We start from the raw sequence: 55,969 nt of genomic DNA on the forward strand, positions 1-55,969 counted from the left end.
CGAGGCCCGAGGCCCCGAGCCCAAAGCGAGCAAGCCCGCCCGAGGCCGAGGACGAAGTGCCAAGCGCAGCGGTGGCCAGCGCCGCCAAGGCAAGGGCACACGCCGCACAGCGGGAGGCAAGCGCCAATGAGTCACCTGATCGTCGGGCCGGGCGCCATGGGTCGCCTGCTGGCCCTGCGCCTGGCCGAGCGCCACCCGGTGACACTGTTCGGCCGCCGCTCCCTGTCCCACCGACAGACGCTGACGACACCCGAGGGCGAACACCATCACCGCTCGCTCGAATACCTGACGCCGGATTCGCTGGATGAACTCGACACATCCCGCCTGACCGCCGTGCACCTCGTCACCAAGGCCTACTCCGCCGCCGCGGCCCTGTCGACGGTCGCCCCACACCTGCCAAGCGATACGCCACTGGTCCTGTGGCAAAACGGCTTCGACGTTCAACCGCGCCTGACCCGGCAACGACAAGGCCCCACCCTCTGCGCCACCACGACCGAAGGCGCCTATTCCAATGGCGACAACAGCACCGTGCATGCTGGACACGGTCGCACCTGGATCGGCCATCTCGATGGCCTCCACCCCGAACTCGCCGCCGCCCTGGCCGACGCCCTGACGGGGGCCGGCCTCCCCGCTCAGGCAGTCGATAACATTCGCATTCGCCTGTGGCACAAGCTGGCCGTGAATGCGGCCATCAATCCCCTGGTGGCTCGCTTTCGCATCCCCAATGGCCAACTGCGAGACCCGGCCTTGCGCCCCATGGTCGACGCCGTCATCGAGGAAGTGGAAGCCATCATGGCCGCCGCGGCCATCCCGCCGCCGCCACAGGGATTCCCGGCGATGGTCTGGGATGTGGTAGCCGCCACCGCCGACAACCGTGCCTCGATGCTGCAGGACATCCTGGCTGACCGGCCCACCGAACATGACGCCATCCTGATGCCCCTACTCCACGTGGCGCGCGAGAATGGACTGGAAGCACCGAAACTGGCGGCGCTTCACCATCAGCTCGAGGCGCGACAACGTCCTGGCAGAGCTTGACACTAAGTGCTACTTTCTAACGAATCAGCATGATCGGAAAGCATCCGACAAGAACGGGGCCGCGGCGCGGCCATGCCAAGGTCTGGGGACATGACATTTCGCGTTGGAAAAGGGGTAGCAACAAGCTTGGTACTGATGTTCACTGGCGCCTACGCCTCGTTGACGATGGCCGCCGGTACGCCCTCCTATACGGGCCAGTCCACTGAGCTCACGCGTCTCGATAACGGCCTGCTGATCCAGGGCAACGACGTTCATAGCCCCGACCGATACACCTCGGGCTTCCGCCTCACCGCCGGTTTCACCCCCTCGGGCCTACCCGCGCTGGATCTCGGCGCCGAGTTCAGTTATCGCGAAAGCGACGACGTCCCCCTCTCCGGTGGCCAGCAGATGCTCGTCGACACCACCAGCCTGGGCGGCAGCCTGATCGCCGGCGTGCGCCTGGGTGATGTCGGCCTGTACGCCAAGTCCGGCCTGGCGGGCTGGGAAAGCGAAGCGGTCACCGGCAACGCCGCCGCACCGGACGGCGGCACCACCCGCGTCGAAGGCTTCGGCGCTCGCTGGCAGTTCTCGCACCTGATCAGCCAGCTCGAATACGAACGCTTCGACGACCCGACGCTCGCCCATCTCAACCTGGTGACCGCCTCGGTGCATATTCCCTTCTAGCCACTGTCCGAAAAGTGCCTGCACTCGACCATACAGCGTTAAAAATTGTCTCAAGAGCCTCATTTACCGCTCGTAAACTCCGGACTTTCGACAATTTTTGCCTTGTCTGGTCATCGCTCGTCGACTTTTCAGACAGCGCCTAAGCAGCCTCACCTCGGAGTACTCATTTAATACGCCGTCCCTAAGCTCGCTACCATCCTCCGAAACATCAAACCCTCCGAGGCATCCTCGGAGGGTTTTCTTACAGCTTATAGCTGACAACTTATGGCTTACGTCTTACCTCTCCGGGCACAGCCCGGCTCTTCAGCCTCATTCCGGTATCCCGCCCCGCGTCAGGGCCGCCGGGTCGAGTAGCCGTTCCAGCTCCTTGCGCGACAGGTCGGTCTGCTCCTCGGCCACTTCGAGGATCGGCCGACCGGCCTGATAGGCCTGCTTGGCGATGGCCGCCGCGGCGTTGTAGCCGATTACCGAGTTCAACGCCGTCACCAGGATCGGGTTGCGCGAAAGCGGTTCACTGAGTTGATCCTCGCGCACCTTGAAGGTGGCGATGGCGCGGTCGGCCAGCAGCCGCGAGGTGTTGCTCATCAAGCGGATCGAGGTGAGCAGGTTGTTGGCCACCAGCGGCAGCATGACGTTGAGCTGGAAGTTGCCGCTCTGGCCGGCCACGGTCACCGCCGAGTCCAGACCAATGACCTGAGCGGCGGCCTGGGCAGCCGACTCGGGAATCACCGGATTGACCTTGCCCGGCATGATCGAGCTACCCGGCTGCAGCGCCTCGAGCTCGATCTCGCCGAGACCGGCCAAGGGCCCGGAATTCATCCAGCGCAGGTCATTGGCGATCTTCATCACCACACAGGCCAGGCCACGCAATTGCCCCGACAGCTCCACGGCGGCATCCTGCGAGCCGAGGCTGGCGAAGAAGCTGTCATTGGGTGTCAGCGTCAACCCGGTACGTTCCCCGAGCTCCCGGGCCATGCGCTCGGCAAACTCGGGGTGAGCATTGATACCGGTTCCCACGGCCGTGCCGCCCTGGGCCAACCGGCAGAGTCGCGTCATGGCACTGTCGATCCGCTCGATGGCCTGGCTTACCTGGCTCGACCAGCCGCCGAGTTCCTGGCTCATGCGCAGCGGCATGGCATCCATCAGGTGGGTACGGCCGGTCTTGACCACCTCATCGAGCTCGGCGGCCCGGCTGTTGATCGTCTCGCGCAGGTGCACCAGGGCCGGACGCAGTTCACGCGTAACCTCCAGTGCCGCCGACAGGTGCAAGGCAGTGGGGATCACGTCATTGCTCGACTGTCCCATGTTGACGTGATCGTTGGGGCCGACCTCGGCCCCCTCCGCAGCCGCCAGATGGGCAATCACCTCGTTGACGTTCATGTTGCTCGAGGTGCCCGAGCCGGTCTGGAAGACATCCACCGGAAACTGGCCGTCATGCTGACCATCGATCACCGCCTCGGCAGCCTTGACGATGGCCTCGGCACGCTCGCCGTCGAGCAAACCCAGGTCATGATTGACCCGCGCCGCAGCACGCTTGATGTGAGCGATGGCATGAATGAAGGCTGCCGGCATGGGTTGCCCGGAGACGGGGAAATTGTTCACCGCTCGCTGGGTCTGGGCGCCGTAAAGGGCATCGGCGGGGACTTCCAGCTCGCCCATGCTGTCACGTTCGATACGCTTGTCACTCATCTTCGTTTCCTCATCGGCAGATCCTCCCCTCACCATGGCGGTGCCCAGGGATGCTTGCAAGGTGCTTCCGAACGATTCTTGGTCGCATTTAGTGCTCTTCCCCACGACGAGCGGTCACGAAGCGTTTTGGTTCGAAACATTTTTTTACGCTCGCCATGTTGCGGCGCACAAAAACGCCTGCTATTGTGCATTGCAACATGCAACGCGAAGGCATCGGCGGATCGCCCAGGCCTTCACCGAAGACCACCCCCAGGAGGGTTCAGACGATGCGCGATTTCAATACCCAGCAGTTTACCGAGCAATTCGAATCCTTGTTCTTCGGCCCGGCACGCGCTTATGCGTCTCTGTCCGTGGATTTCACCGAAAAGATGCTGCGCGCTCAGTTGGATGCCAGCCAGGCCTACACCGAGACCGGCATCTCCCAGCTTCGCTCCCTGCTCGACGTCAAGGACGCCGAGGGCCTGCGCTCCTACATGGAAGGCCAGCAGAAGGTCGCCAAGGAGCTGACCGAGCGCTTCAAGGGTGATGCCGAAAAGGTCGTCTCCCTGCAGCAGGACTTCGTCCAGCAGAGCCAGAAGCTGACTGACGCCAACGTCAAGCAGGCTTCCGAGAACGTCGAAAAGGCCACCCGCAAGGCCTGATCACTCGCTCTAATCGGCTCCTCAAGGGCCACCGCTACTGGCGGTGGCCCTTTTGCGTTAAGCTCTCTCGTCGCACAGGGCCAATGCTAAAGAAAGAGGGACGTTATGCGCCATCTCCTACTGCCCCTTCTGCTGGGTATCGTTCTTGCGGGCTGCCAGGCCCTTCCTCCCCCTTCGGTCGGTACACAACGTGACGACTCGGTCGACATATCCGATATCGGCGACGAGCGCGATGCCGATCGCGATCGAGGGCGCGTACCGCGCCAGGTCGACTTTCCCGAAAGCGAATACGCCGCCCTTGAGAAAACCGGCAACGCCGCGCTCAGCGGTCGCCTGACGCTCGACACCGCCTCCGGTACCGTGGTCGGTGCCAGCGAAACCGTCTCGGTAGCGCCGGTCACCACCTATTCCGCCGAGGCCGCCGAGCAGGCCCTGGCCGGTCGCGCGGTGGAACGCGCCGATCCCCGTGCCCGCGCCTACACCCACACCACCCGCACCGACGGCAATGGCTACTTCATGCTGCGCGGCCTGCCCTCCGGCAACTTCTATGTATCGGGCAGTCTGGTCGACCCCTCAAGCGGCCAGCGCCGGGTGATCATTCACGAGGTGGGTCTACGCGACGGCCAGCACCGCGAGATACAACTAAAGCGGTGACGCCACCGCTGATGGCGGCCTCCAAGGTAGCGATCTATGCTGAGAAAAGAGTCTCACGCCGCGACGGAGACGCGGAGCCAATGGCCCGAACGGGCCTTCAAGCCGCGTCTCCCTGGTCGGTGGTACCAGTGGAGGAAGTGGACAATGGACGAAATGGAAATCGACGGGCCCACCCGAGACGCCAGCATCGGCACGCGCCTCGCCTGGCTGGCCGTGCCCCTGGCACTGAGCCTGACCGCGCCGACGAGCCTGGCCGCGTCGTTGGAGGAGCTTCGCCAACAGGGCAGTATCCGCGTGGCCGTGGCCAACGAGGTTCCCTACGGCTACCTGAATGACGATGGCCAGGGGCAGGGCCCCGGTCCTGAAGTGGCGCGCCACGTACTCGGTGAGCTCGGCATCGACGACGTCGAGTGGGTCGTCACCTCCTTCGGCGATCTGATACCCGGCCTCGAGGAAGGACGTTTCGACATGGCCGCCGCCGAGATGGCGATTCGCCCCGAGCGCTGCGAACGCGTGCTCTTCTCGGCGCCCAATACGTCCTATGGCGAAGGACTGCTGGTCAGGGCCACCAATCCTCTCGACATCCGCGGCTACGAGGATTTCGCCAGGCGTGACGACATCGACGTCGCCGTGCTCCAGGGCGCGACCCAGACCGATATCCTCCGCTCGCTCGGCGTCCCCGACACGCGAATGATCGAGATCGAGTCCAACGACGCCGCCACCGAGACGCTACTGGCAGATCGCGCCGATGCCTATGCCGGCACCGGCCTCACAGTCAGCCAGCTCGGTGAGCAGAGCCCGGATGTCGAGGTGGTGGAAGGCTTCGAGGATCCCAAGGTGGATGGCGAGATCGTGCGTAGCTGGGGCGGGTTCACCTTCCCCGACGACGCCGAGACATTGCGGGATGCCTTCGACGAAGTGCTCACGGATTACCGCCACACTCAAGAGTGGGAAGATACCCTGACCCGCAATGGCTTCACCCAGGACGACGTCCTCAACGCCTTCCGCTTCGAGACCGAATGGCTATGCAACCCGGGGGAATGACCGGCCTACCAGCCCAGCGCCTGCTTGACGAAAGGAATGGTGAGCTTGCGCTGGGCCGACAATGAGGCACGATCGAGCGTTTCCAGGACCTCGAACAACGCCTCGAGACGCCTCGGCCCACGGTGCAGAATGTAACGTGCGACCTCGTCGGGCAGTTCCATGCCTCGCCCTCCAGCTCGCAGCCGCAAGGCCTCGAGCCGCCCCTGGTCATCAAGCCCGGGCACCTGGAACGTCATCCCCCAGGTCAACCGAGATGCCAGGTCGGGCAAGGTGACCGCCAGTTGCCGAGGCGGCGCCGAAGCGGCGACGATCAACCGTCGCCCGTCGTCTCGCAAGCGATTGAAGGCATGAAACAACGCCTCTTCCCAGCGCTTGCGGCCAACCACCTTGTCCAGGTCATCGATGGCCACCAGGTCGAGCCGCTCCACCTCCTCGAGCATCAACGGCGGAAAATGACCGAGCTCCTCGAGCGGTAGATAGAGCGCTCGCCGATCCTGGTCGGAAGCAGCATGGCAGGCCGCCTGCAGGAGATGACTACGTCCCACGCCATCGCCTCCCCACAGATAGAGAAACGGCTCGCCACTTTCCTCCAACTGATGCTTCAGACAGGCCACCAGGGTCGCACTCGGCCCCGGATAAAAGTTGGCGAAGGTGGCATCATCACGCAGTCCGACTCCCAATGGCAGCTGCGCGGGTGCTCGACTCATGGCGACTCCTCGTTCGAAGCTCGACGGTCCGCGTCGTAGAGCGAACTGTTTTTATAGCGATCATGCAGGTAACGCAAGACCACCATGACCATCGCCGCCACCGGCAGCGCCACCAGCACCCCGGTGAAGCCGAAAAGCTGACCGCCGGCCAGCACGGCGAAGATCACCGCTACCGGGTGCAGGCCGATCTTGTCGCCCAGCAGCTTGGGCTGCAGCACGATGCTTTCGATGAACTGGCCGAAACCGAAAACCGCCGCCACGCCCAGCAGCATCCAGATCTCGCCGCCGGACTGAAAGAAGGCGACCAGCCCGGACACCGAGATGCCGACGATCACCCCGAGATAGGGCACGATGCTGGCAAGCCCCGACAGCAGGCCGATCAAGAGGCCGAACTTCACCCCCAGCAAGGTCAAGCCGATGGCATAGATAATCCCCAGGCACAGCATGACGATCAGTTGCCCGCGCAGGAAGGCCGAGAGAACCTCGTCGCACTCCCCGGCCAGGCGCACCACCGTCGGTTCCCAACGGCGTGGCAGCGAGCCGCGGACCTTGGCCACCAGGTCATCCCAGTCCAGCAGCAGATAGAAGGTCACCACCGGAATCAGCGCCAGGTTGCCGATCATCGCAACCAGCGCCAGCCCCGACTTCGACACCTGGGCCAGCAAGGTCGCGGCAAAGGTGCCGGTTTCCTTCCAGTTGTCGACCAGCGTCTCGCGCATCTGGTCGAAATCCGTGCTCAAGTCCATGCCGGTCATCGACTGGATGCGCGGCACCACCGTGCTCTGCACCCAGCTCAGAATGGCGGGCAGCGACTCGATCAACTGGCCGATCTGTCTGCCCAGAATCGGGATGACGAGCAGCAGGCTCAGCACGATGACCAGTGTCAGCAGCAGGAACACCAGCGACACCGACAGCCGTCGCGAAAGTCCCTTGTCTTCCAGTCGATCCGCCAGCGGATCGCCCAGATAGGCCAATACCATACTGACGAAAAACGGCATCAGCACCGGCTCTATGCTGATCAGAAACCACAATCCCAGTGCCGCCAGTACGGCCGCGATCCAACCTTGTCTACGCATCCTGCTCTCCCTGTGCGATGCCCGGTGTGGCGGTGCGTGCCACGCCTCGTGATGCTACAATCTCCGCCCAATCTTGCCCACCGCGACGCCCTTGCCCCATTGTACGGCCAAGGCACCGGGACGCGTCTTCGACAGCAATGTTCATACAGGACAGGCCATGACCGATTCCACCAAGCGCCCGAGCGGCGCCTCGCTCAGCTACAAGGATGCCGGCGTCGATATCGATGCCGGCAACGCCCTGGTCGATCGCATCAAGGGCGTCGCCCGTCGCACGACTCGCCCCGAGGTCATGGGCAGTCTGGGGGGCTTCGGCGCCCTGTGCCAGCTTCCTAGCGGCTACCGTGAGCCGGTGCTGGTTTCCGGCACCGACGGCGTGGGTACCAAGCTTCGCCTGGCCATGGATCTCGGGCGCCACGACACCATCGGCATCGACCTGGTGGCCATGTGCGTCAATGATCTGGTGGTCGCCGGCGCCGAGCCCCTGCTGTTTCTCGACTACTATGCCACGGGCAAGCTGGATGTCGACATCGCCGCGGACGTGGTGACCGGCATCGGCCATGGCTGCGAACAGGCCGGCTGTGCCCTGGTCGGTGGTGAAACCGCCGAAATGCCCGGCATGTACGAAGGTAACGACTACGATCTGGCCGGCTTCTGCGTCGGCGTGGTCGAGAAAGACGAGATTCTCGATGGTCAGCGGGCCGGCGAAGGCGATGTCCTGCTGGGCATGGCCTCGTCCGGGCCGCACTCCAACGGCTACTCGCTGATCCGCAAGATTCTCGAGATCAGCGAAGCGCCTCTGGACACCGCCATCGACGGCCGCCCCTTGGGTGATGCCCTGATGGCGCCGACCCGCATCTACGTCAAGCCGCTGCTGTCCCTGCTCAAGGAGACCGACATCCCGGTTCATGCGCTTTCGCACATTACCGGTGGCGGTCTGCTCGAGAACCTGCCAAGGGTCCTGCCCGAAGGTACCGCCGCCCGCATCGACGTGGCCAGCTGGAAACGCCCGGCGGTCTTCGACTGGCTACAGGCCCAGGGCAACGTCGACGAACACGAGATGCATCGCGTGCTCAACTGCGGCATCGGCATGGTGCTGGTGGTACCGGCGGATCGGGCCGACCAGGCGCGAGCCCACCTCCAGGCCCAGGGCGAGACGGTATACCGCATCGGCGACATCATCACACGTGGCGAGAATGATGACGCGGTCCGACTGGAGAATCTGAACGAATGAGCGAGACCGACTACCCTAGCGACACCCTGCAGGACTTCACGCCCGAACCCGCCGCACCACGGCGGGTCGTGGTGCTGATTTCCGGCAACGGCAGCAACCTCCAGGCGCTGATCGAGGCCCAGGAACACGACCGTCTCGGCGGCGAGATCGCCGCGGTGGTGTCCAACCAGCCCGACGCTTACGGCCTCAAGCGCGCCCGCGATGCCGGCATCGATGCCGTGGCGCTGCCCCACCGTGAGTACGAGAGCCGCGAAGCCTTCGATGGCGCGCTGATCAAGGTCATCGAACGCCACGAGCCCGACCTCGTGATCCTGGCCGGTTTCATGCGCATCCTCACCCCACGCTTCGTCCAGCGCTTCCTGGGCCGGATGCTCAACATCCATCCCTCGCTGTTGCCGGCCTATCAGGGTCTGCACACCCATGCCCGGGCACTCGCCGACGGCGTGACCGAGCACGGCTGCAGCGTGCACTTCGTCACCGAAGAACTGGATGGCGGCCCGGTGGCACTCCAGGCCGTGGTCAAGGTCGACGGCACGGACTCCGAAGACAGCCTGAAGGACAGGGTGCAGGCCCGCGAACACCTGATCCTGCCCATTGCCGTGAACTGGTTTCTCGAAGGGCGTCTCAAGCTGACGGGCGACACCGTCACCATGGACGGCACCCCGCTGCCGGCCACCGGCATGCGTCTCTCCCACGACGACGCCGCTGAAGAGCTGGACGAGGACGCCTGACTCCCCACCTCAGCCCCTGCCGATCACGGCAGGGGCTGGAGCCATCAGAACCATCATTGCCTAGAAAGCCAGACTGGCGCCCACCTCGAAATGCGCGGCGACTTCGTCCCATGTTTCGGCACCGGCTCCCAGGTGCAGCATGCCATTCTCACCGAGCTGCATGCGCCAACCGGCATCGACGCGCAGATAGTGATCGCTATCCCGCTCCATGTCATCGGCACGCCATGCATTGCCCGGCAGGCTGGCCAGGCGCACCTCGGCGGCTTTCGGATCGTCCCCCAAATGCTCACCCAGGGCTGCCTCAGCATATAGGCCATATCCGTCCATCAATCCTCGATCGGCCATGAACCCTAGCTCGATGCGCCGGTCCTCCAAGTCCTGGGAGGACACGATCAAGGCATTGGCGGCCGATCCCGCCTCGCGATAACCATCGATGTCAGCCTCGACATGGCGATAAGCCATGAAAGGCGCGGTGTACCAGAGCGAGTCACTGTCCGTGAGGCGATAATCGACTCTCACCTCCGCACCGAAACCATCACCATCCGGATCACCCGATAGCGTGCGCGAGGACTGCCCCAACCGCACATGACGGTCGAGATCCAGCGCGAAATCGCCATAACTGGCCACCGCCTGCACACCGACAGGCCCCAGGTGCTGCCGTGCGAACAAGCTGAAGACCTGGCCTTCAACATCGAGGTCGCTGCCATTATCGAGATCGAACTCGCCATAGCGTTGGCTGACTGCCACACCGCCATAACCATGACCGAACGGCAGCATCACCCCCACGCCGGCGCCCCGCTGGGTGCCGTCGAAGGACTCCCGACTATCGGAGCGCCTGCCGTGCTCACTGCCCTCGGTAGCAGAACCCGTGGCAAAGACCCGTACGCCCTCGACTTGGGCCCCTGGACGTAACTCATTGCTCAGGCCGTGCTGGGTGGCGTCCAGCGCACCAACCGCCAGCCTCGGTGCCAGACCGAGCACCCCGGGCGCAGCCAGCATCGCATAGGCGTAATCACCCAGGATATGTTGCCCCGCTGTCGTCGGGTGCACACCGTCATTGAACAGCAGCTTATCAGGGTCTTCCAGGGCACTGCCCTGCCCGTAAGGCGTGATATTGCAGGTACCGTCGAAGCACACCCGATGTAGCGCTACATCGTCGGCAAAGCCGAACTCGCCCGGCGACGCCAGAATCTCGGCCATCAGGCCATCGGTATTCAAGCGAATGATGTCGACGCTGCCGTCCAGCGCGGCCAGGCGCTGCCCCAAGGCATCATTGAATATCTTGACCAGCGCCGAGGTCCCTGCCGCCTGGGCCGGGCCAGCCGCCTGACCAGCGGGTGTCTTCCCGACATCCGGTAGATTGGCGACCATGATGGTGCTCGCCCCCGCCTCTGCCAGGGCGTTCACCGCGTCGGCCAGGGTATGAGCAGCGCCAACGGCACCCTCAGGCCCCGTCACCAGGCCATTCAGGAAGTCATTGCCCCCGCCATTGACGTAATAGAGCGCCTCCGAGTCGGCCATGCCGCCAGAGGCAACCAGGTAGCCATCCTTGCTCCGGTCAAACGGTGTACCCGCCTGCACGACCGACCCTCCCTCCTGGGTGATCGAGGCCAATATCTGGTCGGTGGTATATCCTCCCACCGCATAATTGGTTCCATCCGGCAGGCCGGCCTGATCCCGGACGATGGACGTCGAGGGCACCCCCGATAGGCCCAGCTCCTTTGCCAGCAACTGTGTCGCAACCTGCCCATAGGGCGTGGTGTCGTGGTCCGGGCCTAGCCGGTTGGTAAAGCGTAGCGTGTTCAGTCCGCCCAACTCGCTGTCCGGAAATTGCCCCGCATCGCTCAGGCTGTCGCCGAACACATAGATACTGGAGTAGGCCAGAACCGGAGCCGAGACCATGAGCCCGGCCACCCCCATTCCGGCACAGAGGATGGTGGCCGTCAGGCGGCGAAGCGCGAAGTATTGAGTTATTTCAGCCGTGGTGGCAGAAGAAAGTCCCTTGATCATTATCGTGTCCTTATTGTCTTCTTGCCCTGTTATCCTGGAAATCGGTGCGATCCAGCGACACCGATACCTGAAAAGATAGGCAACAAAACGTACGATTCAATCAAGTGTTTGCAACATTTCTGACCAGGAACTCATTGCAACCTCCGGGGAAACCCAGATAACAGACACACGAATGAACGTTGGACGCCCTGTGGTCACGCAGAATCCTGGTGGAAAAGTGCCGCCCGGAGAACGTCGCCCGGAGAACATCGCCGCCAAGGAGATAGGAGTGACGTACGACGAATACAATGACGTTTGCCGTTCCCTGCCGGCGACCACCTACGTCATGCAATGGGGCAGTTCCCATGTCTGGAAGGTTGGAGGCAAGGTATTCGCCATCGGCGGCTGGGAGAAGCTCGATACGCCGGCATTCACCTTCAAGGTGTCGGAGCTCGACTTCGAGGTGCTGCGCGATCAGCCAGGATTCAGACCCGCTCCCTACCTAGCCTCACGCGGCCTGAAATGGATACAGCTATACGACGGCTGCCAATGCCCCAGCGACGAGTTGAGCCACTATCTCGGCAAATCGCATCATCTAGTGACGATGGGGTTGAGCAAGAAGCGCCGACGGGAGCTCGGCCTCGAATAACCGCATCGCGAGCCTGCCACGACAAAGGCCGAAGGGACTGACAAGCAACCTGGCAGCTCGCCCTCCGCTTCGGCACAGGCTCGTTCAGGTCCGCGGCAGGGTCACCCCTCGCTGCCCCATGTACTTGCCCCCGCGATCCTTGTAGGAGGTAGCACAGACCTCGTCGGATTCCAGGAACAGCATCTGGGCCACGCCTTCGTTGGCGTAGATCTTGGCCGGCAGGTTGGTAGTGTTGGAGAACTCCAGGGTCACATGCCCTTCCCACTCCGGCTCGAGCGGCGTCACGTTGACGATGATGCCGCAACGCGCATAGGTGGACTTGCCGAGACAGATCGTCAGCACACTGCGGGGAATACGGAAGTATTCGACGGTCCGCGCCAGGGCAAAGGAGTTGGGGGGGATGACGCAAACATCGCCCTTGATGTCGACGAAGCTCTTCTCATCGAATCCCTTGGGGTCCACCACAGCCGAGTGGATGTTGGTGAACACCTTGAATTCATCGGAACAGCGGACATCGTAACCATAGCTGGACGTCCCGTAGGAGATCACCCGACGGTCGTTCACATAACGTACCTGCTCGGCCTCGAAGGGCTCGATCATGCCCTCGCGCTCGGCCATGCGACGGATCCAGTTGTCGGATTTGATGCTCATGAAGAGGTCGTCCTGATGGGTCGAAACAAGCCCGCCATGATAGCGGGCAAGACGCGTGCCGTCACGGCTCGCCGGCAGCTCATTCGCTGAACGAGATATCCGGCCCCTCGTCCACCGGCCCACCCAGCTGTTCGGCTACCTGGCGCGCCATGTCGCGGAAGGTGGCGGTCACTTCGCCATCGGGCTCGGCCACCACGGTCGGTTTACCGCCATCGGCCTGTTCGCGAATGGCCAGGGTCAGCGGCAGGCGACCGAGCAAGTGGGTGTCGTATTCCGCGGCGATGCGCTCGCCACCGCCCTCGCCGAAAATCGGCTCGCTGTGACCGCAATTCGAGCAGACATGCAGGCTCATGTTCTCCACCACGCCGAAGGTGGGCACATTGACCTTGCGGAACATCTCGATGCCCTTGCGGGCGTCCAGCAGCGCGATGTCCTGGGGTGTGGTGACGATCACGGCCCCGTCCACCGGCACCTTCTGCGCCAGCGTCAACTGGATGTCCCCCGTGCCCGGCGGCATGTCGATGAACAACACGTCCAGATCATCCCACACCGTCTGGGTCAGCAACTGCTGGAAGGCGCCGGCCACCATCGGACCGCGCCATACCGTCGGTTCACGAACATCAATCATGAACGCCATCGACATCGCCTGCAGGCCGTGGGCCTCGAGGGGCTTGAGGCGATTCTCGCCGGCCGATGCCGGTCTCGTGCCCTCGGCGACACCCAGCATGCGAGCCTGGCTGGGTCCATGAATATCGGCATCGAGAATACCGACGCGATACCCTTCGGCGGCCATGGCCAGGGCCAGGTTAGCGGTGACGGTGGATTTGCCGACGCCTCCCTTGCCAGATGCCACGGCGACGATATGCTTGACCCCTTCGATCACGACTCGCTCCTTTTACGTTTGGGGCCGACCGGATGGTCGGATGACGCCAGTATACCCGCCCCTTCACCGCGTGATGCAACGTCCGGGATGTCCATGAACGACAAAGGGCACGCCGCGGCGTGCCCTTCTTCGTCAATGACCTTCTCAGCGATATGACAGGCTTCAGGCTTCCTGAGCCTTCTCGTCCTGCTTTGCCTGCTTTTCCTGCTTTTCCTGCTTCGCGTCGGAAGACGAAGCGTCCTCGGCCGATTCGGAGGATGACGCTTTTTCCTCGCCATCCTGCGACTGGGCCTTGTCATCCTTGATCGACTCGGAGGACGACGAAGACTCGCCATCGGCCTCACCGGTGGAGGTCACCTTGGCATCCAAGTCCGCCAGGGCGTCGCGCCAACCAGCCAGATCGCTCTTCAGCTGCGCCAGTTGCTGGCTGCGGGCATCGACCCTGGAGTCGAGTCCGGCCAGTTCCTTGCGGCCTTCCTGAAGCTTGGTCTCCAGCACTTCCAGCTTGCTGCTGGCCTCGTCACGCTGGGCCTCTAGCTGCTGATGTTCCTCGCGCAGCGGCTCCAGGGAAGACTTGAGCTCGTCGCGCTGCTTCTCGAGCTTGTCGGTCTCTTCCGCCAGCGTCTCGCGTTGCTGTTCGGCCTGCTTGCGGGCCTTCACGGCCTCGTCGCGGTCCGCCTCGGCCTCGTCACGAGCCTGGGAGACCTTCTCCGTCTGCTGGCGGACGTCTTCCAGGGAGGACTGACGCTTCTCGAGCTTCTGTTCGGCCTCGGCCACCTGGGTCTGCAAGGGTTCGAGGGCCACATTGACTTCCTCGAGCTCGGCCTTGGCCTGCTCGACTTCAGTGGTGACGCTCTCCAGCTCCGCCTCGGCGGCCTGGCGCTGCTGCTCGAGCTCGTCGGCGCGCGCCCGAAGTGCCTCAACCTCGGATTGTGCCGCTTCGTGCTCGGCCACCCGGGCCTGGAGCGACTCGTTCTCGGTCTGCACCGTGTCCAGTCGGGTTTGCAGGGAACGGCGCGCCTCGTTGCTGGAACTGGCGCTGGATTGGGCGAACAGCGCCCAGATCACGGCCACCACGGCCACGATGGCCAGTACCCTGACTCGATTGTCCTGAAAGAGCTGTCGCATGGAAGTGTCTGACATCGGCTTTCTCCCCCGAGATGGGTCGATGTGTATGGCTTTGGCCCTGTCCTGGGCCATGCACGATGGATCGCTTCAGCATACACCCTGAGGCGTTGCCTGGCGTCCCCCTGCCGATACCCGGGCACAATCGTTCACATGCAAATCCCGAGCGAACGTTCAACACCCCGGCCCGGCGATTGACGCGAATCGCGTCTAACAGCGTATCATGCCGAAAGATTCTCGACCGGCTTGCCCATGTCTGCTCCTCCGGCTCCAGCTTCCAGACCTCGCCTCCCGCTTCTCATCAGCCGGGTGGCACACTTCGCCTGGCGAGTCCTGGCCACCTTCCTGCGCAATCGCGGCATCCTGCTGGCCGGCGGCGTCGGTTATAATATCCTGCTGTCGATCGTGCCGTTGTTCGCCCTGCTGGTCGTCCTGCTGGCCGGCGTGGTGGACGAACAGCAGCTGATGGGCGTTCTGTCGATCCAGGTGCGGCATCTCACCCCCGCCTATGCCGAGGTGGTGCTCGATGCCGTGCGCTCGCTGCTCGATTCGCGTGACGCCATCGGCATCCTCGGCATCCCGGTGCTGCTGGTCTTCAGTTCCTTCGCCTTTCGCATGCTCGAGGATGCCCTGGCCATCATCTTCCATGCCCCGGACACGCATGCCAACCGCTCGGTCTGGGTCTCGGTGCTGATGCCTTACGCCTTCATGCTGGTGCTCGGTGCCGGGCTGTTGAGCCTGACCCTCATGGTCAGCCTGGCCAACACCGTCAATGCGGTCTGGATGGCCCTGCTCGGCCGCGAACTGCCGCTTTCAGGCCTCTCCGGCTCGATGCTCAACCTGACCAGTTTCGTCGGTGTCTTCCTGCTGTTCAGCGCCATCTACAAGGTCATGCCGGTGGTGCGCATCGCCCTGCACCGCGCCCTGGTCGGCGGCTTCGTCGCTGCCCTGCTCTGGGAGGGCGCGCGCCTGCTGCTGATCTTCTATTTCACCAACCTTTCTTTCGTCAACGCCGTCTACGGTTCCCTGGCAACGCTGATCGTGATCCTGCTGATCCTCGAGGTCGGAGCCATCATCCTGCTGCTCGGCGCCCAGGTCATCGCCGAGCTGGAACGCAACACCCGTCTCGGCCTGCCCTGGCACGTCGACTCCCGCCACCAGGCGGTCACCCACGTGGACTGACCGCCGGCGCCGGCCTTCAGAAGGTGGAAAGCCCGCTGGCCTCCATCAGTCGATACCGCCACCAGGCCATGGGGCCCACGTCATCGGCCTCGGTGTATTCGCGACTGGTGGTGCGCGTCGGCGTCGAGTGCCACTGTCGCTCGACATAGTCGATGGCGTCGGCCAGGGCCGGCTGCGTCGCCGGCCCCGTCACGCCTACGCTGGTCTCCAGATTGAGATCGTCCAGGTTCCGGCGCGTGTAGTTGGCCGATCCCAGTATCATCGAGACATCGTGGCCCACCGCCGGTCGATGGAGCAGCAACTTGGTGTGGCACTGCTCGCCCCGGGTAACGCACCAGCGCACTTCGACATCGGCCGCTTCCAGCTCCTCGGCCACCGGACGATTGGGAATGCCGTCCTTCTCGATGCCGAAGGCCTCGCGATTGGCATCGAGCAGCACGCGCACCGTCACGCCACGCCGGCGCGCCTCGATCAGCGCGTCGATCACGGGCCGGTGCGACAGATAGAAGACCGCGACATCCAGCCGGTCGCCGGACACCGCGTCGCGTATCACCTGCAGCAAGGCATCGCGAATCGCCCCTTCGGTCAGCACCCGCAAGGTCGCGCCCTCGGGCTCGCTGGACGGTTCGGGCGGCGGTGGGCCAGGCAGCGTCACGCCGGCCCAGGCCGCGACCGGGCGCTCCGAGGCCAGTAGATCGAGCGCCGCCGGCCCCTCGAAGCGCAGCGCCAGGTTATCGTGCAGACTGCTCGCATCATGAGGGTTGGCGGAAGTCACCAGCCCCGCCCAGCCATCGCCCTGATCCACGACCAGCGTCTTGCGGTGGTTGGCACGGAAATTGAGCAGCGCCAGATAGCTGCGCAGGGTCACGCGCCCATAGCCCATCGCGTTGGGCAGCCAGCCGCCTTCGGGATCATTGCCCAACCGGTCGATCCCCAGGTGCCAGAGGCCGGACCACAGCGGGTTGGACGCACGCAGCCGGTCCAGATCGGTCATCACGACCTTGATACCCGCCTCGCGCAGCCGCTCGAGATGCTCCAGCGCCAGGCCGCCGTACACCGTGTTCAGCGGATCGGTAATCACCACCGCCTCGAGACCGGAATAGCGGGAGCGCTGCTCGATCAGCGCATCGGTGAGGCGAGACGAGAGCGGCACGAAATCGGCGTCTTCCACCGCATCGCCCGCGAAGTCGTTGAACAGAAACATGTCCATCACGATCAGGCGGCGAGCCTGGCCGATCATCGCCAGCGCTTCGTCGAAGATCGCCTGGGCGAGATGCCGCTGCCCCGAGTCGTCATACCAGGTCTCGTCGACGAGCAGACGCGCCTCGACGGCGCGCCGCTCGGGATGCGCCTGCCCGACTCCCTCGGGCAACGGCTTGTATCGCTGCCAGGCGGCCATGGCACCCCATAGCACCAGCACAATGGCCAAGGCTCCCCACAGCCACATGATCCTGCCGCTTCCCCGGCGGCTACTTGCGAGTCTCGGCATGCCGGCGCTCCCTGCTACTGATGGCCAGTCCTCTGGCCCCATACCGAGCAGCATACCGGCTTGCCGCCCAGCGTGCAGGTTCCGGCGTCCGCCAGGTCAGGACAGGGCGAAGAAGGCGCCAATCGCCGCGATCACGCCACCGACAACGCGCAGCGAGCGGTTCTGCCGAGCCTGCAGCCAGCCGCCGGCCAGACGCGCGCCCAGGGTGATGCCCAGAGTCGCCAGGCTGAAGCCCGCCAGATAGGTGACCAGCAAGGCGCCATGCGGCATCTCGGTGCCATGGGCATGGCCGTGGAAGAGCATGAAGCCTACCACCAGAAGGCCGCCGACCAGGCTCGGCAACTTCGCCAGGGTCGCGACCAGAACGCCCGCCAGCAGGACCGACAGCGCAATGGCACTCTCCACGCCCGGCAGGCCAATACCGGCGACGGCCAGTCCCGCCCCGATGATCATGCCACCCACCGCGAGCAGCGGCACCGCCATGCGCAGTCGGCGCGACTGGCCGAGGCTCCACAGGCCGATGGCGGCCATCGCCAGCAGATGGTCAAGGCCGAACAGTGGATGCGCCAGACCGGCCATGAAGCCGCCCTGTTCGGTCCCGTGGCCGGGGTGCGCCATGGCCATGCCGGACACCAGCAGCAGGATCGGGGCCGCGAGCCAGAAACGGAAATAAGGTACAGAAGGCATGGTGATCTCCTTGTCGTGATCGAGGTTCATCGGTTGCAGTTCAGGAACGCTTGTCGAGCCGGTCGGGCAACATGCCGCGCTCGACGAGAAAATCGACGATGGTGTCCAGGCCCACGCCATCGTGCAGGTTGGTGAACACGAAGGGCCGCTCGCCACGCATCATGGCGGCATCGCGCTCCATCACGTCGAGCGAGGCGTGCACCTGTTCGGCAATGTCGATCTTGTTGATGATCAACAGATCCGACTTGGTGATGCCCGGTCCGCCCTTGCGCGGAATCTTGTCGCCGGCCGACACGTCGATCACGTAGAGCGTCAGATCGGAGAGCTCCGGGCTGAAAGTCGCCGACAGGTTGTCGCCGCCGGATTCGACCAGCACCAGCTCGAGCCCCGGATGGCGGGCCTGGAGGTCGTCGATGGCGGCTAGGTTCATCGAGGCATCCTCGCGGATCGCGGTATGCGGACAGCCGCCGGTCTCGACCCCGAGAATCCGCTCGGCGGGCAGCGCCTGGTGATGCGTCAGGAAGTCGGCATCCTCGCGGGTGTAGATATCGTTGGTCACCACAGCGAGGTCGTAGTGATCGCGCAATGCCAGGCAGAGCTGCTTGAGCAGTGCCGTCTTGCCGGACCCCACCGGCCCACCAACACCTACACGAAGGCAATGTTTCATATTCTCGCTCCTTACATGAATTCCACTTCGAGAAGAGAAAGAAGTCGGAAGCAGGAAGTAGGAAGACGAGCTGACCGCAAGATTTGGAGCGACAGGAGACGCCTTCTCTCTCGAAGACTTGGCACCGTTCTTCACTCTTCTAACGGCGTTAGCCGCGCTTCCCTCTTCCCGCTAACTCCTGAATAACCGCGAATACTGGGTCTCGTGCAGGGCGCTGGCGAGCGCCAGGCCGGGCAATGCCGGCCCGAGCTCATCGTCAGACAACCTCGATGCCGCCTCGACCGCCCGGGCCAGGGCGGGCCGCATGCGCTCAATGATGCGCTGGGCCGCCGTCTGCCCCAGCGGCAAGGCCTTGCAGGCCACCGCCAGCTGGTTCTCGAGCCAGGCCCAGGCAAAGCCCAACAGCGCCTCCCGCTCGGCAATCCCGCGTCGCCAGGCCGCCAGGCCGAACATCACCACATAGCCCGGTGTCTCGGGGATCCGTGGCGCTGTCGGCAGGAGCTCCAGGTTGCCCAGCAGCCGCACCAGCGCCGCGCCCAGGCGGTGTTCTTCCTCGAGCAGCTCCCGGGTCTCGCGATTGGCCTGCAGCCAGTCGTTCCAGTACACCAACGCCGCCGCGTCGTCGCCCTCCCAGGCCCGCATGACACGCACCAGCACCGGCAGGTCGCAGTGCGTCAGTCCATCGTCGAGCACGCCCTGCATCCAGGCCTCGAGACTTTCCTCATCATTCACCCAGCCGAGCTCGAAGGCGCTCTCCAACCCCTGCGACCAGGCAAAGGCACCGATCGGCAACGCCGGGCTGACCAGTTGCAGCAGCCCCGCCAGGGCCAGCGGATCGCGATGGTCGGCTTCAATGGACATGATCGTGACCGTGATGATGACCGGCTGCGACATAGGCGCCAGGCTCGGGATCAAACGGCGCTTCATGGCACTCGAGCCGTGCGCCGAGCCGTTCGGCCAGCTCTTCCAGTACATGATCCGGCGGAAAGCGCACGAAGCCGCCGCGCTCGTTCTCGCCCAGCGCCAGCTGCACATGGCGGTTACCCAGGTGATAGGCGAGCCTGGCCAGCGGCAGGCCGGTATCGATCCATCCCGTGACCACCGACTCGTCGGCCGCACGGACCATCACGACCTCCCCGCTCTCGGCACGCAGGCCATCGCCATCGCGCAGCACCGCGCCGCGATCCAGGAACAACCCCAGCTCACGGCCACCATCGCTGGTCGCCTTGAGACGCCCTCGGGTACGCGACTCGAACGGCAAGGTCAGGGTGTCACTCGCCCGCGCCGCTTCGATGGGCCCCAGGCGTTCGGTCAGTTTCAACATCAATTCACCCTCAGTTTCGGGCCTCGAGCTTTGAGCTCGTAGCTCGTAGCTCGTAGCTCAGAACAAGTGATAACGCTGGGCCAGCGGCAGTTCGGTGGCCGGCTCGCAGGTCAGCAGTTCGCCGTCGGCCCGCACCTCATAGGTCTGGGGATCGACCTGTAACTCGGGGCAAGCCTCATTGAGCTTCATGTCGGACTTGCGCACGCCGCGTACGTCGCGACAGGCGGCGAGCTCGCTGGCCAGGCCCAGCCGTTCCTTGATGCCGGCGTCCAGGGCTGCCTGACTGACGAAGGTTCGCCGGGTCTGGCTGGCCGCCCGGCCCAGGGCGCCGAACATCGGCCGGTAATGCACCGGCTGGGGGGTGGGAATCGAGCCGTTGGGATCGCCCATGGGCGCCAGGGCGATCATGCCGCCCTTGAGGACCAGCGCCGGCTTGACGCCGAAGAAGGCCGGGTCCCACAGCACCAGGTCGGCCAGCTTGCCGACCTCCACCGAGCCCACCTCGTGCGCGATGCCATGCGTCAATGCCGGATTGATGGTGGTCTTGGCGATATAGCGACGCGCCCGCAGATTGTCGGCGCCACGTTCGACGTCTTCCGGCAACAGGCCACGCTGCACCTTCATCTTGTGCGCGGTCTGCCAGGTCCGGCAGATCACCTCGCCGACCCGCCCCATGGCCTGGGCATCGGAGGCGATCATCGAAATCACGCCCATATCGTGAAGGATGTCCTCGGCGGCGATGGTCTCGCGGCGGATCCTCGAGTCGGCGAAGGCCACGTCCTCGGGAATGTTGGGATCGAGGTGGTGGCACACCATCAGCATGTCCAGGTGCTCGTCGATGGTATTGACCGTATAGGGACGCGTGGGGTTGGTGGAGGACGGCAGCACGTAGGGTTTGGAACAGGCAGTGAGGATATCCGGCGCATGGCCGCCGCCCGCCCCTTCGGTATGGTAGGTGTGGATGCAGCGTTCCTTGAAGGCGGCGAGCGTGTCCTCCACGAAACCCGACTCGTTCAAGGTATCGGTGTGGATCGCCACCTGGACGTCGTAGCGCTCGGCCACCGCCAGGCAGTTGTCGATGGAGGCCGGCGTGGTGCCCCAGTCCTCGTGCAGCTTGAGCCCCATGGCGCCGGCCTTGAGCTGAGCCTCCAGGGCCTCCGGCAGGCTGGCATTGCCCTTGCCGAGCAGGCCGATGTTCATGGGCAGGTCATCCACGGCCTGGAGCATCTTGCCGATGTGCCAGGCGCCCGGCGTGCAGGTGGTGGCGTTGGACCCCGTGGCCGGCCCCGTGCCGCCACCCAGCATGGTGGTGACACCACTGGCCAGCGCCTCCTCCACCTGCTGTGGGCAGATGAAGTGAACATGGGAATCGATGTGGCCAGCGGTGAGGATCTTGCCCTCGCCGGCGATTACCTCGGTGCCGGGGCCGATGACGATCTCGACATCGGGCTGGGTATCGGGATTGCCGGCCTTGCCGATGGCGGCGATGCGACCATCCTGGAGCCCCACGTCCGCCTTGACGATCCCCCACCAGTCGAGGATCAGAGCGTTGGTGATCACGGTATCCATCACGGCGGCGTCGTGACGCTGGCTCTGGCCCATGCCATCGCGGATCACCTTGCCACCACCGAACTTGACCTCGTCGCCGTAATGGGTGGCGTCGCGCTCCACCTCGATCCACAGCTCGGTGTCACCCAGGCGTACCCGGTCGCCCACCGTGGGGCCGTACATGTCGGCATAGGCCTGCCGGCCGATCTTGTTGGGAGAGGTATTGGGTGAGCGGTTGGAAGATGTCATGACTGGCCTCCCTGGTCATCGGCGTCCAGCGCGCCCATCACTTCGCCGCGGAAACCGTAGATATGGCGGCGACCGGTAAACGGAATCAGCGTCACCTCGCGACTCTGGCCCGGCTCGAAGCGGATCGCCGTGCCGGCAGCCACGTCGAGGCGATAACCACGCGCCTTCTCTCGCTCGAAGACCAGCGCCGGATTGACCTCGGCAAAGTGATAATGGGAACCGACCTGAACCGGCCGATCGCCGGTATTGGCGACGTCGACGGTAACGCGCTCGCGCCCCTCGCAGAGCGCGATCTCGCCGTCCTGAAGCTGGTATTCACCGGGAATCATGGAACTCATCCTTTGCAGCCAGTTTTAGACGATGGGGTTATGTACGGTCACGAGCTTGGTCCCATCGGGGAAGGTCGCCTCCACCTGCACCTCATCGACCATCTCGGCCACCCCCTCCATGACATCGTCGCGACCCAGGATCTCGCGACCGTAGCCCATCAGTTCGGCCACCGTGCGTCCGTCGCGGGCGCCCTCCAGGATCTCGAAGCTGATCAACGCCACCGCCTCGGGATAGTTGAGCTTGAGCCCGCGCGCCCGACGGCGCTCGGCCAACTGCGCCGCCGAGAACAGCAGCAGCTTGTCCTTGTCGCGTGGGGTCAGTTCCATAGCGATCTCCTCAAGATGTAAAACCGGCGCTTCACGCCCGGGAAGCGCGGCTAACGCCGCTAGAAGCGTGAAGAACGGCGCCAAGCGCCTCCAAGCACCCTCTTCCTTCTTGCTTCTTCTTTCTTACGTCTTCCCTCTTCCGCTCAAGTCCTCCAGATCCGCGGCTCGTGGGCCTCACACCCCGCCAACCGGGGCCGCAGTATTTCCCAGGCACGCCGACACGACTCCCAGGCCTCATTGCGCGAATCCCCCAGGTAACGCAACAGCAGGACGTCATTGCGCAGCGTGACCGCCCAGCGCGGCGAGGCCGTCAACCCATCTCGCAAGGCCGTGATGGCGTCGTCCGCATCGTCGAGGCCTACCGTCCAGAGCGAGGCCTGAACCGTGGCGCCGCCCTGCCCCCAGTAACCACCAAAGCGAGGATGCTCGGGTTCCAGGGGCTGTCGCTCCAGCCATAACGGCCGCCCTGCCCGAGTCAGGTGAAAGCGCTGTTCCAGGCATCCGCTGGCAAAGGGCAAATCGCTAGCCGGACGCCCCAGTGCCAGTACCTCCCAGCCCAGGCAGCGGGCCTGGTCGCTGAGCTCTATGGTCGTCGTCTGCTGGCCCCGGGAACCGTCGAAGGCGATCGTCTCCTGGGGCAACCACTCGAGGATGGCGTCGTCTTCCACCCGCAGCCGGGTGTTCTGCTCCCAGGTCACGGCGTGGCTATCGGCCCGGTAGAGCTTGTTGGCAGCCGGGGTCGTCAACAGTGCTCGAGCGCCAGCCGCCACCTCGACATCGATATTCAGCGAGTCGCCACTGACCACCCCACCGGGCGGATGCAACAGGTAGACATGGCAAGCTTCCGAGCCACCTTCCGGATAGAAGGGCCTCTGGACGCGCAATGGCCCTTGGTGACGCGCCCGCGCCAAGCGGGTATGGCCATCCGCACGAGCATCGAACCCCAGTTCCAGCGAGGCGGCCCAACGGCGATGACCATCGAAACGGTGACCGGACTCGTCAGGCGAAGGAATGGCGCGTGGAATAGCCGTCATTGACGAGAATCCTGTGTATCCGGTGGCGATCATTGCCTCATACCCAGCAAGTCGCGTACCAATTTGGTGAAGACACAAAAAAACCATTTTTAATCATATGGTTATATTGTACACAAACAGGTATCCAGATAACTGCATGCACCACAGCGACCGGTAAAAAGGCAGCCTTTCGCACCACTACAGTGCGCATCGACACCATCTGCACCGGCACAGAGCAAAACGCCCGCCGCGATCGAAACCGTGACGGGCGCTCGTAGCGCGTGACTGGAAGCCTAGACGGTCAAATGCTCCTTGATCAGCGCATCGGAGAGCTCGCCGATTTCTCCCCCGGCCACCGACCGACCACGGTCCAGGATGGCGAAACGATCGGCGTACCGGCGCGCAAAAGGCAGTTTCTGTTCCACCAGCAGCACGGTCAGGCCGTCCTCGGCGATCAGCCGGCGGATCACCTCGCCGATCTGGGTGACGATATTGGGCTGGATGCCCTCTCCCGGCTCGTCGAGAATCAGCAGACGCGGCTCCAGCACCAGGGCGCGCCCGATGGCCAGTTGCTGCTGCTGGCCGCCGGAGAGATCGCCACCGCGGCGATGGCGCATCTCGGCCAGCACTGGGAAGAGTTCATGAATGCGCTCGGGAATCGACTTGCGGCCGTCGCCACGCGCGGCCAGGCCGGTACGCAGATTTTCCTCGACTGTGAGCAGCGGAAAGATCTGTCGGCCTTGAGGCACATAGCCGATGCCCAGTCGCGAGCGCTCCTCCACGCGCTTGCGGGTCAATTCCACGTCATCGGCATAGCGGATACTGCCGGAGGCCGTGGCCACCTCGCCCATGACCGCCTTCATCAGCGTGGTCTTGCCGACCCCATTGCGCCCCATCACGCAGGTGCACTGCCCTGCCGGCACCTCGAGGTCGAGATCCCAGAGAGTATGGCTCTCGCCGTAGAACTGGTTGAGCGTGTCGATGCTCAGCATCAGGCGACCTCCCCCTCGACTCCCAGGTACACCTCGACCACCTTCGGATCGCTGGCAACCCGCTCCATGCTGCCCTCGGCCAGCACGCTGCCCTGGTGCAGCACCGTCACGGTGCGTGCGATGGAACGCACGAAGCCCATGTCATGCTCGACGACCACCACCGACTGCTTGCCCTTGCCGGCCAGGCCGGTGAGCAGCTCGGCGGTGCGTTCCATCTCCTGCTCGGTCATGCCGGCCACCGGCTCGTCCACCAGCAGCAGGCGCGGCCGCTGCATCAGCAACATGCCGATCTCCAGCCACTGCTTCTGGCCGTGGGACAGGATGCCCGCTGGCGCCTGACGCAGCTCGATGAGACCAATGGTCGCCAGCACCTCCTCGATGCGCTCGCAAACCTCGCCGGTCAAACGCGCGGTCAGCGTGGGCAGGATGCGCTTGTCGGCGGCCATGGCCAGTTCCAGGTTCTCGAACACCGTCAACGCCTCGAACACCGTGGGTTTCTGGAACTTGCGACCGATACCGAGACTGGCGATCTCCGGCTCGTTCATGGTCAGCAGGTCGTGACGGCTGCCGAACCACGCCGAGCCGGCATCGGGTCGGGTCTTGCCGGTGATGATGTCCATCATGGTGGTCTTGCCGGCCCCGTTGGGACCGATGATGCAGCGCAGCTCACCGTCGTCGATGGTCAGGTTGAGGGCATCGATGGCCTTGAAGCCATCGAAGCTGACACTGACGTCTTCCAGATAGAGGATGGGCCCGTGGCGCACGTCCACCGGCGACGCCGCCGGCGCCAGGAAGTCGAAGACGCGTTCGCGATCGGCCAGGGATTGCAGGAAATTCATGTGGCAGCCTCCCCTGCGGTCGGTTGGGATGTCCCGGCGCGACGCCAGGGACGCAAGCGCAGCAAACCGGCGATGCCCTTGGGCAGGAAGACAGTGACCAGCACGAACATGCCGCCCAGGGCGAACAGCCAGGCATCGGGCATCACCCCGGTGAATACCGTCTTGGCATAGTTGACCAGCAGCGCGCCGATCACCGCCCCGTAGAGGGTCGCGCGGCCGCCCAGCGCCACCCACAGCACTACCTCGATGGAGAAGATCGGCGAGAACTCGCTGGGGTTGATGATGCCCACCTGGGGCACGTAAAGGGCGCCGGCCAGCCCGGCGAGCATCGCCGAGACCACGAAGACGAACAGTTGGAAACGCTCGACCCGATAGCCCAGAAAGCGAGTGCGCGCCTCGGCGTCGCGGCAGGCCACGCTGACCCGGCCCAGCTTGCTGGCGACGATCGCCCGGCACAGCACATAGCCCAGTGCCAGGGCGATGCCGGTGGCGAGGAACAGTCCCAGCCGGGTGGCGTCGCTTCTCAGGTCGAAGCCCAGTAGCTCGCGGAAATCGGTGAGGCCGTTGTTGCCGCCGAAGCCCATCTCGTTGCGGAAGAAGGCCAGCATCAGGGCGAAGGTCATGGCCTGGGTGATGATCGACAGATACACCCCGGTGACCCGCGAGCGAAATGCCAGAAAACCGAACACCAGCGCCAAAAGGCCCGGCGCCAGCAGCACCATCAGAAAGGCGAACCAGGCCATGTCGAAGCCCAGCCAGTACCAGGGCAGGCTGTCCCAGTCCAGGAACACCATGAAGTCCGGCAGCACCGGGTCACCGTAGGTGCCCCGATCGCCGATCTGGCGCATCAGGTACATGCCCATGGCATAGCCGCCCAGGGCGAAGAAGGCACCGTGGCCGAGGCTGAGAATGCCCAGATAACCCCACACCAGATCGACGGCCACCGCCAGCAGTGCATAGCTCAGATACTTGCCGAGCAGCGTCACCGTATAGGTGGAGACATGCAGCGGATGGCCCGCCGGCACAGCCAGGTTGAGTAGCGTCACCAACGCCAGGGCGGCCAGCAGGATGCCCAGGAACAGCCGGGTGGCGCGCTCACGAAACGGTCTTGTCAACCACATGGTGAATCAGCCCTCCGCTGCCCGGCCCTTCTGCGGAAAGAGTCCGCGGGGGCGCTTCTGGATGAACAGGATGATGAACACGAGCACCACGATCTTGGCCAGCACCGCACCGGCCCAGGGCTCGAGCACCTGGTTGATGACGCCCAGCGACAGGCCGGCCACCAGAGTGCCCCAGAGATTCCCCACACCGCCGAACACCACCACCATGAAGGAGTCGATGATGTAGTTCTGGCCAAGGTTGGGGCCAACGTTGGTGAGCTGCGAGAGCGCCACCCCGGCCAGACCCGCCACCCCGGCGCCCAGGGCGAAGGTCAGGATATCCACACGAGTGGCACGGATGCCCATGGCGCGTGCCATGCCGCGGTTCTGGGTCACCGCCCGCACTTCCAGGCCCAGGCGGGTACGTCGCATCACCAGCATCAGAGCGGCGAACACCACCAGGGCGAAGCCCAGCACGTAGAGGCGATTGAGGGTCAGCGAGAGGCCCTCGTTGAGCATCAGCGAGCCGCTCATCCACTCCGGCGTGACCACGCTACGGTTCTGCGGCGAGATCACCGTGCGCACCAGTTGTTGCAGGATCAGGCTGACACCAAAGGTGGCCAGCAGGGTCTCCAGCGGTCGTCCCTTGAGGAACTGGATGACACCCCGCTCGATGACCACTCCCGCCAGTGCCGCCACCAGAAAGCCAGCGGGGATCGACAGCAACAGCGCCAGGCCGGGCTGGCCGGGCAGCAGTTGCTGCATGGCCCAGGTGGTGTAGGCACCGAGCATGATCAGCTCGCCATGGGCCATATTGATGCCCCCCATGACGCCGAAGGTGATCGCCAGGCCGATGGCCGCCAGCACCAGCACCGAGCCCAGCGAGAGGCCGAAGTAGAGGGTCTCCAGGCCGCGGTTGAGCGTCATCTTCTGCTCGATATCGGCCAGGGCCGAGGTCGCGGCGGCGGCGAGTTCCGGATCCTCGCTGCGGCTGGCGGCATTCAGCGCCGAGCGTACCTGGGCATTGAGACTGCCACTCAGGGCGTCCACCGCCGCAGCCTCGCCCTCCTCCAGGCGATGGATGGCCAGGGCTTGCTCGAGCAGGCGACGCACCTCGGCGTCCTCTTCACCGTCGATGACCGCCCGGATCGGCTCGACCAGACCGGCATCGACATCGCCGAGCAGCGCCCTGGCCGCCTCGCGACGCTCGCGGACCTCGTCGGCATGCAGGTCGAGCACCGCCAGCGCGCCCTGCAACTGGCCGCGCAGGGCATTGTTGATACCGATGCGGTCGAGCTCGCGGCGCGACATCTCGCCGGCATCCTCGAAGCTCAGCGCATCGACCACCGGCCAATTGCGGCCGCGATTCTCGACGACCACGACAAAGCGGCCAGTGTCCTTGTGGCGCTGCAGCTTGCCGCCGAGCAGCGCCTCGAGCCAACGACGGCTGCGCGCGTCGCCGCTTTCGATGATGGCCTCGATCGCCTCGCCCTTCTCGGCGTAGGAGGCGGTCGCGAGGGGATCCAGCAGGGCCTGGCCGGGATCGTCCTGCGCCTGTGCGGCCAGCGGTAGGCCGCACAGCAGGCACAGGCACAGCAGGCCTGACAGGAAGCGTGGGAGCATCCTCATGGGCGTGTCCTGTATTCGACATCTTGCGGAAAGCTGGGCTTAGCCGTCGACAGGCCTTCGTGAGGGCGCTGTGACCCCATCCCTGGGCGCTACATCTGCCATCCATGGCAGATGACCCTCACTACGCCCTGTCCCCGGCGCCCAGCATCGGGCATCAAGATCGGGGTGTTATTCGGACGCCTCTTCCTCGGCCTGGCTACCACCACAGCTGCCGCGCACCACGTTGTAGTTGCCGCATTCCATGGGCTTGCGCCAGTCGCTGATCAGGTCCCTGGAGCCTTCCAGATAGTCGGACCAGGCGTCGCCGGCCACGGTGGAAGGCGTCTCCCAGACGATGGAGAACTGACCGTTGTCCTGGATCTCGCCGATCAGCACCGGCTTGGTGATGTGGTGGTTGGGCATCATTGCTGCATAGCCGCCCGAGAGATTGGGCACCGAGACACCGATGATGGCGTCCTTGACCGCGTCCACGTCGGTGGTGCCAGCCTTGCGCACCGCCTCGGTCCACATGTTGAAGCCAATGTAGTGCGCTTCCATGGGGTCGTTGGTCACCGCCATCTCGTCGCCGGTGTGCGCTATCCAGGCGTCGATGAAGTCGTAGTTGGTATCGGTATCGACGCTCATGAAATAGTTCCAGGCGGCCAGGTGGCCAACCAGCGGACCGGTGTCGATACCGGTGAGCTCCTGCTCGCCCACCGAGAAGGCGACGACCGGGATGTCGGCGGCATCGATGCCCTGGTTGCCAAGCTCGCGGTAGAAAGGCACGTTGGCATCGCCGTTGATGGTGGAGACCACCGCCGTCTTCCTGCCCTCGCTGCCGAAGGCCTTGATCTCGGAGACGATGTTCTGCCAGTCCGAGTGTCCGAAGGGCGTGTAGTTGACCATGATGTCCTCGTCGACCACGCCAAATTCGTTCTTCAGGAAGGCCTCGAGGATCTTGTTGGTGGTACGCGGATAGACGTAGTCGGTACCAGCCAGCACCCAGCGCTCGACGCCAACCTGATCATGCAGGTAGTTGACCGCGGGAATCGCCTGCTGGTTGGGCGCCGCGCCCGTATAGAAGACGTTCTCGGAGGACTCCTCGCCCTCGTACTGCACCGGATAGAAGAGCAGGCCGTTGAGCTCTTCGACCACCGGCAGCACCGACTTGCGCGACACCGACGTCCAGTTGCCGAAGATGACATCGACCTCCTCCTGCGCGAGCAGCTCGCGGGCCTTCTCGGCAAACAGCGGCCAGTCGGAGGCGGGATCGACCACCACCGCTTCCAGTTCACGGCCCAGCAGGCCACCCTCGGCGTTCTGCTGCTCGACCAGCATCTCCACGGTGTCCTTGAGCACCGTTTCGCTGATCGCCATGGTGCCGGACAGCGAATGCAGGATGCCCACCTTGATGGGATCTTCCTGCGCCAGGGCGGGTGTGACGACGGCCAGGCTCAATAATGGAGCAGCCAGCCAGTGAGCACGCATGGCGGGACGACGTGAGGTCATGGTGATCTCCTTGCGATCCGGATCGTTGTTATCGGAAGTCAGTGATCGACAGCCAGTGATCGACAGTCAGGGCATGCACCGGGTGCACTCCCTGCCCACAATCCTTGCAAGGGTCACGCCAGAATCACCTTTCATTTGATTATTGCTTTGATGTCAGGCAAGTAGCGCGTCTCGCCACCTACCGCACGTTCTCGATGTGCTGCCTTGGTGCAGTCAACGATCGGCCATCGCCTCGAATCAGTGCCAACATCGCCCGCCTTGCACCTCTACCGTGCGACCAACAACAAGACGGGGGCACTGGCCATGCCAGTGCCCCCGTCAGGGAATCGCCAGTAGCGACAGGTTCAGTCGCTTTCGGGACCTCCCGTCCCGGTGGCGACCTTCATCCGCCGACGCAGGATGGGCCCGACGATATAAGGCAGGATCAGCCCCAGCCCGGCGAACACCCACAGGCCGATGGCCAGGCCACTGTTCCAGAGAACGGTCCAGTCGCCATCGGAGATGTCCATGGCATGGCGCAGGTTCTTCTCCATCTCCGGCCCCAGCAGCAGGCCGAGGATCACCGGCACGAGCGGAATCTCCAACTTGCGCAGCACATAGCCAGCCACGCCGAAGGCCACCATGAAGTAGAGATCGAAGGTCGTGTTGCTGATCGAGTAGATGCCGACGAAGGCGATCATGGTGACGATCGGCAACAGATACATCGGCGGCACCGAGAGCAGTTTGACGAAGATCCCCACCAGCGGAATGTTCAGCACCAGCAGCAGGAAGTTGCCGATCAGCAGCGCGGCGATCACGCCCCAGACGATGTCGGCGTTCTGGGTGAACATCAGCGGTCCCGGCGTGATGTTCAGCGAGATCAGCAGCGCCAGCAGCACCGCGGTGGTGCCGCTGCCCGGCACGCCGAGCGTCAGCATGGGCACCAGGGCACCACTGGAGGCGCCGTTGTTGCCGGCTTCGGGGCCGGCCACGCCGCGCGGGTCACCCTGGCCGAAATAGCCCTTCTTGCCGACGATCTTCTTTTCCAGCGTATAGCCGATGAAACTGCCCAGCGAGGCGCCCGCCCCCGGCAGCACACCGGCGATGAAGCCCAGGATGCCACCGCGGATGCTCGACGGCATGATCTCGCGAATGTCCTTCCAGGACAGCGTCAGCTTGTTGACGGTCATCTTCTCCTTGCCGCCACCGGCCTTGTCCTCGATGAAGAACAGCAGTTCGGAGATGGCAAACAAGCCGACGATGGCGATGATAAAGTCCACGCCCTCATAGAGCTCAAGCACGTTGAAGGTGTAGCGTTGCACGCCGGTGGTGTCGATACCCACGGTGGCGATCATCAGCCCGATGCAGGCGGCCACCACGGTCTTCACTGGGTTCTTGCCGGTGATCCCGCCCAGGGTGGCGAAGGCCAGCAGGAAGAGAGCGAAATATTCCGCCGGACCGAAGGTCAGGGCGAAGTCGGCCAGCAAGGGCGCCAGCAGAATCAAACCAATGGTGGCAATCAGGCTGCCCATGAACGAGGCCACGGCGGAGATCGCCAGCGCCTCGGCGGCCTTGCCCTTCTGGGCCATCGGATAGCCATCGAGGCAGGTCATCATCGCCGGCTCGTCGCCGGGAATGTTGAGCAGGATAGAGGAAATGCGTCCGCCGTACATGGCACCGGCATACACCGAGGTGAGCATGATCAGCGCGGTCTCAGGCTGCAGCCCCAGCGTGAAGGCCAGCGGAATCAGTATCGCCACGCCGTTGGCCGGCCCGAGGCCCGGCAGAGCGCCGATCAGGGTGCCGAGAAAGGCCCCCAGCAAGGCAAACATCAGGTTGTGCGGTGCCAGCGCGACCGCAAAACCGTCCATCAGATAACCCAGGGTTTCCATCAGCCAACCTCCAGGAACGACAGCAGACCCAGCGGCAACGCGAGGCCCAGGGCATAGTTGAAGATCAAAAACACCACCACGCCGGCGACGGCGCCGGTCACATAAGCCTTGGGCAGGCTAGCGCCCATGCGCCAGCACAGGGTGCCCACCGCCAGGGTGGTGCTGATGATGAAGCCCAGCGGCTGCAGCAGCGCGGTGTAGAGCAGCAGGACCACCACGGCAATGACCAGCTCGATGCCGGTGCGGCTCCAGGGCCAGGCATTGTCCGGGTCGGGGCGCACGATCAGGTACAAGCTGCTCAGTCCGAGCACCACGGCCAGCAGATAGGGAAAGGTCTCGGGTCCAACTGCCTCGGACCCACCAAACGGAACGGGGAACTGGCTGGCGCCCCAGCCGTACGCGACGGCCAGGACAATCATCAGAACACCGAAGATACGGTCATTGAAGGTCATTACTGGATCAACCCGATGTCCTTGGAAAGTGTCTCGATTTCATCGATCTGGTTCTTGACGAACTCATCGAATTCACCGGCGCTCATGTGGAACGGCATCAGGCCGTTCTGCTTCATGACACTCTTCCACTCCTCGCTCTGGTAGACGGTGTCCATGGCATCGGTCCAGTACTGCTTGGCCTCATCGGAGATATCGGCCGGCATGTAGAAACCACGCCAGTTGGGGCCGAGAGCGTCGATTCCCTGCTCCTTGGCGGTGGGAATATCGCTGAACTCGCCGGGCAGGCGCTCCTCGGAAAGCACTGCCAGTACCCGCAGGTCGCCCGACTCCATGAAGCCCTGAGCCTCGGTGATGTCGCCAGTGAAGGCATCGACATGGCCACCGACCACCTGGGTCATGGCCTCGCCGCCATTGTTGTAGGAGAGGTAAGGAATGCGCGGCAGGCTCTCCACGCCCGCCGCCTGGGCGGCAATCAGCACCTTGAGGTGATCCCAGCCACCCTTGGCACTACCGCCGGCGAACTTGACGCTGCGTGGATCCTCCTTGAGCGCATCCATCAGTTCCGGCAGATCGTCGTACTCAGAGTCGTCGGATACGGCGATGACACCATAATCGGCCCCCAGTGCGCCGATCCAATTGACCATGTCGGCATTCATGCCGGGGAACTGTCCCTGAGCCAGGCGCGTTGTGGTGGCGGTGGAAGCCGCCACCAGCAACTGGTCGTCGCCGGCGCGCTTGCTGACAGTATGGGCATAGGCCACACCGCCGCCGGCGCCGGCCATGTTGATGGTCTGCACGTTGGCCGGCACCAGGTCCAGCTCCTCGAGGACGTTACCGACGCTGCGGCAGGTAAAATCCCAACCGCCACCCGGATCGGCGGGGGCCAGGCACTCCATCTTGCCCTCCGGCTCGAAGGCCATGGCGGAACTCGCGCCGACCGTGAAGGCGGCGACGGCAACGAAGGTGAGCGGCGTCTTGATGGACATTGTTGTTGTCCTCTGAGGTCAGTGAAATGAAGGTCGCTTGAAGGACGCTGACGGCTAGCTTACAATTCTGTAAGGCAGAACAACGTTCCCTAGGATGGAAAGCTAGGCGTGACGCTCGAACGGGTCAACGCCCTGCACACTAAATTGCGACCAAAGTTCAATCTCGTGACATGGAGAGGCATGACATGGCCCAGGACCGTGTGGAAGCCGTCGAACGTGCCCTGACAGTGCTCGAAGCCTTCGACTCCCCCCAGGAGCACTTCACCCTCGCCGACCTCGCCCAGGCCACCGGCTTCTACAAGAGCACCCTACTGCGCCTGCTCGGCTCGCTGGAGCGTCACGACTATGTGCAGCGTGGCGGCGACGGCCGCTGGCGGCTGGGCGGCACCCCGTCACGCCTGGCGCGTCGTCATGCCCCTTCACGCCAGCTGGCCACGCGCATCCAGCCCCTGCTCGACCGGCTGACCGCCGAAACCGGCGAAACCGCGGCCTTGCTGGAAACGCAGCCGGGGGTCGCCGAATGCCGGCTGGTCGCCTTGCCCGATGCCGACCTGCGGCACGACCTCAGGCCGGGACAACGCTGGGAAATCGACACCACGGAGGATCCCCGCCCCTCGCTGCCGGGCGGTACCATGGAATGCCGCGCACTGGGCAATGACCCCGACTTCCCTTCACTATGGCTGACGCTCTCGGGACCAGCGAGCCGGCTCAGCCCGCAACGCGCATGCCACGCCCTCGAGAGTGCCCTGGCAAGACTCCACGAGACCGAGGAGACGACACCATGACGGTACTGCTGGTCGAAGACGATCGTCTGCTGGCCGAGACCCTGGTGGACGCCCTGCAACTCGGGGGACATCGTGTCCGTCACCTGTCCGACGGCATCGAGGCTCACGCCTCGCTCGATACGGCGAATCACGGCAATGAGCTGATCCTGCTGGACCTCAACCTGCCCGGCCGCAGCGGACTGGACGTACTGGAAACCCTGCGTCGCCACGACCGCGATACGCCCGTGCTGATTCTCACCGCGCGCGGTGCCGTGGAAGATCGGGTACGCGGGCTGGATCTCGGCGCCGACGACTATCTCGCCAAGCCCTTCGCCCTGGACGAGCTCGAGGCCCGAATTCGCGCCCTGCTGCGCCGTCGCGAGCGCCACCAGATGCTCCAGGTCGGCCCGCTACGCTTCGATGTCCTCGCGCAGCGCTTCAGCCTCGCCGATGAGGCCCTCTCGCTGCCACCGCGTGAACAGCGCCTGCTGGCCTGCCTGATGCGCCATGCCGGCGAGCCGGTGGACAAGGCACGCCTGGCCGAAGAAGCCTTCCAGGGCGAATCCATGGGCGACAATGCTATCGAGGTCTACGTGCACCGTCTGCGCAAGCGTCTGAGCGATGACGGCATCGCCCTGCGTACCGTGCGTGGTATCGGCTATCTGCTGGAGGCGTCTTGATCACCCGCAACAGCCTTTATCGCCGGCTGCTGACGTGGTTGCTGCTGCCCATGCTGGCACTCGGCGGCCTGATGCTGTTCCAGGCCTGGATCGATGCCCGCCAGACCGCCGACCGCGCCTTCGATCGACTGCTCGAGGCCGCGACCCTGGCAATCGCCGAGCAGGTCCAGTGGCAGGATGATCGCTTGTGGCTCGACCTGCCGCCCGCCGCACTCGAGATGCTGGCCACTGACGCCGAGGAGCGCGTCTTCTATGCGCTCTACGACAATCGGGGCCGCTTCGTCACCGGCAATGCCGAATTGCCGGGCGCCAGCGACGAGGCAATCGCGGCCGACGGCGGGCTCCTCTATCGCGACATCCAATGGCGCGGCATGGCCCTGCGCGAAGGCATTCGACGCACCCGCCTGGAAGACTGGCGCCAGCGCGAGCGCTTCGACGTCCGCGTCGCCCATACCCAGGAGGGTCGCGAGCGCTTGGCCAGCCAACTGCTGCGCGGCAACCTGGCCTATATCCTCGGCATGGCCCTGCTGGCGGCCGCCACCATGGTGATCGCCATCCGCACCGCCCTCGCCCCGCTCACTCGCCTGCGACGCGCCATCCGCGCCCGGGACCCACGCACCCTGGCACCCCTGGAACTGCCCCTGCCCCGCGAACTGGCCGAGCTGCGCGAGACGCTCAACGAGTTGTTGGCGCGCATGCGCCGCGTGCGCGCCAACCAGGAACGTTTCATCGGCGACGCCTCGCATCAGCTACGCACGCCGCTGGCCGGATTGTCGGCCCGCGCCGAGCTGGCCCTTCGCCAGGACGACCCGGCGCAATGGCGTCAGGCGCTGATCGCCATGCAGGAAACCAGCACCCGCACCTCGCGCCTGGCCATGCAACTACTGTCGCTGACCCGGCTCGACAATCCCGAGTATCGACCGCAACTCGCGCCCGTGGCCCTCGATGGAATTGCCCGGCAAGCCGTCAAGCAGCACTGGAGCGCCTGTCATCGCGACGGCATCGACCTTGGCCTGGAAACCCCGCAGAACACGGTCGAGGTGCAGGGGCTCGACTGGCAGCTCGAGGAGGCACTGGGCAACCTGATCGACAACGCGCGTCGCTATGGAGCCCACCGCATTACCGTCAGAGTGACCGAGGCGCCCCCGATGCTCGAGGTCGAGGACGACGGCCCTGGCATCCCCGAAGCCAAACGCCTGCTGATGCTGCGCCCCTTCCATCGCGGCAGCGACGATCCGGACGGTTCCGGCCTGGGCCTGGCCATCGTCGATGGTATTGCCCGGACCCACGGCGCACGCCTTGGCCTCGCCGACGGTCACGACGGCCAGGGGCTGAAGGTCACCCTGAGCTTCCCCGGAGATCCGCCATGAAAGCCCTGCTCCTGCTGTTCACCTTGCTGCTACCGCTCACCGCCACCGCCCAGGTGGTGCACTACCCAGCTGCCTCCGGCACCGAACGACCGGAGCCATTGATTGTTCAGGGCGCCCTGGATGTGGCCAACGTCCGGCCACTGCTGGACGACTTCCATCGTCGCCATCCGCATGTCGAACTGACCTATCGCAACCTGGATACCCTGCCGCTGTATCGGCGGTTTCTGGCCACACCCGACGAGGCCGATGTCCTCATCTCCTCGGCCATGCCCTGGCAGTATCGACTCGTCAACGATGGCCATGCCCAGCCGCTGGACACCCCGGCATCGCGTGACTGGCCAGCCTGGGCACGCTGGCGTCACGAGCTGTTCGCCTTCACCTTCGAGCCGATCGTCATGGTAGTGCGTCGCGAGCTGGTGGAACGCTACGGCCAACCGGACAGCCATGACGAGCTGCTGGCTATCCTGCGTGACCACCATGACGCGCTACGTAACCGAATCGTGACCTATGACCCGGAGCGCAGCGGTGCCGGTTACACCTACGCGATCGAGGAGTCGCGGCTTTCGCCGCGCTACTGGGATCTGGTCACGGCGCTGGGCAATGTCGATACCGCGCTGGTAGACACCACCGGCGAAATGCTCGAAGGCCTCGCCAGCGGGCGCTATTGGATCGGTTATAACCTGCTGGGCAGTTATGCGCGTCGTGTCGTCGACGCCAACCCGGATCTCGAAATGGTGGTTCCGGACGACTATACCCTGGTGATCCAACGGCTGGCCTTCATGCCGCGCCAGGCCCCGCACCCACGCAGCGCGCAACGCTTTCTCGACTACCTGATCAGCGAAGCCGGGCAAGGCGTGATCGCCGGCCAGACCACCCTGGGCGCCATTCATCCCGAGCTGAGCGGCCCCGGCACAGCCGATGCCTGGCGCGCCGAACACAGTAACGCCTTGCGTCCACTGTCGCTGGGGCCCGGGCTGCTGGCGACCCTCGACAACCTCAAGCGCCAGGCCCTGCTGACACGCTGGCGCCGCGAATTCGAGCGCGAGGATGGCACACCCTGAAAGGTCGTTTCGATGAAGGAAGAAGGAAGAAGGAAGAAGGAAGAAGGAAGAAGGAAGAAGGAAGAAGGAAGAAGGAAGAAGCAGGGTTCGCCGGATCACACGACAGCGTCAAGCGCTGCAGGAAAATCGGCGAGCCCAAGCGTCTTTCCGACAAGTGCAGGCTCAGCGCACGTAGCTGAGCTCCACTGGCGCCACACCACGTCCCAGCATGCCGAGTTCCCGGGCGGCGCTCTTGGACAGGTCGATGACACGGCCATCGACATAGGGGCCACGGTCGTTGATCATGACCTCCACCTGGCGACCATTGTCGCGGCGAGTCACCAACACCTTGGTGCCGAAAGGCAGGGATTTGTGGGCCGCGGTCAGCGCTCGCTGGTCGAAGGGCACACCGCTGGCGGTGGTGCGGCCCTGAAAGCGGTCGCTGTAGTAGGACGCGACACCTTTCTGGAGCGGTGCCAGCCCCGACTCGCTGGCCACGCCGTCACTCGCACAGCCGCTCAGCAAAAAGAGCGCCATGGCAAGCACGCCATGTCGCAGGAATCGGCGCTTCACGCCACTCGTCTTGTCAGAAAACCCCATGCGTCACCTCACGACAGCTTGTACGCCCATACCAGCCTCCTCATGGTAATCAGGCGCCTTGAGACGTGTCAGACGGCGTCGGGTGCTTTCCCTGCAACCAGCCGGCGGCCCCGGCTCGTGCGCTGTCGAACCAATCCAGCGCGCCGTGCAACGTCACTACAGTACCGACGATGATCAGTGTCGGCGGTCGAATCTTATCCGCATCGTCCGCCGAAGGCAAATTGGCCAGGGTTCCCACATGCACCCTCTGTCGACGCGTGGTGCCCTGCTCGATCAGCGCCAGCGGGGTGTCAGGCGCCAGCCCATGGGCCTGCAGGCGTTCTCCGATGATCTCGAGACTGCCCAGCCCCATGTAGAACACCAGGGTCTGGCCTGGCTGGGCCAGGGTCGGCCAATCCAGTTCGCAGCTGTCATCGCGCAGATGGCCGGTAACGAAACGCACCGACTGGGCATGATCACGGTGCGTCAGGGGAATGCCGGCATAGGCGGCACATCCCGAAGCAGCAGTAATGCCGGGAACCACCTCGACCATGACGCCGGCACTGACCAGGGTCTCGAGTTCTTCGCCGCCACGACCGAAGATGAAGGGATCCCCGCCCTTGAGCCGCACGACCCGCTTGCCCGCCCGAGCCCAGTCCACCAGTGCCTGGTTGATCTCCTCCTGGGGAAGGCTGTGCCGAGAACGCTGCTTGCCGACGTACAGACACTGAGCACTCGGGTTGGCCAACGCCAGAATTTCCTCGCTTACCAGGCGATCATGCAAGATCACCTCCGCCGACTGCAGGCGCCGCAGCGCCTTGACGGTCAACAACTCGGGATCCCCCGGCCCGGCTCCCACCAGACTGACCCGCCCCGGCATCGACTCGGAAGCCGACGGCGGCAAGGCATCGTGCGACGGCGTTCGAGAGCTGGCACTCATATTCCACAATTCCTGGCTATAAAAATTCTATATGCAATAAAGTAATTAAAAAGCACGACAATTACCATGAACGAGGCAACGCAAGCATATAACCAAATGATGGGCCGAAATGACGTCGCCCCCGCTTTGCGGGGGCGACGTACAGAGGCTGGAAATGCTCGACCGTCAGGGACAGAAGGCACGCTTCAGCCCCGGACGAGCCAGCTCGCCGACCAGGGTGACGATGGCCAGCACCAGCACCAGCCACGGCCATTGCGCGGCGAAGTCGATATCGAGCCATCCCAGGGCATCGACGAAGATCAGCAGGATACCCAGCGGACTCACATAGCGCACCATGAACAGCCACAGCCCATGGACCATCGGCGACAGGCCGAGCTCCTCGCGCAGCGTCTCGCTCTTGAGCACGAAGCCGGCGAGCAGCGCCATGCCCAGGCCACCCAGCGGCATCATCAGGCGCGACGTCAGGAAGTCCAGCCAGTCGAAGAAGTGCTTGCCGAGCAGCGTCCAGTCGGCGCCGACGTTGAACGACAGCATCGCCAGCGTACTGATCACCCAGAGCACGATGCCGGTACCCCATGATGCCGCACGACGGCTGAGCCCCTTGTTGTCGGTGAGCCAGGAGACGGTAGCCTCGACCATGGAGATCGACGAGGTCAGCGCCGCCATCGACAGCATCACGAAGAACAGGATGCCGAACAGGGTGCCCAGGGGCATCGCCTGGAATGCCAGCGGCAGGCTCATGAAGATCAGCCCCGGGCCGCTGCCCGGCTCCATGCCGTTGGCAAATATCACCGGGAAGATCGCCAGTCCCGCCATCAACGCCACCAGGGTATCGGCCACCGCCACGGTCAGGGTGGTGCGACCGATGGAGGCGCCCCGCGGCAGGTAGCTGCCATAGGTCAGGATGGCGCCCGACGCGAGCGACAGGGTAAAGAAGGCATGCCCCATGGCCGCCAGCATGCCCTCACTGGTGAGGCTGCCGGCATTGAAGGCGAACAGGAAGTCCAGCGCCTCGCCGAAGCCACCCGAAAAGGCCCCATAGGCGATCATGATGATCAGCATGATGACCATGCCCGGCATCATCCAACTGACGCTCTTCTCGATGCCGGACTGAACCCCTTTGCCGACGATCACCATGGTGGCCACCGCCACCAGCGTGCTCCAGGCACCGAGACTCCAGGGGTTGGCATTGTTGGCGGAGAAGATGGCGGCCATGTCGTCGACACTGGAACCTGCCAGGCCACCACTGATCATCTTCCACAGATAGGCGAAGGACCAGCCAGCCACCACCACGTAGAAGCACAGGATCATGAAACCGCACAGCATTGCCATCCAGCCGAGCAACGACCAGGCCGAGGAGCGGCCCGACTCACTGGCCATGCGCCGAATAGCGTCGATGGGGCTGCCACGACCGCGGCGCCCGAGGGCGATTTCGGTCATCATCACCGGCACACCCACCGACAGAATGCAGATCAGGTAAACGAGTACGAAGGCAGCACCTCCGTATTCGCCGGTCATGTAGGGGAATTTCCAGACATTGCCCAGGCCGACCGCTGAGCCGGTAGCCGCCAGGACGAAGCCCCAGCGGCCGAGCCACTGGGTACGGGGTCGTTCAGTCTTTGTCATGTTACACCAGGATCACGGAACTCTTGTTTTACCCGTCACTGTTGTCGCCCATCACGCGACAGGGCAGATTGCAGCGGCAATATTGTGACGGATTTTGTCGTGATTGGGCAGAGAGGCGACGTATTGTTGTTGCATGTGCCTCGAGCCCACCCCCGCCAGAGGGTGGCGGGGGCAGCGCGGCTCACGGGTCAGTCGTCGTTGAGCACGCCACGGCGAATCTGGTCTTCCTCGATCGATTCGAACAACGCCTTGAAGTTGCCTTCGCCGAAGCCGTCATTGCCCTTGCGCTGGATGATCTCGAAGAAGATCGGGCCGATCACGGTCTCGGTGAAGATCTGCAGCAACACACCCTGCTCGGGGCCGCCATCCACCAGTAGATTCAGTTCGCGCAGTTCCTCGAGATTCTCCTCATGATTGGGAACCCTGGCGTTGACCTTCTCGTAATAGGTGTCCGGCGTGGTCATGAAGGTGATGCCGTTGGCCTTCAGCGCTCGCACCGTGGCATAGATGTCGTCAGTGGCCATGGCCAGGTGCTGAATGCCCTCGCCATTGTACTCGCGCAGGAATTCGGCGATCTGGGAGGTGTCGTCGGCGGACTCGTTGATCGGAATGTGCATCTTGCCGCAGGGCGCCGTCATCGCCCGGGAATGCAGGCCGGTCTTCTTGCCTTCGATATCGAAGTAACGGATCTCGCGGAAGTTGGCCAGGCGCGTATAGAAATCCGCCCAGACATTCATCTGCCCCCGATCGACATTGTGCGTCAGGTGGTCCAGCACCTGCAGACCGGCGCTGTTGTCGCTGGAGCTCGTCCCGGGAATCGCTTCGAAATCGATGTCATAGATGGTACGTCCTTCGCCATCCACCTGGTGATCGACGAAATACAGCAAGGAGCCACCAATGCCCTCGACGGCCGGAATCCCTACCTCGCCGGGCCCCACCTGGGACTCAACGGCCTTGGCACCGGCTTCGACAGCATGTTCGAAGGCCAGCTTGGCATCGGCGACCCGCCAGGCCATGGCACAGGCCGAGGGTCCATGCTTGGCCGCGAACTCAGCGGCATGACTATCGGGTTCGGCATTCAGCACGAAGTTGATGTTCTCCTGTTGAAACAGGCTCACCGCCTTGGAACGGTGGCGACGCGTTTCGGTGAAGCCCAGGGTCAGGAACAGGGAACGCAGGGCCTCGATGCCCTCCGCGGTGGGTGCGGTGTATTCGACGAATTCGAAGCCATCGGTCCCGATGGGATTGGTCTCGCTGATGGTGCGGGGCGTCTTGGCGGGAGCGTTCATTGCATCCTCCGATCTCGGTTGTGGTTGTGTCGGTGGTGAAGATCTTTCGGGCACTCGGCCCTGAGATGCCTCCAGCCTAGTGCTCCCACGACAGTGCCGGAACGCCCGAACCACCGGCATCGACCGGCCCCGCACGGCATTCTCCTCCCCTTGGTGTAAAGCCTGCGTGACGAAGCCTTCCGTGCCCCGTTACGCTCATCCAGCACGTAACGAAATATTGACAGCGCGTCACGTCAAGCTGACACCTACGCCATCCTCACGGCTTGCCATCGAACCGATCGGTCACGCTCGCGACTTTCTCGTCCATGTGCTGCACACGATCCGTTCGCGTGCTAATCTTCATCGTCGTGGTGATACGCGGCGCCCCCATTTCATGGACGACCTCATGACAGCGCTTGACCGCCGCCATGACATCGTCCCAAGGGCCTTCGACATTGGTACCGTAAGCATGCATGCGATGCTCGAGACCTGCCTCACGGATAACCTCCTGGCAAGCCGCAACATGAGCGGATACCGAAACGCCGACCCCGATGGGTACCACACAGATATCGATGATCACATTCATCGGAACTCCCTCATATAGAATGTCAAAAGGGTTGATTACCAAGAACAATTGGGCCTGGTCTACGCTGAGTACTTATAACAGGGTTCCATCGGACCAGCGCCCCATCCAGCACGCCGGCTCGTCACACTTACCATGCGCGCCTGAAGGATCAGGAGGACTTCCATGACCAGTGAACCGCACCTTGGCCCCGTGGCCCTGCCCGATACACGGGCTCGCCATACCGTAGAGAAACTGCTGGACGGTTCGGGCGTCACCCTGAATGGTAGCTCGCCTCAGGATATCCAGGTCTACCACCCTGATTTCTTCTCGCGAGTCCTGCGCCAGGGCACCCTGGGACTGGGAGAGTCCTACATGGACGGCTGGTGGGAGTGCGAGCGCATCGATGAAATGGCGCAGCTGATGCTGCGTCACGGGCTGGGCGAGCATGCCAAGTCGCGCTCGGAGCGTTTGAAGTACCGCCTGCAATCGGGCCTCGTGAATCTGCAGAGTCGCGCCAGGGCCTACATCGTCGGCGAGGCCCACTACGACCTTGGCAACGACCTCTTCCAGCGCATGCTCGACGAGACCATGTGCTATTCCTGCGGTTACTGGAAGAACGCGAACAACCTGCACGAAGCCCAGGTGGCCAAGCTCGACCTGGCCTGCCGCAAACTGGACTTGCGCCCCGGGATGCGCGTGCTGGACATCGGCTGTGGCTGGGGCAGCTTCGCCGAACACGCCGCACGCCATTACGGCGTCGAAGTCACCGGCATCACCATCTCCCGCGAACAGGCCGAGCTGGCCCGACAGCGCTGCGAAGGACTGCCTGTCGAGATCCTTCTCGAGGACTACCGTGACCTGGAAGGCAGCTTCGATCGCATCGTTTCCATCGGCATGTTCGAACATGTCGGCCACCGCAACTACGCCACCTATTTCAACACGGTGCAACGCCTGCTGGCGAAAGATGGCCTCTTCGTACTCCATACCATCGGCTCCAACACCTCGGACATTGGCGCCGATCCCTGGATTCACCGTTACATCTTTCCCAATGGCATCCTGCCGTCGATCAAGCACATCGCCGATGCCAGCGAAGGCAAGTTGCTGATGGAAGATTGGCAGAACTTCGGCGCTGACTACGATCGCACCCTGATGGCCTGGCTGGCGAATTTCGACGCCCATTGGCACGAGATCGCCGACCGCTACAACGAGCGGACTCGCCGGATGTTCCGCTATTACCTCTCGGTCTGCGCCGGCGCCTTTCGGGCTCGGGACCTGCAACTCTGGCAGGTCGTCTATTCGCACCGTCTCGATGGCCGTTACGACGCGCCGCGCTGAGCATTCATCGACGAATGCGACGGCTCAGCCAGCGCGTGACCAGATGAACAGGCAGATACAGCAGCAATGGCCAGGCCAGCATCAAGCCGATCAGGTAGACGACGGGATCAAGCAGGTTCTGCGGCGCCCCGAAGGGCCCATGCACCCAGTTAACGTTGCGCCAGGGTTCGGTCAACAGGAAAGCGGCCGGTACCGCCAGCCAGGTCAGCACGGTCTGCCAGACCAGCGCCCGGGGCGCATAGCCCAGACGCGCCACACCGACGCCGGCGACCAGCGGCAGAATCAGATGGTAGAGCGACAATAACCTCACGCCCAACGGCGTGTTCGCGTCGAACATATACTCGGTACCGCCGATGGGATGCCATCCGGATACCCAGGCGACGCCTGCATCCAGCGCCCAGAGGCTGCCCACCAGGGCAGTGGCCAGCCATTGCATGGAGATGATCAGCCGACTTTCGGCCCAAAGGCCCACCAACAGCAGAAAGTTGGCCAGGTTGCACAGCCAGAGATAGTTCTGGACGCCGACCTTGATGGCCACCGCCGGGGCCCAGAACAGTATCCACAGCGTGAAGACCACCTTCAGCCACAGGGGCAGGCGCCCCCGCTGAACGACATTCATGCCTCGTCTCCCCCGCCGATGCCATGACGCTTGAGCTTGTTGGCGATGGTGGTGTGCGAGACGCCCAAGCGTTTCGCCAATTGCCGACTCGACGGATTCTGAGGATAAAGCGTGGTCAACACCCGGCGCTCGACTTCGCCGAGGATATCGGCCAGCGAGCCATCCAGATCGATGCCGGCCAGCCCCGGCGCCTGCCCGACATCGGGAAGACGCAAGTGAGCGGGCTCGATGGTCCCGCCCTCGCACAGCGAGACGGCCTGGAAGAGCACGTTCTCCAATTGGCGCACATTACCCGGCCAATGATAGGCACACAGCCTGGCTACAGCAGCCGACGATAGACTCGGCAAGGGGCAGCCGATCTGCCGTGCGGCGCGGTCAATGAAGTGTTCGGCCAAGGCCTCAATGCCATCCAGACAGTCGCGCAAGGGAGGAACCGTCAGGGTCAGCACATTGAGGCGGTGGTACAGATCCTGACGAAACCGTCCCTCGCCACACAGGCTGGGCAAGTCCTGCTGAGTGGCACAGATCACCCGCACATCCAGATAAGTCTCCTCGTCGCTGCCGACCCGGCGGAAACCGCCATCCTGCAAAAAGCGTAGCAGTTTGACCTGCATGCGCGGGCTGGTCTCGCCCACCTCATCGAGGAAGATGGTGCCACCGGCGGTCAGTTCCAGCAGACCGAGCTTGCCCTCCGGGCGTGCCCCCTCGAAGGCCCCCGGGGCATAACCGAACAGCTCGGTCTCGACCATGGATTCCGGCAGGCCGGCACAGTTCAACGCCATGAACGGAGACTGCCCTCGCGCGCTGGCCAGATGACAGGCCCGCGCCAGCAGCTCCTTGCCGGTACCGGTTTCGCCCTGGATCAACAATGGCGCATCCAGCGGCGCCATGCGCCGTGCCTCGCGGATCAAGGCCTCGAGCCGGGGGCTCGACTGAAACAACGACTCGAAGCCCCGCGACTCCTGGCGCTGCACATGATAGATGCGCTCGCCGATACGGTCGGCACGGTGCAGGGTCACCACGGCACCGGCCAGCGACGCCACATCCTCGAGGTTCTCGCGATGCAGCGGGGCGATGTCGGCGAGGTAGGTGGCATCATGCAGGCGAATACGCAGCCCATTGACCCGGGCATTGTTGCGCCGGATCAGCGCCGGCAGATCCAGGTCGGGCAGATAACGGTCCAGCGACAGTCCCGGCACCTCATCGACACGCACGCCGAGCAATTGGCCCGCGGCACGATTGGCGGCCACCAGGTGCCCCTCCATGTCGATGGACATCACGGGATCGGAGAGCGATGACAGCAACGCATCGAGTTCCAGATGACGGCGCTCGCTGGGCATCAAGCTGACGCGACGTACCCCGAACACGCCCGGCACCCGCTCCAGTTCGGGCCTCAGGGTGGTGAGCTGGGCATTGAGCAAGTTGGGGACATGCAGATAGATGGCATTGCCGTGCTCCCCGCCGACCTCGCCATGGGCCACGTTGAGCCCGTAGTCGGCGAAATGGGCGACGATATCGCGCAGGATACCGATCCGGTTCTGGCAATGAAATCTCAAGCGCATGGAGGTCTCTTCGATGGGAAAGCGGGCGATGCAACATTCACCGTCAGGGCGACGTGACTCAACTGTCAAGATAACGTGACAAAACACCCGCCACAACGCGCGACACTCCACGCCGACCCGCCATCATGACCCACCCGATCGATATTCGTAACGTTTTCCTTACACCTTTGGCCATGCCAGCGCATCTATCCGCGCTGTGCAGCACTGCCTTCGCCGTGCCGAGGCGCCTAGACTCAAAGATATTCCCGAAGACATTCCCCAGGGCCACAACAACCTCAATCCGCCACGGGAGACCTCATGAAGGCACAAGACACCCCGATCACCAGCAAGACCGGCTACCGGGTCCACATGCCGGACGATGATGGATACATCACCTGGTCGACGCGCGAGAACGCCACCTGGCAGACCCTCATGGAGCGGCAGCTCGCACTGGTCGAGGGGCGCGTATGCCGAGAATACCTGGATGGCCTCGAACGACTGGCCTTACCGCGGGACCGTGTCCCCCAGCTCGCCGACATCGACCACGTCCTCAGAGACGCCACCGGCTGGGAAACCGCCCAGGTACCGGCATTGATCCCCTTCGACACCTTCTTCGAGCTGCTCGCCGCCCGGCGCTTTCCAGTGGCCACCTTCATCCGTTCCCCCGAGGAAATGGATTACCTCAAGGAACCCGACATCTTCCACGAGATCTTCGGCCACTGTCCGATGCTCACCAACCCGGCCTTCGCCGAGTTCACCGCCACCTATGGCCGACTGGGGCTGAATGCCACGCCGAAGGAGCGCATCTACCTGGCACGCCTGTACTGGATGACCGTGGAGTTCGGCCTGGTCGACACCGCCGAGGGCCGGCGCATCTATGGCGGCGGCATCATCTCCTCGCCCAAGGAGACATTGCACGCCCTGTCCGACACTCCGCTCCATGCGCCCTTTGACCCCATGGACGCCCTGCGCACCCCCTATCGCATCGACATTCTCCAGCCGCTCTACTATGTATTGGACAGCCTGGAGACCCTGCACGAACTGTCGGAACGCGACATCATGGGCATGGTCCACGAGGCCATGGAGCTGGGACTCTTCGAGCCGCGCTTTCCGCCCAAGCCGAAGCCGACCGAAGCCGCCAGCGCCTGATCGCGAGCATGGCACCATTTTCCTGCAACAACCCACGAGGAGCCGAAATGAGCGAGCTTTCCGAACAACAGTGCGAAGCCTGCAGCTGGGATGCGCCCCACGTCACTGACGACGAGATCGAGACCTACCGCCGTGAGGTTCCCGAGTGGCAGATCGTCGAGCGCGATGGCATCATGCAACTGGAGCGGAGCTATAAGTTCCGCAACTTCCGTCAGGCCCTGGCGTTCACCAACGAGGTTGGCGAAATCGCCGAGCAGGCAGGGCATCACCCCGCGCTGCTGACCGAGTGGGGCAAGGTCACCGTGACCTGGTGGTCCCACGAGATGAAGGGCCTGCACAAGAACGATTTCATTCTTGCCGCCAGAACCGACGAGGTAGCGAAGTAAATGTTCGAGCAAATTGAGCGGGTCCCCGGGGATGCCATCCTCGGGCTCATCGAGGCCTTCAAGAAGGACACCAACCCCCAGAAGGTCGATCTCGGCGTCGGCGTCTACCGTGACGCCCAGGGCAACACGCCAGTGATGCGCGCGGTCAAGGCCGCCGAGGACCTGCTGCTCAAGAACGAGACCACCAAGACCTACATCGGTTCTCACGGCGATCCGCGCTACGGCCAGGCGGTACTGCCCCTGGTGCTCGGCGAAGGCTCACCGGTACTCGAGGCCGGCCGCGCCAGCGCCACCCAGTCACCCGGCGGTACCGGCGCCCTGCGCCTGGCGGCAGACTTCATCGCCACCCAGCTACCGGGCAAGGACGTCTGGGTCAGTGACCCGACCTGGCCGAACCATCTGGGCATCTTCCCGGCCGCGGGTCTCACCCTGAAGAAGTATCCCTACGTCGACGCCGAGAACCGTCTCGACTTCGACGGCATGCTGGCCGCGCTCAAGGAGATTCCCGAGGGTGACGTGGTGCTGCTTCACGCTTGCTGCCACAACCCCACCGGCTTCGATCTCTCCCGCGAGCAGTGGGGCCAGGTTCTCGAGGTGGTCAAGCAGCGCAACCTGCTGCCGCTGGTCGATTTCGCCTACCAGGGCTTCGGTGAAGGGCTCGACGAAGACGCCTATGGGCCGCGCCTGCTGGCCGAGAACCTCGACGAGGTGATCATCACCAGTTCGTGCTCGAAGAATTTCGGCATCTACTGCGAGCGCACCGGCTGCTTGATCATGGTCGCCAAGGACAACGAGCAAATGGAGAACGTGCGCTCGCAGGTCGCCATCGTGGCTCGCGAGAACTACTCCAACCCGCCGGCCCACGGCGGCGCCATCGTCGCCGAGATTCTCCATTCGGCCGAGCTTTCCGCCATCTGGCACGAGGAGCTCACCGAAATGCGCGACCGCATCAACACCCTGCGCCGCGATTTCGTCGAGGCCTTGAAGCCCTATGGCCTGGATCAGAAGTATGCCTGCGTCGCCGAACAACGCGGCATGTTCTCCTACACCGGCCTGACGCCGGAACAGGTAGACCGCCTACGCAATGAATTCGGCATCTACATGGTCCGCTCCGGCCGCGCCAACGTCGCCGGTTTCTCCCAGGAGAACCTGCCCTACCTGGCCAAGGCGATCGCTGCGGTCAACTGAGTTCACCAGGGTATCTCCCGGTCCGCCCGGCGGCACTGCCGGGCGCGACACGAAAGGCCTCGTCGGCACGCACCGACGAGGCCTTTTTCATGCTACGGCATCATGTCTCAAGCCGCGTATCGCGATACGCCCAGCCCGGCGGGATCGATGGCGGTGTCACGCCCGTCGAGCAGGTCGGCCAGCAACTGGGCACTGCCGCAGCTCATGGTCCATCCCAGGGTGCCGTGACCGGTATTCAACCATAGGTTGCCGTACTTGGTAGCTCCGATGATCGGTGTGGAATCCGGCGTCATCGGACGCAGCCCTGCCCAGAATTCCGCCTTGGCCACATCCCCGCCTTCGGGGAACACATCGCGTACCACCATGCCGATGGTCGCACGTCGTTTCTCCAGCAAGCTCAGGTCATAGGAGGCCAGCTCCGCGGTGCCGCCGACACGAATGCGGTCATCGAAGCGCGAAATCGCCACCTTGAAGGTCTCGTCCATCACCGTGGACTGCGGCGCGCCACCATCGTCGACGACCGGCACGGTCAGGCTGTAGCCCTTGACGGGATAGATCGGCAGGCGAATATCGAGATCCTTGACCAGGAAAGGCGAATAACTGCCCAGGCAGACCACATAAGAATCGGCAGTCAACTCGCCGGCGCTGGTCACCACGCTCTCGATGCCGCTTCCGCCGCGTTTGAGACGCTGGATATCGACATTGAAGCGGAACGACACGCCCAATTGCTCGCGGCAGTAATCGGCCAGCCGATTGGTGAAGAGATGGCAGTCGCCGGTCTGGTCATCGGGCAGATGCAGGCCACCGACAAACTTGCCGGGTACCCGGGCCAGTGCCGGTTCCACGACCTTGATCGCTTCGGCGTCGAGCAGGTCGTGGCGTACGCCGCACTGCTCGAGTACCTGCATGTCCTTGGCCACCGCCTCGACCTGGCTCTCGTGGCGAAAGAGCTGCAGCAGGCCCCGCTGACGATCCTCATAGCGGATCCCCGTATCGGCGCGCAGCGCATCGATGCAGGCCCGGCTATGCTCGGCGATACGCACCATGCGCTCCTTGTTCACCGCATACCGCTCGGCATTACAATTACCGAACATGCGCAGCATGAAGCGCGCCATGGTTGGGTCCATCCGGGGCTGGACCTTGAGCGGCGCATGTTCCTGGAACATCCACTTCACGGCCTTTTGCGGAATACCCGGCGCCGCCCAGGGCGAGGAAAAGCCGAAGGACACCTGGCCGGCGTTGCCATAGCTGGTCTCCATGGCCGGCGATGGCTGACGGTCCACCACCGTCACCTCATGCCCCTGTCGCGCGAGGTAGTAGGCACTGGTCACCCCAACAACACCACTACCCAGAATCAATACCTTCATGCTCCCCCTTCCTCTTGTGCTTGTTGCCATGGACGAGAAGCCACCGGGGCAATCCGGTGCCTCGGGAGAGCAGTATAGAGATGACAGACAGGCCATTATTCTGTTTTTACTTATCAAAAAAGCCGATAAGATCAAAATACTAAAAGTACATAACTTTAAATACTGCAAATATGCATATTTAAAGACGATTTCACTCCGAGTATTCTGCCATGCGCCGTCGTGGGCTCGAAAGCACCCGACGCAACAAGCCCCAGGCTGCCAGGCCCGCCAACACGTTGCCCACGGCCGCACCCATCGCCAGCCCCGTCAAACCGGCCAGCCAGCTACCGACCCACAGGCAAGGCAGATAAAACACGAATAGCCGCGCCGCAGACATCACCATGGCTCGCAACGGCCAACCTAGGGCATTGCCGGCGGATACCACCAGCATGCAAACGCCCAGGGCGGCGTAGCTCGGCAGCATGAAGCGCACCAGCACGGCCAGGTCGCCGCGCACCTCGGGGTTGCCCGACAGGGCCTGAGCCACCCAGGGCGAGGCCACCGCCAGAACCAGGCCCAGGGCCAATTGCCAGATCACCACGACGCGCAATGCCAGCCTCAACAACTGGTGCACCTGAGCCCAGTCCCCGGCACCGTAACAGCGCCCCAGCCAGGGCGGGAGCGACATCGTCATGGCCAGGACCACCATCAGCGACACCGTCTCCAGGCGATTGGCCAACCCCCAGGCCGCCACCTGGGCCTCGCCGAGGTTCGCCACCGCCGAAATGGCCAACATCGCTGCCAGGGGTGGCATCAACTGGCTGATCATTGCCGGCCCCGCGATGCCAGCAAAGGGGCGTAAAGAAAGACGCATCTCGCCCATGAGCCCTCGGCTCGAGAGCCAGTCCTTCCCCATCAACCGCCAGCCCAGTACCACCAGCCCCAGAGTAAACGCCAGTACCGTGGCGATAGCAGCACCGGGCAGGCCCAGGCCAGACCAGGAACCGACACCAAAGATCAGCAAGGGGTCAAGCGCCAGATTGGCAAGGCTGGTCACAACCATCAACACGCCCGGCAAGCGCGTATTGCCATGCGCCCGGAACAGGCTGTAACCGAAATACAGACAGGCTCCCAGCCAGGCGGACAGCAATTGGGGATTCCAATAGGAACGAATCAGTGTCAGCGATTCGGGCTTCGCTCCCAGGCGCAGGAAGATGGGGGCCTGGATCCACCACAATACCAGCGCCAGCAGCGCGATCACGACGGTGCCGCTGAGCAGCACCAGGCTGCCCAGGCGTCTCGCCCGGGCCTGCTCGCCGGCGCCCAGGGCACGCGATATCAAGGCGGCAATGGCAATTCCCATCCCCACCTGGATGCCGATGATCAAAAAGCTCAACGGAAAGGTGAAGGACTGCGCGGCCAGCGGGGCCGTGCCCAACCGCGCAATGAAGGCGCTGTCGACCAACTGGAAACCGAGAAGGGACAGCACGCCAATCGCCATCGGCCAGGTCTGGCGCCATAGCGTCAGGCCCAACGATGGCCGGGGGGCAGTATCAGTACGACTCACAATGACTCCGGGCGATGCTCGAAAACGGCCATTCTACGTCATCTTGCAAGGCAACCGCGGGTCGAGTTCATGACGGCGACGTCGACCGCCCCGCCGTGCTGCCGAGCAGTTCCGGGATATCGGGCGCCGGCATGGGGCGATAGAAGAAGTATCCCTGGGCCAGATCACAATGCATCCCACGGATCAGATCGAGCTGCTCCGCGCTCTCGACGCCTTCAGCCACGACCTCGAGTCCCAGACGATGACCGATGAAGATCGCCCCCTCCATGATGGCGCGGTCCTCGGGCTGCCTGGAGGCGTCGCGAATGAAGGTCCGGTCGACCTTGAGGGCCGTGACGGGAAAGTGCTTGAGATAACTCAGCGAAGAGTAGCCAGTACCGAAGTCGTCGATGGCGATACGCACGCCACGATGGTAAAGACGCCGCAGATCCTCCAGCACCTGGGGTTCGGCCTCGATGAGGACATTCTCGGTCAGCTCGATACCGACATCCCGAGGCGTCAGGCCATGTCGCACCAGGCACGCCTCGAAGCGAGCCAAGGTGTCCGACCGCAACATCTGTCGTCCCGAAAGATTGATATCGACGCGCGACTCCGTGAAGCCAGCCCGGCGCCATGCCGCCTGCTGCCGACAGGCTTCTTCCATGACCCAATCGCCCAGTCGATGGATCAGGCCCGATCTCTCCGCCAACGGGATAAACTCCCCCGGAGAGACAAAAGAAGACGAATCGTGCGGTTGCCAGCGCAGCAGGGCCTCGAGGTTCTCGATACGACCGCTGGCCACGGAAACCTGCGGCTGGTAGTGCAGGCTCAGCTCCCGGTGCTCGATGGCCCGTTCGAGCTGTTCGACCATGCGCTGCTCTCGGACCAGTTCATCGTGGTGATGCTGCTGAAAGAATTGCAGGCCGCCCGGACCATCCAGCTTGGCCCGATTCTTGGCCACATCGGCGTTGCGGATCAATTCCCGGGCGCTCAGACCATTCTCGGGAAACAGGCTGACGCCAAGCGCCGCGGAGATCCGGCGTTCACCGCTCGCCACCGCGAATGGGCGCCGCAGGGTCTGCTGCACCTTTCCGATGAGACGATGGACATCTTCACGCTGGTTCACCCCCGGAAAGGCCAGCACGAACTCATCTGTCGAGACACGGGATATCAAATCGGTCAGGCGCTGTTCCTGCCCCAGCCGCCGGGCCAGCTCGACCAGCAAACGATCCCCTTGCTCATAGCCCAGGGCGTCATTGATTTCGGAAAAACGATCGACATCGAGATAGATCACTGCCAGACCGGCGCAGCGCCGTCGACAATTTTCCAGCGCCCTTTCCAGCTCGGTCTCGAAAGCTTGACGCTTGGGCAGATGGGTCAGGGCATCGAAATGCGTAGCGAAGGTCAGGTCGCGATGCATGCGTTTCTGGTCGGAGAGGTCGACATCGACACAGAACATCAAGGGGGAATCGGTATGCTCGCCAAGCATCACATGGTGAGAGAACACCGGCACCCTTTCACCGCTGTGATGCTCGAGCTCGATTTCCTCGGCTGGAATCTCCTTGCCCTCTTCAACCCAGGCGCGATGCGCCTCGATCATCCCTTCACGCATCTCCTCGGGGATGATCAGATCCTCGAGCAACCGACCACTCGCCTCATCGGAGGCATAGCCGTAAAGTGCCGTACTGGCCTCGTTCCAGTAGATGACACGGCGATCACGATCATAGCCCTGTACCGCAACCTTGGGCAGGCTCTCGAGCAACGCCCGGAAGCGCTGCTCGCTTTCCTGGTACTGGCGTCTGACACGTTCGACATCATCCGGTGACGTCGAGCGCACATTATCCTGCGGCACATGCCCCCGACCCTGCCTACCTGCTCGACTCAACCACTGTCGTAGACGCGCAACGCGGCCGACCATGCACACCCTCTTTGTTGTCAGAAAAAGCCGACACAGAATTTAAGAATTCTCATACAAGGCCCACGACCGAGCATGATGCAAACTGTTATCAATGTCACGCAGGCTCAGCTTCCCGCCTAATCCATAATTTTTTTATTATAAATCAAAAAATTATGGATTATCAGAGTCTCCACCCCTTCATTTTTTTGACAATTACTTACATTTCTCCTCCTTTTTTTACTGTTGTCCGGAATCCTCCGACAACGACTCGGGCAACTCCCGCCCTCAGGAAAAGGAGTTATTCCATGAAACTCGATACGCTCAAGTACGGTTTCGACATTACCACCATGCCGTCGAATCCCCTCGGCGACTACTGGCCCCCTGGCGTGACCACCCAGTTGGCGCAACAGGATTGGGCAATGACCAATCTGCGGAATCATCTCGACCTGGCCGCCTGGCAGGCCTTCACTACGGATTTGCCGAGAGATCCCTACGTCGATCGACGCTGGAAGCGCATGTCATGGCTGGCTCTCGACCAGACCGGCGATGTCCGGGACATGGGGCATTGCCCCATGGCACAAGGCGGCGCCTTCAACAACGCCGAGAGCATGGCCGATCGTCTGCGCTACTATGCGCCCTTGACTAATGCTTTCCAGCAGCGCCCTGACGTCAAGGCCTTCGTGCGCGCCTGGGCCGGACTCTGGAACATTCAGGCCAACGAACCGATCCTGATGCAGATCACCGGCGTCAGGGGCGAAGATCGAATCGATCCACTCCAGGGACAGGGCATCCACGCCGACGGCTGCAAGGCATTGAGCATCATGGTGGTCAGTCGCCGCAACGTGACCGGCGCCGGCAACCATCTCTATGTCGACAAGGCCGGCACCCAGCCGGTGGCCGAGGTGACGCTCGATCCGGGTGGCATCCTGCATCTGCGCGACGACCGGCTCTACCACAGCGTGGACGCTATCACGCAACAGGATGCCGACCAGCCCTTCGAACGATTCATCATCATCATCAACAGCCGGTTCGTGGACCCCTTCCAGAACCGTATCCTGCGGCGCCATTTCCCCGATGCCGTACTCAACGAGGCGTGACGGCTGACGTCTTCATGCGCCCGAAACGCGACACCCCCGGCGAATGCCGGGGGTGTCGTTCACTTCAACGCCTTCTCGATCGCCTGGCGTCCCTTCGCCTCGGCATCGATGGCAATCACGTCACTGACGAATGCCCTCGAAAGTCACGTAGAGCTCGAGTTCGTGCATCGGTTCGGGGAAGCTCGACATGTCGATGTCATAATCGGCAAGCGTCAGGGTGGTGCTGCCCTCGAAGCCGGCACGATAGTTACCCCAGGGGTCTTCACCCTCGCCAAGCAGAGTAACCGGCATCTCGATCTCGTTGGTCTCGCCGTGCAGGGTCAGATCTCCGGTCAGCACGCCCTCGTTCTCGCCGGTGGATTCGAAACCGGTGGACGTGAAGGTTGCCGTCGGGTACTCCCCTGCATCGAGGAAGTCATCGCTCTTGATGTGCTTGTCACGCTCGGCATGGTTGGTGGTCAGGCTGGCCACATCCACTTCGACGTTCGCCGAGGACGCATCGGGATTTTCCGGGTCGTAGCTGAAGCCCCCGGAAAATTCTTCGAAGGAGCCGAGGATGTAGGAAAAGCCCAAATGGCTGATCTTGAACTGGACGAAGGCATGCTGGCCCTCGGTGTCGATAGCGTAATCGGCAGCCTGAGCCTGGGTCAGGGGCACCAGTGCGGCGGCAGCCAGGGCGGCAGTCAGCGCGGTCTTCTTGTACATCGTGTCGCTCTCCATTTTCAGTTTCAGTCTTCAGTGACGGCGAGTGTAGCGCGGCAACAGCATGCGCACGAGAACATCATGACGATCGATAAGATGGTGCTTGAAGGCCGCCAGGGCATGGCCAGCCGCCAGCACGATCAACGCCCAGGCGGCATACCAGTGGATCGTCCCCGCCAGGGTCGCCTGATCGGGTAGCCCGCTGATCAGCGCCGGCACCCTGAACCAGCCGAAGACATCGATGCCACCGCCCTCGGCAGTGGAAATCAGGTAGCCGCTCACCAGTACCAGCAGCATGAGGCAATACAGCAGAATGTGGCCAACATGCGCGGCCAGGCGCTCCAGCCGATGCCCCCGGGCGGCCGGAGTGGGTTGCATGAGGCGCCAGACCAGCCGCCCCAGGGTCGCGAACAGCAACAGCATGCCCACGCTGCGATGCCACCAGGGAGCCAGGTTGTACCAGCTATCGTAGTAACCCAGCCCCGTCATCCACCAGCCCAGCACGAAGAGGCCAACGATGGCCAGCGCGCTGAGCCAGTGCAGCAGGATGCTGACGAGCCCCCACCCGAAACGCGAGTTTCTCCACATGTCCAATTTCCCGGAACGTCATGACAAGGACGTCACTATACGGCGCGAGACTCCCTCGATCCGCTGAAAATTGACGAACGCTTCATTCGGAAAAACCGTTCGACTCTCAGGCCAAGGCATCCAACCCTCGAGCCAGATCCCCCCGAATATCCTCCAGATCCTCGAGGCCGACTGCCACACGAATCAAGCCCTCGCTGATGCCGGCCGATGCCTTCTGTGCTTCCGAGAGGCGTCCATGCGTGGTGGTGCCGGGATGTGTGATGGTGCTCTTGGCGTCGCCCAGGTTGCCGGTGATCGACAGCAGCCGAGTAGCGTCGATCACCGACCAGGCACCCTCGCGACCGCCCTTGACCTCGAAGCCAAGCACAGCGCCGAACGCCGCCTGCTGACGAGCGGCCAGTTCATGCTGCGCGTGGTGCTTCAGGCCGCTGTAATGGACCCGCTCGACCGCCGGATGTGCATCCAGCCATTCGGCCAATGCCTGGGCACTGGCACAGTGCGCCCGCATGCGCAGTCCCAGCGTCTCGAGCCCCTTGGTGAAGATCCAGGCATTGAAGGGGCTCAGGCACGGGCCACAGGTGCGCACCACACCGTAGATCTCCTCGAGCGCCTTGTCGGGACCGACCACGGCACCACCGACCGCCCTGCCCTGACCATCCAGATACTTGGTGGCAGAATGGATCACGAGATCCGCGCCCAGCGCCAGCGGCTTCTGTAGCGCTGGTGTCAAAAAGCAGTTGTCGATGGCGAGCCAGGCACCGTGACGCTTGGCGATCTCGGACAAGGCTTCAATATCGACCACC

At 63.6% G+C, this 55,969-nt stretch carries 56 protein-coding genes (2 of these 56 running past the window's edge); 19 read left to right on the forward strand and 37 right to left on the reverse strand.

Annotation, left to right across the window (positions count from 1 at the left end):
* The 3 genes from FZZ93_RS00315 to FZZ93_RS00325 form a co-directional block, all read left to right on the forward strand.
* Nucleotides 1-130: the 3' end of a DNA topoisomerase III gene (locus tag FZZ93_RS00315; RefSeq protein WP_149320338.1), read on the forward strand. 1,814 nt of this gene lie to the left of the window's left edge; the window shows 130 of its 1,944 coding nt (coding positions 1,815-1,944); the start codon falls outside the window, past its left edge; its stop codon occupies nt 128-130.
* Nucleotides 127-1,035, forward strand: coding sequence for a ketopantoate reductase family protein (locus FZZ93_RS00320; RefSeq protein WP_149320339.1), 909 nt, complete (start codon nt 127-129; stop codon nt 1,033-1,035). Before FZZ93_RS00315 ends, FZZ93_RS00320 begins: the two co-directional genes overlap by 4 nt.
* A 90-nt stretch (nt 1,036-1,125) precedes the next feature.
* On the forward strand, nt 1,126-1,698 hold the full coding sequence (locus FZZ93_RS00325; protein ID WP_149320340.1) for a hypothetical protein: 573 nt from the start codon (nt 1,126-1,128) through the stop codon (nt 1,696-1,698).
* A 309-nt stretch (nt 1,699-2,007) separates the two neighbouring features.
* Here FZZ93_RS00325 and FZZ93_RS00330 read toward each other — a convergent pair whose 3' ends face one another.
* Nucleotides 2,008-3,387 (reverse strand): class II fumarate hydratase, encoded by a 1,380-nt coding sequence (locus FZZ93_RS00330; RefSeq protein ID WP_149320341.1) that lies wholly within the window; start codon nt 3,385-3,387, stop codon nt 2,008-2,010.
* Nucleotides 3,388-3,653: 266 nt separating this feature from the next.
* Here FZZ93_RS00330 and FZZ93_RS00335 point away from each other — a divergent pair, with 266 nt between their 5' ends.
* The 3 genes from FZZ93_RS00335 (at nt 3,654) to ehuB (ending at nt 5,726) form a co-directional block, all read left to right on the forward strand.
* On the forward strand, nt 3,654-4,028 hold the full coding sequence (locus FZZ93_RS00335) for a phasin family protein (protein ID WP_149320342.1): 375 nt from the start codon (nt 3,654-3,656) through the stop codon (nt 4,026-4,028).
* A 105-nt stretch (nt 4,029-4,133) separates the two neighbouring features.
* Nucleotides 4,134-4,682, forward strand: coding sequence for a hypothetical protein (locus FZZ93_RS00340; protein WP_149320343.1), 549 nt, complete (start codon nt 4,134-4,136; stop codon nt 4,680-4,682).
* 144 nt (nt 4,683-4,826) lie between these two features.
* A complete protein-coding gene (ehuB, locus tag FZZ93_RS00345) occupies nt 4,827-5,726 on the forward strand; it encodes an ectoine/hydroxyectoine ABC transporter substrate-binding protein EhuB (protein ID WP_149320344.1) in 900 nt (299 codons plus the stop codon).
* Between the two features lie 5 nt (nt 5,727-5,731).
* Here ehuB and hda read toward each other — a convergent pair whose 3' ends face one another.
* Both hda and FZZ93_RS00355 read right to left on the reverse strand, forming a co-directional pair.
* On the reverse strand, nt 5,732-6,433 hold the full coding sequence (gene hda / locus FZZ93_RS00350) for a DnaA regulatory inactivator Hda (RefSeq protein WP_149320345.1): 702 nt from the start codon (nt 6,431-6,433) through the stop codon (nt 5,732-5,734).
* Nucleotides 6,430-7,509 (reverse strand): AI-2E family transporter, encoded by a 1,080-nt coding sequence (locus tag FZZ93_RS00355; RefSeq protein ID WP_149320346.1) that lies wholly within the window; start codon nt 7,507-7,509, stop codon nt 6,430-6,432. Before FZZ93_RS00355 ends, hda begins: the two co-directional genes overlap by 4 nt.
* Nucleotides 7,510-7,666: 157 nt before the next feature.
* Here FZZ93_RS00355 and purM point away from each other — a divergent pair, with 157 nt between their 5' ends.
* Entirely contained in the window at nt 7,667-8,740 is a 1,074-nt protein-coding gene (gene purM / locus FZZ93_RS00360; RefSeq protein WP_149320347.1) for a phosphoribosylformylglycinamidine cyclo-ligase, read from the forward strand.
* The gene (purN, locus tag FZZ93_RS00365; RefSeq protein ID WP_149320348.1) at nt 8,737-9,471 is read left to right on the forward strand and encodes a phosphoribosylglycinamide formyltransferase; all 735 of its coding nucleotides are present in this window, start codon (nt 8,737-8,739) and stop codon (nt 9,469-9,471) included. The genes purM and purN overlap by 4 nt, the downstream gene beginning before the upstream one ends.
* A gap of 60 nt (nt 9,472-9,531) precedes the next feature.
* Here purN and FZZ93_RS00370 read toward each other — a convergent pair whose 3' ends face one another.
* Complete coding sequence (locus FZZ93_RS00370) at nt 9,532-11,481, reverse strand: autotransporter outer membrane beta-barrel domain-containing protein (protein WP_149320349.1); 1,950 nt, start codon at nt 11,479-11,481, stop codon at nt 9,532-9,534.
* 268 nt (nt 11,482-11,749) lie between these two features.
* Between FZZ93_RS00370 and FZZ93_RS00375 the strand changes: the two genes are divergently transcribed.
* Complete coding sequence (locus FZZ93_RS00375) at nt 11,750-12,109, forward strand: MmcQ/YjbR family DNA-binding protein (RefSeq protein WP_149320350.1); 360 nt, start codon at nt 11,750-11,752, stop codon at nt 12,107-12,109.
* Between the two features lie 84 nt (nt 12,110-12,193).
* On the opposite strand, the gene dcd is transcribed toward FZZ93_RS00375, so the two are convergent.
* From dcd to FZZ93_RS00390, 3 genes are all read right to left on the reverse strand, one after another.
* Nucleotides 12,194-12,760, reverse strand: coding sequence for a dCTP deaminase (gene dcd, locus FZZ93_RS00380; RefSeq protein WP_149320351.1), 567 nt, complete (start codon nt 12,758-12,760; stop codon nt 12,194-12,196).
* Between the two features lie 79 nt (nt 12,761-12,839).
* Nucleotides 12,840-13,640: an iron-sulfur cluster carrier protein ApbC gene (gene apbC, locus FZZ93_RS00385; RefSeq protein WP_187774442.1), complete on the reverse strand. Its 801-nt coding sequence runs from the start codon at nt 13,638-13,640 to the stop codon at nt 12,840-12,842.
* 165 nt (nt 13,641-13,805) lie between these two features.
* On the reverse strand, nt 13,806-14,786 hold the full coding sequence (locus FZZ93_RS00390; RefSeq protein ID WP_149320353.1) for a coiled-coil domain-containing protein: 981 nt from the start codon (nt 14,784-14,786) through the stop codon (nt 13,806-13,808).
* A 234-nt stretch (nt 14,787-15,020) separates the two neighbouring features.
* On the opposite strand from FZZ93_RS00390, the gene FZZ93_RS00395 reads away from it, so the two are divergent.
* The gene (locus FZZ93_RS00395; protein WP_149320354.1) at nt 15,021-15,950 is read left to right on the forward strand and encodes a YihY/virulence factor BrkB family protein; all 930 of its coding nucleotides are present in this window, start codon (nt 15,021-15,023) and stop codon (nt 15,948-15,950) included.
* Nucleotides 15,951-15,966: 16 nt separating this feature from the next.
* Here the strand turns inward: FZZ93_RS00395 and FZZ93_RS00400 are convergent, their stop codons facing one another.
* The 17 genes from FZZ93_RS00400 to FZZ93_RS00480 all read right to left on the reverse strand — a co-directional run bounded on the left by FZZ93_RS00400 (nt 15,967) and on the right by FZZ93_RS00480 (nt 32,940).
* Nucleotides 15,967-17,439, reverse strand: coding sequence for a phospholipase D-like domain-containing protein (locus FZZ93_RS00400; RefSeq protein WP_149320355.1), 1,473 nt, complete (start codon nt 17,437-17,439; stop codon nt 15,967-15,969).
* Between the two features lie 96 nt (nt 17,440-17,535).
* On the reverse strand, nt 17,536-18,126 hold the full coding sequence (locus tag FZZ93_RS00405; RefSeq protein WP_149320356.1) for a HupE/UreJ family protein: 591 nt from the start codon (nt 18,124-18,126) through the stop codon (nt 17,536-17,538).
* Nucleotides 18,127-18,166: 40 nt separating this feature from the next.
* Entirely contained in the window at nt 18,167-18,793 is a 627-nt protein-coding gene (gene ureG / locus FZZ93_RS00410; protein WP_149320357.1) for an urease accessory protein UreG, read from the reverse strand.
* A 171-nt stretch (nt 18,794-18,964) separates the two neighbouring features.
* Nucleotides 18,965-19,654 carry an urease accessory protein UreF gene (locus FZZ93_RS00415; protein WP_149320358.1) on the reverse strand — a complete coding sequence of 230 codons (690 nt, stop codon included), beginning with the start codon at nt 19,652-19,654 and terminating at the stop codon, nt 18,965-18,967.
* On the reverse strand, nt 19,644-20,117 hold the full coding sequence (gene ureE, locus FZZ93_RS00420; RefSeq protein WP_149320359.1) for an urease accessory protein UreE: 474 nt from the start codon (nt 20,115-20,117) through the stop codon (nt 19,644-19,646). The genes FZZ93_RS00415 and ureE overlap by 11 nt, the downstream gene beginning before the upstream one ends.
* Nucleotides 20,118-20,174: 57 nt before the next feature.
* Nucleotides 20,175-21,914, reverse strand: coding sequence for an urease subunit alpha (ureC, locus tag FZZ93_RS00425; RefSeq protein WP_149320360.1), 1,740 nt, complete (start codon nt 21,912-21,914; stop codon nt 20,175-20,177).
* Nucleotides 21,911-22,243: an urease subunit beta gene (locus FZZ93_RS00430; protein ID WP_149320361.1), complete on the reverse strand. Its 333-nt coding sequence runs from the start codon at nt 22,241-22,243 to the stop codon at nt 21,911-21,913. Before FZZ93_RS00430 ends, ureC begins: the two co-directional genes overlap by 4 nt.
* Before the next feature lie 24 nt (nt 22,244-22,267).
* The gene (locus tag FZZ93_RS00435) at nt 22,268-22,570 is read right to left on the reverse strand and encodes an urease subunit gamma (RefSeq protein ID WP_013332033.1); all 303 of its coding nucleotides are present in this window, start codon (nt 22,568-22,570) and stop codon (nt 22,268-22,270) included.
* Nucleotides 22,571-22,713: 143 nt separating this feature from the next.
* Nucleotides 22,714-23,604 (reverse strand): urease accessory protein UreD, encoded by an 891-nt coding sequence (locus FZZ93_RS00440; RefSeq protein ID WP_149320362.1) that lies wholly within the window; start codon nt 23,602-23,604, stop codon nt 22,714-22,716.
* A gap of 272 nt (nt 23,605-23,876) precedes the next feature.
* Nucleotides 23,877-24,575, reverse strand: a complete 699-nt coding sequence (urtE, locus tag FZZ93_RS00445; protein WP_149320363.1) for an urea ABC transporter ATP-binding subunit UrtE — start codon at nt 24,573-24,575, stop codon at nt 23,877-23,879.
* On the reverse strand, nt 24,575-25,414 hold the full coding sequence (gene urtD, locus FZZ93_RS00450) for an urea ABC transporter ATP-binding protein UrtD (protein ID WP_149320364.1): 840 nt from the start codon (nt 25,412-25,414) through the stop codon (nt 24,575-24,577). The genes urtE and urtD overlap by 1 nt, the downstream gene beginning before the upstream one ends.
* The gene (gene urtC, locus FZZ93_RS00455) at nt 25,411-26,535 is read right to left on the reverse strand and encodes an urea ABC transporter permease subunit UrtC (RefSeq protein WP_149320365.1); all 1,125 of its coding nucleotides are present in this window, start codon (nt 26,533-26,535) and stop codon (nt 25,411-25,413) included. Before urtC ends, urtD begins: the two co-directional genes overlap by 4 nt.
* 6 nt (nt 26,536-26,541) lie before the next feature.
* A complete protein-coding gene (gene urtB / locus FZZ93_RS00460; RefSeq protein ID WP_149320366.1) occupies nt 26,542-28,143 on the reverse strand; it encodes an urea ABC transporter permease subunit UrtB in 1,602 nt (533 codons plus the stop codon).
* 168 nt (nt 28,144-28,311) lie between these two features.
* Nucleotides 28,312-29,610, reverse strand: a complete 1,299-nt coding sequence (gene urtA / locus FZZ93_RS00465; RefSeq protein WP_407650230.1) for an urea ABC transporter substrate-binding protein — start codon at nt 29,608-29,610, stop codon at nt 28,312-28,314.
* Between the two features lie 365 nt (nt 29,611-29,975).
* Complete coding sequence (locus FZZ93_RS00470) at nt 29,976-31,502, reverse strand: tripartite tricarboxylate transporter permease (RefSeq protein WP_149320368.1); 1,527 nt, start codon at nt 31,500-31,502, stop codon at nt 29,976-29,978.
* Nucleotides 31,502-31,954, reverse strand: a complete 453-nt coding sequence (locus FZZ93_RS00475; RefSeq protein WP_149320369.1) for a tripartite tricarboxylate transporter TctB family protein — start codon at nt 31,952-31,954, stop codon at nt 31,502-31,504. The genes FZZ93_RS00470 and FZZ93_RS00475 overlap by 1 nt, the downstream gene beginning before the upstream one ends.
* Nucleotides 31,954-32,940 carry a Bug family tripartite tricarboxylate transporter substrate binding protein gene (locus FZZ93_RS00480; protein ID WP_149320370.1) on the reverse strand — a complete coding sequence of 329 codons (987 nt, stop codon included), beginning with the start codon at nt 32,938-32,940 and terminating at the stop codon, nt 31,954-31,956. Before FZZ93_RS00480 ends, FZZ93_RS00475 begins: the two co-directional genes overlap by 1 nt.
* Nucleotides 32,941-33,125: 185 nt before the next feature.
* Between FZZ93_RS00480 and FZZ93_RS00485 the strand changes: the two genes are divergently transcribed.
* The 4 genes from FZZ93_RS00485 to FZZ93_RS00500 are packed head-to-tail and all read left to right on the forward strand — an operon-like array spanning nt 33,126 to nt 36,815.
* On the forward strand, nt 33,126-33,725 hold the full coding sequence (locus FZZ93_RS00485) for a helix-turn-helix domain-containing protein (RefSeq protein ID WP_149320371.1): 600 nt from the start codon (nt 33,126-33,128) through the stop codon (nt 33,723-33,725).
* Entirely contained in the window at nt 33,722-34,384 is a 663-nt protein-coding gene (locus FZZ93_RS00490; protein ID WP_149320372.1) for a response regulator transcription factor, read from the forward strand. The genes FZZ93_RS00485 and FZZ93_RS00490 overlap by 4 nt, the downstream gene beginning before the upstream one ends.
* Nucleotides 34,381-35,754 (forward strand): sensor histidine kinase, encoded by a 1,374-nt coding sequence (locus FZZ93_RS00495; RefSeq protein ID WP_149320373.1) that lies wholly within the window; start codon nt 34,381-34,383, stop codon nt 35,752-35,754. Before FZZ93_RS00490 ends, FZZ93_RS00495 begins: the two co-directional genes overlap by 4 nt.
* Complete coding sequence (locus FZZ93_RS00500) at nt 35,751-36,815, forward strand: ABC transporter substrate-binding protein (RefSeq protein ID WP_149320374.1); 1,065 nt, start codon at nt 35,751-35,753, stop codon at nt 36,813-36,815. The genes FZZ93_RS00495 and FZZ93_RS00500 overlap by 4 nt, the downstream gene beginning before the upstream one ends.
* 162 nt (nt 36,816-36,977) lie before the next feature.
* On the opposite strand, the gene FZZ93_RS00505 is transcribed toward FZZ93_RS00500, so the two are convergent.
* The 5 genes from FZZ93_RS00505 to FZZ93_RS00525 all read right to left on the reverse strand — a co-directional run bounded on the left by FZZ93_RS00505 (nt 36,978) and on the right by FZZ93_RS00525 (nt 41,793).
* Nucleotides 36,978-37,394, reverse strand: a complete 417-nt coding sequence (locus FZZ93_RS00505; RefSeq protein WP_149320375.1) for a septal ring lytic transglycosylase RlpA family protein — start codon at nt 37,392-37,394, stop codon at nt 36,978-36,980.
* 49 nt (nt 37,395-37,443) lie between these two features.
* Nucleotides 37,444-38,253, reverse strand: coding sequence for a uroporphyrinogen-III C-methyltransferase (gene cobA / locus FZZ93_RS00510; RefSeq protein WP_187774444.1), 810 nt, complete (start codon nt 38,251-38,253; stop codon nt 37,444-37,446).
* A 225-nt stretch (nt 38,254-38,478) separates the two neighbouring features.
* The gene (locus FZZ93_RS00515) at nt 38,479-39,939 is read right to left on the reverse strand and encodes a sodium-dependent transporter (RefSeq protein ID WP_149320377.1); all 1,461 of its coding nucleotides are present in this window, start codon (nt 39,937-39,939) and stop codon (nt 38,479-38,481) included.
* A 188-nt stretch (nt 39,940-40,127) separates the two neighbouring features.
* Nucleotides 40,128-41,228, reverse strand: coding sequence for a 4-hydroxyphenylpyruvate dioxygenase (gene hppD / locus FZZ93_RS00520; RefSeq protein ID WP_149320378.1), 1,101 nt, complete (start codon nt 41,226-41,228; stop codon nt 40,128-40,130).
* Between the two features lie 256 nt (nt 41,229-41,484).
* Nucleotides 41,485-41,793 carry an MTH1187 family thiamine-binding protein gene (locus FZZ93_RS00525; RefSeq protein WP_149320379.1) on the reverse strand — a complete coding sequence of 103 codons (309 nt, stop codon included), beginning with the start codon at nt 41,791-41,793 and terminating at the stop codon, nt 41,485-41,487.
* A gap of 162 nt (nt 41,794-41,955) precedes the next feature.
* Between FZZ93_RS00525 and cfa the strand changes: the two genes are divergently transcribed.
* A complete protein-coding gene (gene cfa, locus FZZ93_RS00530; RefSeq protein WP_149320380.1) occupies nt 41,956-43,107 on the forward strand; it encodes a cyclopropane fatty acyl phospholipid synthase in 1,152 nt (383 codons plus the stop codon).
* Between the two features lie 4 nt (nt 43,108-43,111).
* Here the strand turns inward: cfa and FZZ93_RS00535 are convergent, their stop codons facing one another.
* On the reverse strand, nt 43,112-43,726 hold the full coding sequence (locus FZZ93_RS00535; protein WP_149320381.1) for a hypothetical protein: 615 nt from the start codon (nt 43,724-43,726) through the stop codon (nt 43,112-43,114).
* Nucleotides 43,723-45,288: a sigma-54-dependent transcriptional regulator gene (locus FZZ93_RS00540; protein ID WP_149320382.1), complete on the reverse strand. Its 1,566-nt coding sequence runs from the start codon at nt 45,286-45,288 to the stop codon at nt 43,723-43,725. Before FZZ93_RS00540 ends, FZZ93_RS00535 begins: the two co-directional genes overlap by 4 nt.
* Before the next feature lie 297 nt (nt 45,289-45,585).
* Here FZZ93_RS00540 and phhA point away from each other — a divergent pair, with 297 nt between their 5' ends.
* From phhA to FZZ93_RS00555, 3 genes are read left to right on the forward strand one after another with little or no spacing between them, the layout of a single operon-like run.
* Nucleotides 45,586-46,416: a phenylalanine 4-monooxygenase gene (gene phhA, locus FZZ93_RS00545; RefSeq protein WP_149320383.1), complete on the forward strand. Its 831-nt coding sequence runs from the start codon at nt 45,586-45,588 to the stop codon at nt 46,414-46,416.
* A 47-nt stretch (nt 46,417-46,463) separates the two neighbouring features.
* Nucleotides 46,464-46,802, forward strand: a complete 339-nt coding sequence (locus FZZ93_RS00550) for a 4a-hydroxytetrahydrobiopterin dehydratase (protein WP_149320384.1) — start codon at nt 46,464-46,466, stop codon at nt 46,800-46,802.
* A complete protein-coding gene (locus tag FZZ93_RS00555; protein WP_149320385.1) occupies nt 46,803-47,990 on the forward strand; it encodes an amino acid aminotransferase in 1,188 nt (395 codons plus the stop codon).
* Between the two features lie 107 nt (nt 47,991-48,097).
* On the opposite strand, the gene FZZ93_RS00560 is transcribed toward FZZ93_RS00555, so the two are convergent.
* The 3 genes from FZZ93_RS00560 to FZZ93_RS00570 all read right to left on the reverse strand — a co-directional run bounded on the left by FZZ93_RS00560 (nt 48,098) and on the right by FZZ93_RS00570 (nt 52,734).
* Nucleotides 48,098-49,357: a D-amino acid dehydrogenase gene (locus tag FZZ93_RS00560; protein WP_149320386.1), complete on the reverse strand. Its 1,260-nt coding sequence runs from the start codon at nt 49,355-49,357 to the stop codon at nt 48,098-48,100.
* A gap of 190 nt (nt 49,358-49,547) precedes the next feature.
* Nucleotides 49,548-50,837 carry an MATE family efflux transporter gene (locus tag FZZ93_RS00565; protein WP_149320825.1) on the reverse strand — a complete coding sequence of 430 codons (1,290 nt, stop codon included), beginning with the start codon at nt 50,835-50,837 and terminating at the stop codon, nt 49,548-49,550.
* 133 nt (nt 50,838-50,970) lie between these two features.
* On the reverse strand, nt 50,971-52,734 hold the full coding sequence (locus tag FZZ93_RS00570; protein ID WP_309675907.1) for a putative bifunctional diguanylate cyclase/phosphodiesterase: 1,764 nt from the start codon (nt 52,732-52,734) through the stop codon (nt 50,971-50,973).
* A 350-nt stretch (nt 52,735-53,084) separates the two neighbouring features.
* On the opposite strand from FZZ93_RS00570, the gene FZZ93_RS00575 reads away from it, so the two are divergent.
* Entirely contained in the window at nt 53,085-53,876 is a 792-nt protein-coding gene (locus tag FZZ93_RS00575; protein WP_149320388.1) for a 2OG-Fe dioxygenase family protein, read from the forward strand.
* Between the two features lie 120 nt (nt 53,877-53,996).
* On the opposite strand, the gene FZZ93_RS00580 is transcribed toward FZZ93_RS00575, so the two are convergent.
* From FZZ93_RS00580 to FZZ93_RS00590, 3 genes are all read right to left on the reverse strand, one after another.
* Nucleotides 53,997-54,581, reverse strand: a complete 585-nt coding sequence (locus FZZ93_RS00580) for a YceI family protein (protein WP_149320389.1) — start codon at nt 54,579-54,581, stop codon at nt 53,997-53,999.
* Nucleotides 54,582-54,611: 30 nt separating this feature from the next.
* Complete coding sequence (locus FZZ93_RS00585) at nt 54,612-55,166, reverse strand: cytochrome b (RefSeq protein ID WP_149320390.1); 555 nt, start codon at nt 55,164-55,166, stop codon at nt 54,612-54,614.
* A gap of 106 nt (nt 55,167-55,272) precedes the next feature.
* Nucleotides 55,273-55,969, reverse strand: partial view of an O-succinylhomoserine sulfhydrylase gene (locus tag FZZ93_RS00590; RefSeq protein ID WP_149320391.1) — the 3' portion only. Its footprint extends 500 nt past the window's final position; only the last 697 of its 1,197 coding nucleotides appear in the window; the start codon falls outside the window, past its right edge; its stop codon occupies nt 55,273-55,275.

Origin of the sequence: Halomonas eurihalina (genome assembly GCF_008274785.1) — a bacterium.
GTDB classification, from domain to species: domain Bacteria; phylum Pseudomonadota; class Gammaproteobacteria; order Pseudomonadales; family Halomonadaceae; genus Halomonas; species Halomonas eurihalina.

Coding starts and splice junctions, on each gene's coding strand:
- FZZ93_RS00325 (WP_149320340.1), top strand. CDS start 1,126: ATGACATTTCGCGTTGGAAAAGGGGTAGCAACAAGCTTGGTACTGATG.
- urtB (WP_149320366.1), bottom strand. CDS start 28,143: ATGAGGATGCTCCCACGCTTCCTGTCAGGCCTGCTGTGCCTGTGCCTG.
- FZZ93_RS00485 (WP_149320371.1), top strand. CDS start 33,126: ATGGCCCAGGACCGTGTGGAAGCCGTCGAACGTGCCCTGACAGTGCTC.
- urtD (WP_149320364.1), bottom strand. CDS start 25,414: ATGAATTTCCTGCAATCCCTGGCCGATCGCGAACGCGTCTTCGACTTC.
- FZZ93_RS00535 (WP_149320381.1), bottom strand. CDS start 43,726: ATGAATGTCGTTCAGCGGGGGCGCCTGCCCCTGTGGCTGAAGGTGGTC.
- FZZ93_RS00320 (WP_149320339.1), top strand. CDS start 127: ATGAGTCACCTGATCGTCGGGCCGGGCGCCATGGGTCGCCTGCTGGCC.
- FZZ93_RS00390 (WP_149320353.1), bottom strand. CDS start 14,786: ATGTCAGACACTTCCATGCGACAGCTCTTTCAGGACAATCGAGTCAGG.
- FZZ93_RS00440 (WP_149320362.1), bottom strand. CDS start 23,604: ATGACGGCTATTCCACGCGCCATTCCTTCGCCTGACGAGTCCGGTCAC.
- ehuB (WP_149320344.1), top strand. CDS start 4,827: ATGGACGAAATGGAAATCGACGGGCCCACCCGAGACGCCAGCATCGGC.
- purM (WP_149320347.1), top strand. CDS start 7,667: ATGACCGATTCCACCAAGCGCCCGAGCGGCGCCTCGCTCAGCTACAAG.
- purN (WP_149320348.1), top strand. CDS start 8,737: ATGAGCGAGACCGACTACCCTAGCGACACCCTGCAGGACTTCACGCCC.
- ureG (WP_149320357.1), bottom strand. CDS start 18,793: ATGAAACATTGCCTTCGTGTAGGTGTTGGTGGGCCGGTGGGGTCCGGC.
- FZZ93_RS00355 (WP_149320346.1), bottom strand. CDS start 7,509: ATGCGTAGACAAGGTTGGATCGCGGCCGTACTGGCGGCACTGGGATTG.
- FZZ93_RS00515 (WP_149320377.1), bottom strand. CDS start 39,939: ATGACAAAGACTGAACGACCCCGTACCCAGTGGCTCGGCCGCTGGGGC.
- FZZ93_RS00430 (WP_149320361.1), bottom strand. CDS start 22,243: ATGATTCCCGGTGAATACCAGCTTCAGGACGGCGAGATCGCGCTCTGC.
- FZZ93_RS00395 (WP_149320354.1), top strand. CDS start 15,021: ATGTCTGCTCCTCCGGCTCCAGCTTCCAGACCTCGCCTCCCGCTTCTC.
- ureE (WP_149320359.1), bottom strand. CDS start 20,117: ATGTTGAAACTGACCGAACGCCTGGGGCCCATCGAAGCGGCGCGGGCG.
- FZZ93_RS00505 (WP_149320375.1), bottom strand. CDS start 37,394: ATGGGGTTTTCTGACAAGACGAGTGGCGTGAAGCGCCGATTCCTGCGA.
- FZZ93_RS00550 (WP_149320384.1), top strand. CDS start 46,464: ATGAGCGAGCTTTCCGAACAACAGTGCGAAGCCTGCAGCTGGGATGCG.
- FZZ93_RS00490 (WP_149320372.1), top strand. CDS start 33,722: ATGACGGTACTGCTGGTCGAAGACGATCGTCTGCTGGCCGAGACCCTG.
- FZZ93_RS00415 (WP_149320358.1), bottom strand. CDS start 19,654: ATGTCCATTGAAGCCGACCATCGCGATCCGCTGGCCCTGGCGGGGCTG.
- FZZ93_RS00555 (WP_149320385.1), top strand. CDS start 46,803: ATGTTCGAGCAAATTGAGCGGGTCCCCGGGGATGCCATCCTCGGGCTC.
- cobA (WP_187774444.1), bottom strand. CDS start 38,253: ATGCCGGGGCGGGTCAGTCTGGTGGGAGCCGGGCCGGGGGATCCCGAG.
- FZZ93_RS00480 (WP_149320370.1), bottom strand. CDS start 32,940: ATGTCCATCAAGACGCCGCTCACCTTCGTTGCCGTCGCCGCCTTCACG.
- phhA (WP_149320383.1), top strand. CDS start 45,586: ATGAAGGCACAAGACACCCCGATCACCAGCAAGACCGGCTACCGGGTC.
- FZZ93_RS00335 (WP_149320342.1), top strand. CDS start 3,654: ATGCGCGATTTCAATACCCAGCAGTTTACCGAGCAATTCGAATCCTTG.
- FZZ93_RS00540 (WP_149320382.1), bottom strand. CDS start 45,288: ATGCGCTTGAGATTTCATTGCCAGAACCGGATCGGTATCCTGCGCGAT.
- FZZ93_RS00575 (WP_149320388.1), top strand. CDS start 53,085: ATGAAACTCGATACGCTCAAGTACGGTTTCGACATTACCACCATGCCG.
- urtE (WP_149320363.1), bottom strand. CDS start 24,575: ATGCTGAGCATCGACACGCTCAACCAGTTCTACGGCGAGAGCCATACT.
- FZZ93_RS00500 (WP_149320374.1), top strand. CDS start 35,751: ATGAAAGCCCTGCTCCTGCTGTTCACCTTGCTGCTACCGCTCACCGCC.
- FZZ93_RS00435 (WP_013332033.1), bottom strand. CDS start 22,570: ATGGAACTGACCCCACGCGACAAGGACAAGCTGCTGCTGTTCTCGGCG.
- FZZ93_RS00565 (WP_149320825.1), bottom strand. CDS start 50,837: ATGGCGATTGGCGTGCTGTCCCTTCTCGGTTTCCAGTTGGTCGACAGC.
- FZZ93_RS00475 (WP_149320369.1), bottom strand. CDS start 31,954: ATGACCTTCAATGACCGTATCTTCGGTGTTCTGATGATTGTCCTGGCC.
- FZZ93_RS00585 (WP_149320390.1), bottom strand. CDS start 55,166: ATGTGGAGAAACTCGCGTTTCGGGTGGGGGCTCGTCAGCATCCTGCTG.
- FZZ93_RS00470 (WP_149320368.1), bottom strand. CDS start 31,502: ATGGAAACCCTGGGTTATCTGATGGACGGTTTTGCGGTCGCGCTGGCA.
- cfa (WP_149320380.1), top strand. CDS start 41,956: ATGACCAGTGAACCGCACCTTGGCCCCGTGGCCCTGCCCGATACACGG.
- FZZ93_RS00400 (WP_149320355.1), bottom strand. CDS start 17,439: ATGCCGAGACTCGCAAGTAGCCGCCGGGGAAGCGGCAGGATCATGTGG.
- FZZ93_RS00340 (WP_149320343.1), top strand. CDS start 4,134: ATGCGCCATCTCCTACTGCCCCTTCTGCTGGGTATCGTTCTTGCGGGC.
- hda (WP_149320345.1), bottom strand. CDS start 6,433: ATGAGTCGAGCACCCGCGCAGCTGCCATTGGGAGTCGGACTGCGTGAT.
- dcd (WP_149320351.1), bottom strand. CDS start 12,760: ATGAGCATCAAATCCGACAACTGGATCCGTCGCATGGCCGAGCGCGAG.
- urtA (WP_407650230.1), bottom strand. CDS start 29,610: ATGCGTGCTCACTGGCTGGCTGCTCCATTATTGAGCCTGGCCGTCGTC.
- FZZ93_RS00405 (WP_149320356.1), bottom strand. CDS start 18,126: ATGCCTTCTGTACCTTATTTCCGTTTCTGGCTCGCGGCCCCGATCCTG.
- urtC (WP_149320365.1), bottom strand. CDS start 26,535: ATGTGGTTGACAAGACCGTTTCGTGAGCGCGCCACCCGGCTGTTCCTG.
- FZZ93_RS00560 (WP_149320386.1), bottom strand. CDS start 49,357: ATGAAGGTATTGATTCTGGGTAGTGGTGTTGTTGGGGTGACCAGTGCC.
- hppD (WP_149320378.1), bottom strand. CDS start 41,228: ATGAACGCTCCCGCCAAGACGCCCCGCACCATCAGCGAGACCAATCCC.
- ureC (WP_149320360.1), bottom strand. CDS start 21,914: ATGACATCTTCCAACCGCTCACCCAATACCTCTCCCAACAAGATCGGC.
- FZZ93_RS00330 (WP_149320341.1), bottom strand. CDS start 3,387: ATGAGTGACAAGCGTATCGAACGTGACAGCATGGGCGAGCTGGAAGTC.
- FZZ93_RS00525 (WP_149320379.1), bottom strand. CDS start 41,793: ATGAATGTGATCATCGATATCTGTGTGGTACCCATCGGGGTCGGCGTT.
- FZZ93_RS00370 (WP_149320349.1), bottom strand. CDS start 11,481: ATGATCAAGGGACTTTCTTCTGCCACCACGGCTGAAATAACTCAATAC.
- FZZ93_RS00580 (WP_149320389.1), bottom strand. CDS start 54,581: ATGTACAAGAAGACCGCGCTGACTGCCGCCCTGGCTGCCGCCGCACTG.